Source organism: Campylobacter sp. BCW_6889, from assembly GCF_001762535.1.
Taxonomy (GTDB): Bacteria; Campylobacterota; Campylobacteria; order Campylobacterales; family Campylobacteraceae; genus Campylobacter_D; species Campylobacter_D jejuni.
Map to the genome: position 1 here is coordinate 1 of NZ_MJWZ01000076.1, position 57,671 is coordinate 57,671.

Genomic DNA, 57,671 nt, shown 5'->3' on the forward strand with positions numbered 1-57,671 from the left:
TGATACTACGCCTTACTGGCAGGGGGAAAGTAGCTCATTGCGGACTTGTTAAATGTCTTCATTGCTTACTTTATATATAAATCCTATGTTTATTTTTATTGTTGTTTTAGATGGTGCTTAGAATCGTGTTTAAAAAAGAGTTTGTTGCTGGTTAAGGTTTTTAAGAGAATAGGGTGTTTTTAGGGGTTTGGAAAGTTAAGTATATTTGTATGGATTGTATAAATTTAGTTCTTTTAAAAAAGTTGTTTGCGTGATCGGCTACTTGGTTTATTGATAGAATTTTAAATAAAAAATAGAAATTAATATATAAATTCACGATGAAATTGTTAATTTTATTAATTATTAAGTTTAATTAACATAAACTTTATATATAAAAGTTAATATAATTTAAATAAGATAATTTATATCTTAAACTATTTATTTCATAATTATATTATCTTAAAAATTTTATTTATAAGGTGTATCTTATGAAAAAGCTTATTTCTAAGGGAAAGGTTTTAACCCTATTACTTGGGGTGGGATTTGCTTTAAATGTGAGTAGTGCAGAAAATTCAAATGTTCTTATTCAAGGAGAAGCTGCACAAGATGGCGATACTAAACCAAGAACGCTTGAGGGTTATGTGCACCAAGAAGATGCGTTTTTTAAATATCTTAAAGAACATCATCCTATGTTTAAATATGAAAAAGAAGGTCGTATAGTAGGTAAATATGCTATTAGTGATAGGGAAGAAGAATATGTAGAATTTTCTAATGGTCCTACTTTTGCACAGCAAAACAATCTAGCTCATACTTCAGTGACTTATCGTTTAGGAATGGAATCTTTTTTAGATTTTCCAAATAAATTTGTAGGTCCAAAAAAATGTGGTGAATGTCATCCTGCTCAATATAAAGCTTGGGAAAGATCACGTCATGCAAAAACCGTTCGTTTTCCTGATGAGTTTGAAGAAGTAGGAAATGATTTAAAAAAACCTATGTATAACTCACAATCTACTATTTTACCAGATGGAATTTATCCTGATGATGTCTATGCTGTAATTGGAACACCTAGAACAAAATATGGTTTTATTGATAGATGGTTGGTTCGTGGAACTTATCATGTTGAAGATGGAAATCTTAGTAATATGACAGGAAAAATTGTAGCTGGCGGCAATCAATTCTCAAGGCTTTGGAGTGAGTTTTTAACACCTGAAATGACCAAAAAAATAGCAGAATTTTCTCCAGGTTTCCCTACTACTATGGAACAATTTGGAGGTAATGGCTCTCAAGTTTGGGGAACAAATTCTTATGCAGCACAATATCGTAAAAATATGCTTTTTCAGCCTGCAAGTTCTTATTGTGAAACCTGTCATAGTTTTAAATTTGATTTTAAAAGCAAAGAAGAATTTTATAAAGCTTTAGGAAATACTCAAGAGCTTAGAAAACATACAATTTCAAAAGGTATTTCTTGTGAAGAATGTCATGGTGCAGGTGCTCATCTTTATGGTGCTAGAGGTGCAGGTATGCCATCAAACTGCGAAAGATGTCATCAAAGATTTTCTTATAATGAAGAAGATGCTAAGAAAAATCCTAGAAAACCATTTAATGCCTTCTTCAAATCTAGCTGTCCAGCTTGTGGAACTGAAGGTGCGCAAATGTATAGTTCAGCTCACTATGATAAGGGTATGAGATGTTCTACTTGCCACGATCCTCATGAGGTTACTTTCAATGATTGGAAAGATGGATATACTAAAGTAGGGCTTAAAAAAACTTGTACAGATTGTCATGACACACAAGCTAGCTTCTTTAAACAAGGAGGAATTCATTCAAAAGATAATTGTACAGCTTGTCACATGCCAAATATGATGAGTTGTGAAAACTTTGGAGCAGTTCAAAATCCCGATAAAGGTGGATTTGATAATGTTAGAGCTTCTCACATTTGGAAAATAAAAGTTGATAAAACTGCTAAAACTCTTAATCCGCCAGAAGGTAAAGAAAGATCTCCAAAAACTCCAGGATGGACCATCGCTAGAGATGATGATGGAAGATTTTTCCTTGATTTAATGTGGGCTTGTGGACGTACAAGTTTTAGTGATCCAAATTTAATGGGGTCAGGTGCAAGTGGATGTCACAGTGCGGTTCAATCAAATTTACCTAAAAAACTTCATTTTACAGATCAAGAGACTATCTACGACATTGTTGTAGGTTGGCAAAAACCTGTAAAAGATGGATATGAAAATATTCTTAAAGGCGTGAAAGAAATTGATAAAGCTATGGCTGAAAATCCTAAACTTTCTGTAGAGAAAAAATCTCGTGTTATTACTTTGGCAAATCAAGCAAGGGCTATTACAGAAAAATTGCAAAAAGATGGTTCTTGGGGTGTGCATGGTCCTGTTTACTCCAAAAAAATAGTAGATGAGGCTTTGGTTTATATACAAGAAGCTAAAAATATTTTAAAATAAAATTTTCGCCCATTTTTTGGGCGAGTTTAAGGAGTAAATTTTGAAACAAAGTTTAATAAAATTTATATTGCTTGCTGTTTTTTGTTTTTCAACCCCTTTTTTACTTGCCGACGGAAAAATTCAAATAGGTATAGTTGAAGGTGTAACTCCTATCAGCATGAAAGATGCTGAAAAACTTTTAGGGCAAAAAAATGTATATTTTGTGGATGTTAATTCCAAGGAAGAAAGAGAAGTTGCAGGTAATATACCTAATGCTGTTTTAGTTGATGCGCAAAATTGGCAAAATTTATTACCTGATGATTTTAATGCAACTTTAATTTTTTATGGGTCGAATCGTTTTACTTTTGATGCTTCTAATATTGCAAATTTAAGCCAAAAATTAGGCTATACCCATGTTTATGTTATGTTAGATGGTATAGAATCTTGGGTGCTTTCTGGAAGAAAAGTTCAAAAAGAACAAATAGAAAAATGGCAAAACGCTAAAAATTTAGATGATTTTAAAGATAGTATTCATTCAAGAATGTATTTTGGAGATGTTCCAAGTTGTAGGGATTGCCACGGAAAAGGCGAAGATAAAAAATCTATTCGCTACAATAATGCTGCAAATTTAGATCTTATCAATAAAAACTGTGCAAGTTGTCATAAAGATATAGATAAAGAATTTAAACACAGCATTCATCAAAATATCAGCCAAATACAACTTGATAAAGATGGAAAAAAGAAAAAAATTCCAACTTGTACCACTTGTCATGATATCCACAACAACGATCCGTTAATGAATGCAATGACCTTAAAACAAAGAAGTGATTTTAAATGCGGTGAATGTCATCAAGATAAACAAGATCGCTATCATGATACTTTTCATGGTAAGGCTATGGTATTAAATAGTCCCGGTAGTGCTCCAAAAATCGCAGCCTGTTATGATTGTCACGGCAAACACAATATTTTAAAAGTTGAAGATTTAAACTCAACCCTATCGTCTTTAAATCGTGTTCAAACTTGTGCACAGTGTCATCCAAATTCTAATGAAAATTTTGCCAATTTTATTGCACATGCTGATCATAGTGATGGAGAAAACTATCCTTTACTTCACGGTGCTTATATCTTTATGACCGCTTTAGTGATAGGAGTTTTTGTATTCTTTGGTTTGCATACTTTACTTTGGAGTATAAGACTGATTTTAGCAAGATTTTCACATCCTGCAGAATGGAAAAAAGCAAAAGAAAATGCACACAATGACAAGGTTTTAATCAAACGTTTTTCAACCTTCCATAAAATTCAGCATTTCTTTATGGCGGCAAGTTTCTTAGGACTTGCTTTCTCGGGTTTGCCGCAAAAATTTTATACCGCTCCTTGGGCACAAACCATGATAGATCTTATAGGCGGACCAATCGGTGCAACCATAGTACATCATATTAGTGCTATTGTTATGTTTATAGTCTTTTTCTCTCATATTGGAGAAATCATACTTGTAAACTGGAAAAGAAGAGATTTAGTGCGTGATCCACAAACAGGAAAACTTGATAAAATGAAAATTTTAAAAGCCCTTTTTGGACCTGATTCTTTAATGCCAAATTGGCAAGACTTTAAAGATATGAAAGCACATTTTAAATGGTTCTTTGGCATGGGCGAAAGACCACAATTTGACCGCTGGACTTATTGGGAAAAATTTGATTATCTAGCAGTATTTTGGGGTATGTTTGTTATAGGACTTTCAGGATTGGTTTTATGGTTCCCTACTTTCTTTAGTACCTTTTTACCAGGTTGGATGATCAATCTTTGTTCTTTAGTGCATTCTGATGAAGCTTTACTTGCAACAGGATTTATCTTTGCAATCCACTTCTTCAATACTCATTTTAGAGCAGATCGCTTCCCTATGGATATGGTAATTTTCTCAGGAACCCAAAGTGAAGCCGAGATTAAACAAGAAAGAAATGCGTATTATCAACGCCTAAAAGAAAGCGGAAAGCTTGAAAGTTTATATGAGAAAAACTCTAAATTTAATTCTTATAAAGGCATTGCTAAATTAGCAGGTTATTTGATGCTGATTACAGGAATGATCTTTTTATTCTTGATGATTTATGCTTTTATAGTGGATTTATTAAAATAATAATTGCCTAGATTTTCTAGGCAATTTTAAATGAAAGGATTTGATGTTAAAAAAACTGATTTTAGGATTTATAATATTATTATTTTGTGCTTGTAATGATGAAAAAATAGATGAAAATATTCTTTCCAAAGGAACAAAAACTACAGAACAATACAAACAAGATACAAACAATCTTGATCTCAACTCTTACAAAGAAATCGCAGAATTTTTTAAAGACAATCAAAATATTGTTTTTTCTGACAAACCTGTGCTAATTATTTTTAGTGCAAATAATTGTGTTTATTGCGATAAATTAAAACACGAAATTCAAAACAACAAAGAAGTTCAAAATATCTTAAAAAACACATATAATTCTTATTATATCAATACAAGTTATCATAAAATTCATAATTACGACAATAAAAAAACAAGCACAGAAGAACTTTCAAGAGAATTTAATATAGACGCTACGCCTACTTTGGTATTTTTTACTCCTAAACATAAAACTTTACTAATTTATCCTGGTTTTATGAGTGCTAAACGCCTTGCTTTGACTATGGAAATTTTAAAAGATGAAAAAAATCAAAAGCTTAATGAAGATGAGCTTTTTAAAACACTTTTTCTAGCATACAAGGAGAAAAATGTTTAAGAAAATCTTTTTTTCCTTTTGGATGAGTCTTATTTTACTTTTTATCTATGCTCTTTCTTGTGCAGTAGCGACTTTTGTCGAAAATGATTTTGGCACAAATGCTGCTAAAGCCTTAGTTTATAATGCTTTATGGTTTGATATCTTACACCTTTTGCTTTTAATCAATCTTATAGGTATTATTTTTATACACAAACTTTTACAAAGAAAAAAATATGCTTCCTTGCTCTTGCATAGTGCTTTTATAGTAATTTTACTTGGCGCTGCAATCACGCGTTATTTTGGCATAGAAGGAGGTATGCACATTAGAGAAGGACAAAGTTCTGATATCATTGTGACAAGAGATGAATTTATAGCCTTAATGCTTTATAATGATGAAGGTAAGGTTATAGAATATCAATCCTTTGGAGTAGCTTTTAATCCTTTACTCCATAATAGTTTTGAAAAAAAAGTTTCCATGCAGCAAAATAAAACTATAAATTTAAAACTACTTGATTATGAAAAAGCTCCTAATGCAATGAGCAATCCTATCATCAAAATGCAAATTTCTTTTAATAATGAAAGCAAAGAAATTTTACTCACTCCAAATTACAACAATGAAAATGTTTTACCTTTTAGATTAGGAGGTGAAATTTTTGCACTCAACTGGGGTCCTGAAGAGATTAAACTGCCTTTTTCTTTGGCTTTAAAAGATTTTATCCTTGATCGCTACGCAGGTTCTATGAGTCCTTCTTCTTATGCTTCAGATATCGAAGTGATCGATCAAGATAAAAGTTTTGAGTATAAAATTTTTATGAATAATGTTTTAGATTATGGCGGATATAGATTTTTTCAAAGTTCTTATGATCAAGACGAACAAGGCACCATACTTTCAGTCAATAAAGATCCTGGAAAAATTCCAACCTATATAGGCTATACTTTGCTGACTTTAGGTTTTTTATGGATTTTATTTGCTAAAAACTCAAGATTTCAAAAATTATCAAACTATCTTAAAAATCAAAAAAATCTTTTATTAATTCTTTTTTGTCTTTTTGCTTTTAACATAAAAAGTTTTGCCGATGAAAATACCTTAAAGCTTATACAAAATATCAAAGAAAATTCTGCGAAACATTCTATGCTTTTTGGAAGCTTACTTGTGCAAGACTTTGATGGCAGGATAAAACCTATCGATACTTTAGCGATGAATTACATCCATAAGATTACCAAAAAAAATGATTTTTTAGGTTTAAACTATAATCAAATTTTTCTTGGTATGATGATGTATCCACAACATTTCAGACAAATAAAAATGATTAGCGTAAAAACTGCAAAGCTAAAAGAAATTTTAGGTGTAGATAAAAATGAAAAATATCTTGCTTATGATGATGTTTTTGATGGAGATTTTTACAAACTTTCAAACTATATAGAAGAAGCAAATCGCAAAAAACCTGCTCTAAGAGATCAGTTTGATAAAGATATTTTAGCTCTTGATGAAAAAATCAACACCGCTTTTTATATCTATAGCGGAGAAATTTTTAGAATATTTCCTGATCCAAGCCAAAAAACCTATACTTGGTATTCTCCTGCTACACCTATGCCTTTTGATTTAAAGGATATAGAAAATATACAAAGCTTATTGGCAAAATATTTTTTTGATTTTGAACAAGCTCTTAGTACCAAAGATTTTTCTAAAGCCGATGAAAGTTTAGAAAGACTTAAAAATTTCCAAAATTTTTATGGATCAAATCTTATCCCTACACCTACTCAAATTTCTTTAGAGCTTTTTTTAAATCATTATAATATTTTTGACAATCTCACCCCTATTTATCTTTTACTAGGTAGTATGCTTTTTATCTTATTAGTCTATGAAATTTTAAGCCTTAAAAAAGCTCCAAAAATGCTTAAAAATGCCATTTTTATTCTCATTGCTTTAAGTGTTTTGGCTCATGCTTTAGCTTTAATCTTTCGTTGGTATGTAGGAGATCACGCTCCTTGGAGTAATGCTTATGAAAGTATGGTTTATATAGCTTTTGCTTGTGCTTTTGCGGGACTTGTTTTTTATAAAAGATCTTCTTTAGCACTTTGTACTGCAAGTATTATGGCTGGAATTTCTCTTTTTGTAGCACATCTTGGTTTTATGGATCCACAAATTACAAATCTTGTGCCCGTTTTAAAATCCTATTGGCTTAATATCCATGTTTCTATCATCACTGCAAGCTATGGATTTTTAGGACTTTGCTTTTTGCTTGGAGTATTTAGCTTGATTTTATTTATGTTAAGAAATCCAAAAAAAGCTCAAATAGATCAAAGTATTTTAAACTTACATTGTATCAACGAAATGGCGATGATAATAGGACTTGCTTTACTCACTATAGGAAATTTCTTAGGTGGAGTTTGGGCAAACGAAAGCTGGGGAAGATACTGGGGTTGGGATTCTAAAGAAACTTGGGCTTTAATTTCTATTATTGTTTATACTATGATTTTACATCTTAGATTTATCTCAAAATTTAACAATCCTTACGCCTTTGCAAGTGCGAGTGTTATAGGATTTTATTCTATTTTGATGACTTATTTTGGGGTAAATTTCTATCTTTCAGGATTGCATTCTTATGCAGCAGGAGATCCTGTGCCTGTGCCTAAATTTTTATATTTTTTCATTGCTTTTACAGTGATTTTAATTTTAGGAGCATTTTTTAAAAGAAAACTTAAAAGTCCTGCATAAATTTACCCTTGAAATTTCAAGGGTAAATAAGAAGTTAGAATTCTTTTCTTGTATCCATAGAGCCTATGATTTTTCCAGTTTTTGGATCGACCATGATAGCATTTACATCACCCATATAAGGTTCTTTTGTGATTTTATAGCCCATTTTTTCAAGATTGTTTTGCACATCTTTGATGATTCCAAAAGGCTCTGTTCTGATTTCATCAGGTAGCCACTGCATGTGAAATCTTGGAGATTCTACCGCTGTTGATATATCCATTTTATGATCGATCACATTTGAAATCACTTGTAAAACTGTCGTGATGATCCTAGAACCACCTGGGCTACCTACTACCATAAATACTTTTCCATCTTTTAGTATGATAGTTGGACTCATAGAGCTTAAAGGTCTTTTTTTAGGTTCTATAGCATTAGCTTCTCCGCCTACAAGTCCGTATAAATTTGGCACCCCTGGTTTGATTGAAAAATCATCCATTTCATCATTGAGTAAAAACCCTGCCCCTTCAATCGCAGCACCTGAACCATAACTCGCATTGATAGTATAGGTAATGCTTACAGCATTGCCTTTGCTATCTAGCACAGAATAATGAGTGGTATTATGTCCTTCGTGAATTTGTCCTAAACCAGGTTTTACTTTTGAGCTTGGTAAAGCCTTGTCTTTTGGAATTTTTGCATAAATTTCTTTGGCGTATTCTTTGCTTGTAAGTTTATCAAGTGGGATTTTTACAAAATCAGGATCACCCATGTATTCTGATCTATCCGCATAAGCTTGACGCATAGCTTCAGCCATTATGTGTAAAGTTTTAGAGCTTGCAAAGCCTAAATTTTCTATATTGGCATTTTCCATGATATTTAAAATTTCGATGATATGAGCACCCCCACTGCTAGGTGGCGACATGGAAATGATATCATAACCCCTATAAGTGCCTTCTACAGGTTTTCTCCAAATAGCTTGGTATTGTGCTAGATCTTCTTTAGTGATAATGCCTTTGTTTTTAGCCATATCCGTTGCTATTAAATCAGCGATTTTTCCCTTATAAAAAGCATCAGGACCTTCTTTTGCGATAAGTTTTAAAGTTTTTGCTAGATCTTTTTGGACAAATAAATCCCCGCTTTTATAAGTGCTGCCATCTTTTTTAAGGAAATATTTGCTTGAACTAGGAAATTCTTTAAACATATCTTTAGCTTCTAGCATGGTTTGTTCTTGTCTATCGTTGATGAGATAACCTTTTTCAGCTAGTTTTATAGCAGGAGCCATCAAGTCTTTTAGTTTCATAGTGCCGTAGCGATCAAGCATAGCACTCATACCTTTAACCGTTCCTGGTACTCCAGCAGCTAGATAACCTATAGTTGAAGCATCTTTTATAACTTCTCCTTTGCTATCAAGATACATATTTCTGCTTGCTTTTAAAGGTGCCATTTCTCTAAAATCAAGCGTGGTATTTTCTCCATTGGCTAGATGAATGACTGCAAAGCCACCACCACCTATGTTTCCTGCTGCAGGATGCACTACAGCCAAAGCATAACCTACAGCTACAGCTGCATCTATGGCATTTCCGCCTTTATCAAGAACTTCTTTGCCTATTTTATTGGCTAGTTCATGACTTGATAAAACAAGTCCTGTGCCCGTTCTATCTTGTATAGGTGGATTAGCTGCACCAAAACTTAGCGTGATTGAAATCGCAAATATAGCTAAATAACGCATTTTACTCCTTTTTAATGATATATAGAATTATTGTAACAAAACTAGGGGTATTGATAAATTTAAAAAATGATATATTTTTATAAAAATATTTAAAATTTTAAAATTTTGTATCAAATATTCTCATTTTATATAATTATTTTTTTATAAAATTACAAAAAGTAACTTTTAAATTTTATACCAAACTTGAGATTTTTTTGCTAAAATATTTAAAATTTATTGAAAGTGCAATATGAAATTTGAAGCTATAAATGAAAAAGAATTTTTAAATCCCTACCACCGCAAAAAGCCTATCTTAGAAACAGAACTAAACGAATTTATCAAAACTTTAAAAGACTACAAAATAAATTTAGAAAACAATCTCAAAAACAACGAAGATTCCCTTGTGGCAAACGCTCTTAGCAAATTTTTTGAAAATTTATCTTTTCAATGCGAAGTCAAAAGCATACACAAAGGCAACAGCGGTATAGACTTAGCCTTAAAAAAAGATGGTCTTACTCAAGTCATCATCGAAGCAAAACTGCCTAATTCTAGGGAATTTTTTAGCCCAAGCAAACCCAACTGCAAGGCTTTGCATGAGTGCATTTTATACTATCTTCGCGAAAGAAAAGCGTTAAATTCATCGCTTAAGCACATCATCATCACGGATTTTTATAGCTTTTTTATCTTTAAGGCGGATTTGTTTGAAGAGCTTTTTAACAAAAACAAGTATTTTAAAGAAGCTTTTGAAAATTTTGAAAGCAAAAACTCGCTTTTTAAAGGCAATACCGATGAAATTTATCAAGAATTTGAAAAGATTTTAAATGGCGATAGCACTTTAAAAGGGCTTTTTGTGGATTTAAAACCTATCTTAGAACAAGATAAGTTAAGCTTTAGTAAGCTTAAGCCTTTGTTTAAAATTTTTAGCAAAGATTGTTTGCTAGGTGAGTTTAACCCTAACGATGCAAATTCACTCAACAATGCTTTTTACAAAGAGCTTTTATATATCTTAGGGCTTTATGAGAGTAAACAAAACTCAAAACTCATCATCGTAAAAAGCGAAGAAAGCAAAGAAGAGCAAGGAACTTTCTACACCGCTATAAACTCTAAGCTTAAAGAAGAAAATTTTGAAACCATCTTAAAACTTTTGATCTTATGGCTTAATCGAATTTTGTTTTTAAAGCTTATAGAGTCAAATTTGGTGCGTTTTAATGATGATAAAAATTTGAAATTTTTAAATTTCAAAAAAATCCCTGATTTTGACAAGCTTAGTGAACTTTTCTTTGAAGTTTTAGCCAAAGAAAAAAGCACAAGAAAGAAAAGCGAATTTGCTTATCTGCCTTATTTAAATTCTTCTTTGTTTGAAAAACAAAGCATAGAAAACACACTTGAAATTTCAAGCTTAAGCAATGACTTAAAGCTTTTTTACTATAAAAACACCGTGTTAAAAGATGATAAATGCAAGGCTAAAAAAGGACAAGTGGGGCTTTTGGAATACTTGTTTGAATTTTTGGATAGCTTTGATTTTGGTAGCGATGATGAGCAAAGCGAAATTTTAAGTCAAAAAGAACTCATAAGCTCAAGCGTTTTAGGAAATGTGTTTGAAAAACTCAATGGCTACAAAGAAGGGAGCTTTTACACGCCAAGCTTTATCACTTCTTATATGTGTAAAGAAAGCATCACAAAAGTTGTGCTTGATAAATTCAACGCTCAATTTGATCTTGATGCTAAAAATATAAGCGTACTAAGAAAGTCTTTAAGAAAAGAAGACAAAAAAGCACAAAAAGAGCTTTTAAACTCTATAAAAATTTGCGATCCTGCAGTAGGAAGCGGGCATTTTTTGGTTTCTGCTTTAAATGTTATGCTAAGCATTTATGATGAGCTAAATCTTTTTGATGAAGAGTTTTACCTAGAAGTGCAAAACGATGAAATTCTCATCACGGGTAGAAAAGGCGAGTTTATAGAGTATAAACGCCCAAGTACGCCTAAAGATAAAGCCCATCTTATCCAGCAAGAACTTTTTCATACCAAAAAAGACATCATAGAAAACAATCTTTTTGGTGTCGATATCAATCCCAACTCTTGCGAGATCACCAAGCTAAGGCTTTGGATAGAGCTTTTAAAACATAGTTTTTATCAAAGCTTTGATGATGAAACTTATCACGATCTTAAAACATTGCCAAACATCGATATAAACATAAAATGCGGAAATTCTTTGGTATCTTACTTTGAAACAGGCAAAAGTCTAAGCCACTACCCTAACATCAAAGAACGTATGAGCAAATATAAACGCATAGTAAAAGACTATAAAGAAGGCTTTTACACAGATAAAAATCTCATTGCCAAGGAAATAAAAAATCTCCAAGAAAGCTTTAAAAATTTTTGTTTGAAAGATAAATTTAACAAAGAGATCAAACAGCTCACAAATGGGGCAAACGAGTATTCTAAAAAATACGGCGATTTTTTAGCCAATGAACATCACGATGAAAAATTTAAAAGCTTTTTTTCTAAAAATATGTTTGAATTCAGTTTTGATGAAAAAGTAGCAAGAAAAGAATTTAAAAATCTTTTAGAGCTTTATGAGCGTATTTTCGAACTAGAAAAATCACATCCTTTTGAATGGCGTTTTGAATTCCCTGAAATTTTGGACGATGATGGAAATTTCAAAGGCTTTGATCTCATCATCGGCAATCCGCCTTATATAAGACAAGAAGAGCTTAAAGAACTCAAGCCTCATTTAGCTAAAAATTATAAGGTTTATAAAGGCACGAGCGATATTTATACTTATTTTTATGAACTAGGATTTAATGTTTTAAAAGATAGGGGGGGGGTATTGAGCTATATCACTTCTAACAAATACACGCGTGCAGGATATGGGGAAGCTTTGCGTGAATTTTTGCTTAAAAATGTTAAGTTTTTAGAATACACTGATTTAAACGGCATAAAAGTTTTTGATAGTGCTACAGTGGATACTTCCATACTTTGTTTTGAAAAATCAAAAAGCAAAGATAATAAATTCAAATACCTTGCCCTAAGCAATGAAATTTTAAAAACTTGTGCTTATGACATTGGCTTATATAAGGACTATGCAGAATTTTCACAAAATTCTTTAAGCAAAGAAAGCTTCACTTTTAGCGATGAGAATACCAGTGCCTTAAAGGCCAAGATAGAACGCATAGGAACTCCGCTTAAAGAATGGTATGGGCTTAATATATATCGTGGAATTTTAACAGGCTATAATGAAGCCTTTATCATCACTACTGAAAAAAGAAATGAAATTTTAGCAAATTGCAAAGATGAAGCCGAAAAAGAACGCACCGCTAAACTCATACGCAAAATGCTACGCGGTAGAGATATAAAAAGATATAGTTACGAGTGGGCAGGACTTTGGGTGATAGGAACTTTTCCAAGTTTAAAAATCGATATAGAACAATATCCTGCTTTAAAGCAATATTTATCTCAATTTTTACCACGCATAGAACAAAGCGGAGAAAAAGGTTGTAGAAAGAAAACTAGCAATAAATGGTTTGAAACTCAAGACAATATCGCTTATTATGAAGAATTTGAAAGGGAAAAGATAGTGTATCCAAATATGAATAAGGAATTTATAGCGTTTTTTGACAATGAATTCTTTTTGTTAAATCAAAAATGTTTCATCTTATCTCATCAATCAAATAATAAAAAAGAATTATTATATTTAACGGCATTGCTAAATTCTAACGTTAATTTTTATTATTTTAAGCAAATTGGAGCGAAATTAGGTGTTAGTGGTTATGAAATGAGTAAAATATTTGTAGAAAAACTTCCTATACCAAAAATAAATTCTAAAAATGAAAAATTAGCCGATGAGCTTATAAATTTAGTCGATGAAATTCTAAAAGCCAAAGAACAAGCCAAAGAACAAGCCAAAGAACAAGCCAAAGAACAAGACAAAAACACAAACACCCAAGAACTAGAAAACAAAATCAATTCTTTGGTTTATAAACTCTATAACTTAACCGAAGATGAGATAAAAATCATAGAAGGGAAATAATGGAAGAATTTGACAAAGAACAAGCAATAGCAGACATAGCTGAAAAACTAAATATACAAAAAGATAAAATATCATATATAGAATATTCTGATTTATTCCAAATAAATGATTGCGTTATACCTGCTGTTATTGCTGATAATATTAAAGTTTTCCAAGAATATAATTTGTATTTTTATAGATGTACAATACCAAATTTAATTTTAGAAATTACAATAAAATCTTTAGAATTTAAAATGTGTTGTTTTGAAAGCAGTTTTATAATAAGAAATAATTTTGATGGATATATTTCAATTCAAGATAGTATTTTTGAACAAGATTTTGGTATTTTTTGGGTAAAAAAAGAAATATATAAAATAAATGTTTGTAAAAATATTTTTAAAGATGTAAGTATTTTTGAAAATAAAATTTTAAATTTTAAATTCGAAGAAAATACTATACAAAATATTAGTGTAAGTAATAATTTATTTAGCAAAGAAGCTTATTTTAATTATAATAGCTTTAGTAATGAGTGTATATTTTTTAAAAATTCATTTGAAAATTTATCTTTTTATGAAGCAAAATTTAATTCTTTTGTATTTTTTCAAAATACTATAAAAGGCAGTTTAAATGCTGTCAATGCAAATTTAAATTTTGATTTTGAAAATTTAGAAAATAAAATCAATGAACAATATAAAGAAATTAATAAAAATAAAAAAGAAGAAGATCAAAAATCCTTAGATAAATTTGCAAATGATTTTAGAGATTCTTTTAGGATTTTTAAAAATGCTTTGATAAAAGATAATAATCTTTTAGACGCTTCAAATTTTCATAAATACGAGCTTTATTGTAAAGAAATAGAATTAAAAAATAAAAAAGGCAAAACATTTAAAGATGTGGTGGATAGATGGCAACTTATCTTTTATTGCAAGCTTTGTGATCATCATACGGATATTTTACAAAGTTTAAATTCACTTATTTTGGTAATAGGGATTTTTGTGATATCAAGCGTTGCGATGGTTGTTGGTTTTAACTATAGTCTTGGATATAAGCCTATTTTGGAGCATTGGTATTTTTCATTGGATTTTTATAATCATCATATAAATTCTATCATACAGGATAATTATTTGTTTGTGGCAACAGTAAATCTTGTAATGCTTTTTGGTTATTTGATTTTAGTTGGATTTGCTTTATGTCTAAAATATATGAGAGAATTTTTTATAATCATATCTTATGTGATAACTCTTTTGGTTCTAGCGGTTTCACCAAAAATTCTTATCCCCGCTATGGGAATTTTTACAGATAAAAGAGCTATGTTAGATCCGCTTAGTGTGTTTGGTGGAATTTATACAATCGTTTTTGGTTTTGTTGCATTTTCTTTTATAAAGACAATTAGGAAAAATTCCATAGTGCCAAGTTAAAAAAGATAGAAAGGATTAAATGATGAAAGAAACACTTGAAAAAATACTTAATACCTTAGAAAAATGTTGCGAAAAAACACATCAAAATCATAAGAGTGAAAGTGATGGCAAAGAAACTGCTGATATCAAAGAGGAATTGTCCAAAGTTTTATCTATAGATAAACGATATATATTTATTCTAGATGCTAAGGATACAGAACAAGAAGCAATAAAAAAAATAAAAGAAAAAGAAGACTTTAGGCAAAGGGATGATTTATTTTCTAGTGATGAAAAATGGTATTTGGTTTGCAAGGCAACACTAGACTTATCTTCATTATGTGATAATATGAACAATGCTATTGCCCAGTGTAATATTATTTTTAGCGAATGTAATATTAGCTTAAATGACAAGCAATCAGAGAATAATCGCATTGTTAAAACCAAATTATACTTTTACAATTGTACTTTTGAAAAAACATTAAATTTGAAAAATATTATTTTTGAAAAAACATTAACTTTTAATCAGTGTAAATTTAAAAGAAAAATACGTATGTATAGTAATATTTTTTCAAGCCATTTAGTTTTTCGAGATTGCCATGATAATCAAGATAAAAAAATCACATCCTTAGATTTACAAGAAAACAAATTTGAAGGATATCTTTTTATAAAAAACTGTGCTATAGAAAAAATAAATTTGTGGAAAAATAAATTTAAAAATAGATGTTATTTTATGGATTCTGTTTTTGGAAACAAAAACAATGAAAATATTAAATTAAATTTTTCAAATGCCCATTTTGAAGATAATGCTTATTTTAATAATTCTGAATTTTATAGTTATGCTGATTTTCACGAATGCGAATTTGAAAAAATAGCTTGTTTTTATGGAGTAAAGCTTCATAAGATTCCAAATTTCAGTGCTTGTTATTTTAAAGAGCAAAAAGCTGCAAATTTAATCAATGTTGATATAGATAAGCTAGATTTTAAATCAGTGGAGAAATATATAGAAGATAATTATCAAGATGAGACGTGTGAAAATAAACAAGAAATAACAGAAGAACAGCGTGATAATAATTGTAAATTAAAATGTGCCAAACATTTAAAAGATTCTTTCAGAGTCATAAAAGATGTTTTAATCACTCAAAATAATACCTTAGAAGCTCAAGAATGGCACAAGTTAGAGCTTTATGCGAAAGAGAGAGAATTGTTATTTGAAGTAGAAAGTTGTTATAAAGAGAAGAATAAGCCGTTTATTGCTGCTAAATCAGAAGATAAAAATTCTATTAATCTTACTTTTAGTGTATTGTTATTGTGGATTTACAGGGTTACAAGTCTTCATCACACAAATTTGCCTAGAATTATTAATTTTACTAGTTTAAATATTGTTGTGTTTGGTTTGTTGGTTTGCTTGATTACTTACTTAAGTTATCACATTGATAAACAAACTAATTTTTGGTTTCTTGGAGCGTTTCTTCTTCCTATTTTGGTTATAACAATTGTGCATCTAGGATTTAAAAAACAAAAGATAAAAAATATAAAATTAATCTCATTTACTTTTTTATCATTTTTAATAGCTTTGTTATTAATACAATACACAACTTTATTGAATTCATTTAGTGATATTATATTTGCGTTGCTCTTTTATTGTTTGTTGGTGATTGTTTTGATTTATTTGTATCCTTGTATAAACTCAATTTCTTTTATATCTTATTGTTTTCATTGGCTTGTTTATTTCTTTTTGGTTATGGTTGTTGTTATAAAACCACAACTCATAAATCCTTTTGCAGGAATTTTTTCATCAGATAAGCTTTATGAAAGTCAATTTGAAAAAAGTTTAAATGATTTAAATGTTAGTGCTATTGTAAATCTAGCAAGCATATTGCAAAATGATTTTAATCTCTATTTAAAAGATCAAAACATTTCTTTTACAGAGTTAAATTCAGCTAAAACTCTGATAATGGCAAATAAAGAAAAATTAAAAGAAATTTTGAAAGTATATGATGATAAATATGAAAGTGATTATAAAAATGTTTTAAATGAGTTAGAAAATAACACATCAAATTTAAAAAATATTATAGAAGAGATAGACAATAAAAACAACAATAGCGTTGTATCTGTTCAACTCAATCAAATTTTAAAATTAAATTTTATTCAAGGAATAGATATTTTATGTATCATAAAAAGATTTTTTTCTATATCTGAAAAACTATCACCTGAGCAAATGGCTCTTTTTGAACAAAAAGATAGTCAGGATAGGTTAAAAAGTGTTTTGGCTCTTTTGAAATTTAAATCAAGTTTTGAAGGGATTTTGGAAGTGATAAATCAAGATGAAATTATCCAAAACGCCATAAAATCCACTAGTGTTTTATATAGCATTATACTTTTGCTTTGTATATTCTCACTCCAAAAAACCGCACGAAAAAATTCCATAGTGCCAAGTTAAAATGATGTAATAAAAAAATGAAAGGTTAAAAATGACAAATACACAAATCAATGACAAGATTTTAGAACTAGCTAATTATTTAAAAATAGACAATAAATGTGTTGCCCATAATGCTAGATTACAATCCATACAAATCAATGGTGCTGTTATAAAGAATTTTAGTTTTAAATTATTTAATGAGTATAAATTATCATTTTTCAATTGCAAATTTTTATGTGAAATAAACGAAGCTCCTGGTTTTTTCGAGATAGAAAATCCAGTTTATATCTATGGTTGTACTTTTGAAGAAAATGTTATTTCATATAATATCAAATTTAAAAGCAATGTGGTTATAGCTTATTGTCGTTTTAATAAAAATTTTTATTTTGAGGCAAATACATTTTGTAATTCGTCTAATTTTGAAAGAAATTTTTATAATTATGCTAGTTTCAAAAAAAGCCATTTTGAAAAAAATGTAACTTTTTATAATTCTACTTTTAAAGGTTTAGATTTTTCACAAGCAATTTTCAATGAAAATTTAAATATAGTTAATACAAAATTAAATTTTACTTTTTCTAATTTAGAAGAAAAAATTGAACAAGAATATGAAGAGTTTAATAAAAATAAAAAAGAAGAAGATCAAAAATCCTTAGATAAATTTGCAAATGATTTTAGAGATTCTTTTAGGACTTTTAAAAGTGCTTTGATAAAAGATAACAATGCCTTAGATGCTTCAAATTTTCATAAATACGAGCTTTATTGTAAAGAGATAGAGCTAAAACAAAATTGGGATAAAAAAGGTGAGAATGTAAAAAATACGACAGATTTAGAAAAAAATGTTTCGAGAATTCGGGATTTTGTGGATTTTTTACTTTTAGGATTTTATAGAAAGCTTTGTGATCATCATACAGACTTTTTAAAGGTTTTTAATAATCTTATATTATTAATTGCTTTGTATGCTTTGTTTGTTTTTGGTTTTACTTGGCTTCACGATGATAAACTAGAAGATACAAGAGCGATTTTAACTTTATTTGGATTTTTTGATAAATTTAGGCTTTATTTTGATATCATAAGTGCTATTTTTGTAGTTTTTGGATGTGGTTTTTTTGTTTGTAAATTAGATTCATATGAAAAGAAAAACAATGTTTCAAAAAAACAAAACATAAATTTTATATATATCATTGGTGATTTTTTGAATTTGATTAAAAGCTTATTGTTCGCATCCTTTATCCCTTGTGTTTTTTATGTGTTATTTTCATTATTTGGATTTTTTTTAAATTTAGGTAAAGACTTTGGATATTCATTACTTATAAATACTTTGTTTGTTAGTTTATATATTTGTTTAGTTTATACCAAATCTTTGTTTTTTGGTAGATATGTGGTGCTTATCTTTTCATATATAGTATTTATTATAATGCTCATAAAACAACCTAATGTAATTCACCCTTTAATAGGAAAAATCGCAAACGAATCTGATAAATTTTTTAATTACCCAAGCTTAATAGTGCTAAACATACTATATACCATACTTTTAGCTTTAGTCCTTTTCTCACTCCAAAAAACCGCACGAAAAAATTCCATAGTGCCAAGCTAAGCCTTAAAGCTTAGCTTGAATTTTATCATCAATCTTTTAAGTAGTATTCTATAGTAGAAACCACTCTTATGGTTTTGATGTAAGGGGTATTTTTATCCCTGTTGCTGATGCTAAATTGCCCTTGAGAAGCCTTTTTTATCTTGCCTAGATGGCTGTTTGAATCTTGTGCGAATTTTATCGCTGCATTTCTAGCATTGAGCGTTGCTTCTTCTATCATTTGAGGTTTTATATCATTTAGCTTGGTGTAAAGGTATTCTATGTCATAATTATCGATTTTCGTTACTATGCCAAATTTTGCAAGACTTGAAATGTTTTCTAGTATGCTTTTTCCAAGCTTTACATTTTGCGTGTAGATGAGTAAATTCGCAGTGCCTATGTATCGGTATGTAGCTTGAGTGTCGTTGCCATAAGGATCGCTTAAACGATCTATGATATTTGGCGAGTTGTAGCTGATCTCATCTTCTTTTACGCCTTGTTCTTTTAAAAATTTGATGATATTTTCTTTATCTTGTTCTAGTTCTTCGTATAAATTTGTAAGATTATTGTTTGATCTTGTGAATTTTATAGGAAGTATCAAAGTATCTGCTTCGACTTCTTTTTGGCTTAAACCCTTTACACTTACACTTCTTTCAAGAGTTTTAAAATCACTTAAAGCCTTGTTAAATCCAAAAGCTAGAATCAAACTTGCCAAAACTATGGCTAAAGCCATAAAGATATTATTTGTTTTCATTTTTTCTCCTAGTTAAAAAATACACTCCATTAGCAACCAACACACAAGCACACATTACAAAAGCAAGGATTATCGGCGTATTTGCGTTAATAGCCCCAACCACGAAGGAGATAAAACCTGCAAAACCAAATTGCACCGTTCCAAGCACCGCAGAAGCAGTTCCGCTATGTTCTTTAAACCTTGCCATAGCCAAAGTCGTGGTATTGGGTGCGATGAAGCCAAGCATAGCGATACTTGTAAAAATACTAAGTTCAAAAAGCAGGAAATTTGGATGAAAAAAGGCATTTACAAGTAAAATCACAGTCGATATAAACATTATTATCAAAGCTTTTGCCAAAATTTTTTCGCTTTCGTATTTTAAAACCAATCTCGCATTTATATTTGCACAGATGACAAAACCTAAAGCATTTGCCCCAAAAAGCAAGGCAAATTTTTGCTCACTTAAGCCAAAAAACTGCGTAAAAACAAAGCTTGATCCTGTGATATAAGCAAACATCGCCGCCAAAGCAAAAGAAGCACATAGTATATAAACCAAAAAGCGTTTATCGCTTAAAACAAATTTGTAGCTTTTCATCGCTTCATGATGGGAAAATTTTTTGTTTTTAAGATGAGGTGCGGACTCTTTTAAGCCAAAAAGTATCATCAAAAAAAGCAAAATTCCCAAAGCAAACAAAGTCGCAAAAATACTATGCCATGAAAAATACTCTAGCAAAATTCCCCCAAAAGTTGGCGAAAGCATAGGAGCAAGAGAACTAAAAACCATCATCAAAGCAAAAATTCCTGCAGCTTCTTTGATCTCAAACAAGTCATTGACAATAGCCCTTGCGATAACCACACCTGCACATCCCCCAAGTGCTTCAAAAAATCTCAAAGCGATAAAAGCATAAATATCATCGATAATCACACAAAACAAACTCGAAATGATGAAGAAAAATATCCCCACCAAAGCTGGAATTTTACGCCCAAAAATATCACTTAAAGGCCCATATATAAGCTGTCCTAAAGCAAAAGCGATAAAAAAACTTGCGATACTAAGTTGGGTTAAAAAAGAATTAGTTTGAAAACTTTGCTCCACATGAGAAAGTGCAGGCAAATACATATCTGTAGAAAGTGGTGCTATGCTTGACATCAAAGCAAGGATAATGATAAGTTTAAATTTGGCAAAGCCGTGAATTTTGGTGTGTTTTTGCATTTGTAATCCTAATTATTCTAAAAGAATGATTTTAACAAGTCAATCTTAGAATAATCTTTGTTTTTCTATGTTAAATTTAGAGAAAAATTCTAAGGAAATTTTTTATGCAAAATTTAAACCAAAATGAACAAATCAAATGCCCAAGTTGTGGAAGTTTTATCGATATCAGCACTGCTTTATATGCTCAAATTTTAGATAAAGCTAAGCAAGAAATGCTAAAACAAAAAAAAGAATTTGATGATGAGGTAAATGCTAAAAGAGCTGAATACACCAAAGCTTTAAATGATTTAAAAGCTCAAAAGATAGAACAAGAAAAACTCATAAGCGAGCAAGTAAGCCAAAAGCTTCTTTTAGAAAAGCAAAAATTTGAACAAGAACTTCTCACACAAAAGCAAAATTTCCAAAAAGAATTCAGCGAGAAATTTAACAAAGAGCATGAAAATGAAATGAAAATCATGCAAGAAGAACTCGAGAAAAAAAGCAAAGAACTTAGCGAGTTTTTAAGCATAAAGGCTGAAAATGAAAGACTAAAAAGAGAGCAAAAAGAAAATGAAGAAAGATTGAAATTTCAAGCCAAAGAAGAGGCCTTTAAAGAATTTAAAGAACAAGAAAGCAAAAATTTGGAATTTGAAAGAGAAAAAATGCGTCTTGAATTTCAAAAAAGCACTCAAGAGCAAGATCTTAAATACAAAGAACTAGAAACGAATTTTAAAAGCGTAGCCCAAAAGCTAGAAGACGCACAACGCAGGATAGAACAAGGCTCACAGCAACTCCAAGGCGAAGCAGCTGAACTACTCATAGAAGAATACATACAAAGTGAGTATTTAAGTGATGAAGTAAAAGAAGTGCCAAAGGGCGTAAATGGAGCTGATTGTCTGCATATAGTAAAGGATAATTTTGGAAATATTTGTGGAAGTATTTTGTATGAGAGCAAACGCACTAAAGAATTTAATAAAGAATGGCTGGATAAGCTTAAACTAGATAGCATAGCTGCAAAAAGTGATATAGCGGTTTTGATCACAAAAACTATGCCAAAAGATAAAGAAAAAACGCATTTTAAAGAAGGAATTTTGATCTGTACTTTTAATGAATTCAAAGGTGTTTTAGCAGTGCTTAGAGAAAGCATTATAAACGCTTACAAACTCAAAAATGCCTTGCAAAACAAAGATGAAAAAAATCACATTTTATACGAATACTTAAATTCTAAGGAATTTAACACGCAAATCACTTTTATACTCAAAACTTACCAAAATATGAAAGAAGAGTTAGAAGCTGAAAAAAGGGCTTTACAAAATATATGGAAAAAAAGAGAAAGAGCTATAGAAAATCTAAGTTTTAATTCCACTGCCATAGTGAGTTCTTTAAATGCGATATTTAGCGACTTACAAGGTGGAAATTTGATAGGCGAAGAAGGGATTAAAAGTCTTGAAAATTTAGCCAAAGATGAGGATTAATTTTGGGCTAAGCCCAAAATTAATCATTCTCCTGGGAAGTGATTTGGATTTTTCCAAGGTCCGTATTTTACTTTTATGTATTCTTTAGGGTCTAAATTTTGTTGTGGTGAGGCAAAATACTCAGGTTTTAATGATGGGGATTTGCTATAAGCTGTATCAAGTCCTGCACGATTTTCTGTAGTGGTTATAGGCATTCTTACAAAACCTGTATTGACATAAGCTGCTATATCTAGTGCATCTTCATCACTTAATATAGGATTATCTGCACTCGCACCAAAAGGCATGGCTGATTTTAAAAATCTTGCTAAAAATGGTATCATAGCCATGTGTCCACCATCAGGATAGATAAGTAAAGATGGATATAAATGTCCGCTACCTTGTTCGTAATTATCATTTTTTACTCCAAGTCCTCTTTCGCCATGACAAGAAACGCAATTTTCTTCAAAGAGTTTTTTTCCACGCACAGGGTCAGCTGGGCGATTTGGAAAATTCATCTTAGCAAAAAAATCTCCTTCAAGCTTTACGCCGTCTTTGATACCATAGGCTTCTTTTAGCCATTTAAAATAAGCTAAAATTGCTTTCATTTCTTTAGAATCATTAGGAAATCTATGAGAGTCAGTTCCGCCCATTCCGCGAATTCTATCTTCAACGGAGATGATTTTCATCGTTTCTATGTCAAGTCTTGGATAATTGTTTAGGACATTTAAAAATGGAATAACATATTTTTTTGTCCCTGGCAAACCATTGCCATCATTGTCCATGTGACAGGAAATACAGTTTACTTCGTTGCTTGTCTTTTTTAGCTTGCTATAGGGTCCTAGAGTACTTTCTGTCTTGCCTAAAAGCTCTATGCCATAACGGATTAAATCCCCTTGCTTGCCTTTTGGAACATCATTGATGCTTAAATTTTTATTTGGCCATTCTTGTACAGGTCTTTTGGAAAGTTCCTTAAAGTACTCTACTCCTTCCTTGTCGCTTAATTCTTCTCCTACTTTGTAATCACTTACGCTTTTAGCACTAAGACTCAAACTAAGACATAAGCCAAGCAATAAAATGTGTTTTTTCATGATTTTCCTCCTTTTTATTTGTAGTTCAAATTGATTTTAGTGTATTTTTTCTTAAATATTAAGCATAATAAGAATAATTTAAATAAAATTAAATTTTAAAGTGTTACTAAAAGTAATATATTTTTAAAGTATATAATTAATATTTATTAAAATTTTATGATATTAACTTTATGTTAGTTATTTAAATAGTTTATTTTTTATAGAGTTTAGATTTTCTTCTAGATTTTTGAAATTGTTTTCTAAATCTTTTTTTATATCTATAAAGAAAGGATTGCTTAAAGTAGCGATAAGATAATGATTTTCTTTAGAAAAGATATGATTTAAAGTGAAATTTTTATCTTGAAGTTTGATATAAATTTGTTCTTCGTTTTCAAAGCTAGGATTTTTGTTTGCACTTAAAATTTCGAGTAAAATTCCGCAAAAAAAGCGTTTGTTTTCGTCCAAAAACTGAATATCGTAAATTTTAAAATCCTTAAATTCAAAGCAGTTTTGACTTTTAAATTCTTTCAAATCCTTTGTAAGTCCTAGTTTTAAAAAGTCTTTTTGGCTTAAACTTTGCTTTTTAAATTTCGCCCCAAAACGACGCAAAAATAAATTTAAAGCGTCAATTTGTAATTCTTTTTGTGCGAGTTTTAGTTTTTTGGCTGTAAAACGAAAGAAAAAAATACCTACAAAAACAGCTAAAATTACTGCAATTAAGGAATCTCTTATAAAAACAAAGGCTAAAAAGCCTACAAGCAAGGCTTCGATAATGCTTAGGAATTTTAAGATCCCTAAGCGTTTAAGTATATAAAGTCTATTATTTTCTAAGCTTTTTAAATCCATTAAGATTTTGCTTTTTCCATTCTTTTTCTTTGAGTTGGATCAAGATAGCGTTTGCGAACACGCACATTTACAGGCGTAACTTCTACAAGTTCATCTTCTTCTATCCACTCTAAAGCTCTTTCAAGGCTTAATTTTCTAGGTGGTACAAGCTTGATTGCATCATCGCTTCCGCTTGCTCTTACATTGGTAAGATTCTTTCCTTTGATAGGATTAACATCTAAATCATTTGGACGAGAGTGCTCACCTATAATCATACCGGTATAAACTTTAGTTTGAGGCTCTATGAAAAGCACTCCACGCTCTTGAAGGTTAAACAAAGAATACCCCAAAGCTACGCCATTTTCCATAGAAATTAACGCTCCATTGTTACGCTTTTCAACCGCACCACTAAAAGGACGGAATTCTAAAAAACTATGATTCATCACGCCTTCGCCTTTAGTATCGGTTAAAAACTGGCTTCTAAAACCTATAAGTCCGCGTGCTGGAATTTCAAACTCAAGTCTTGTTTGTCCATCGCCTGTTGGTGCCATGGTTTTCATTTCAGCTTTTCTTTTGCCAAGTTTTTCTATTACCGCACCGCTAAATTCTTCAGGTACATCGATAACTAAATGTTCAAAAGGTTCTGTTTTAATCCCATCTTCAACCTTTACGATAACTTCAGGTCTTCCCATACAAAACTCAAAACCTTCACGACGCATATTTTCAGCTAAAATAGTGATTTGAAGTTCGCCCCTACCGCTTACTTTAAATTTGCCTTCGCCTGTGCTTTCGTATTTCATAGCGATATTAGTTTTCATTTCAGCTTCTAAGCGTTCAGCGATTTTATTTGAAGTTACATGTTTTCCTTCAGTTCCTGCCAATGGGCCATCATTTACAGAAAATACTATACTTAAAGTCGGCTCTTCAATGTGTAAAGGATCAAGTGGCATAGGATTGTTTGGATCTACAACGCTATCACCCACATCTAAAGCTTCAAAACCTGCTATAGCTACGATATCTCCACTTCCTGCTTCTTCAATATCCATTTTTTCTAAGCCCATAAAGCCAATGAGTTTTGAAATTCTACCATTTACTTTGGTGCCATCAGCTTTTGCAAGCATTACGCTTTGGTTTTTCTTTACAACCCCATTGAAAATTCTAGCAATGCCTATTTTACCTACGAAATTATCATACCCTAAAGTGAAAACTTGAAGTTGTAAAGGATTGTCATTTGTGCCACTTGGTGCTGGAACGCGTTCAAGTATGGTTTTAAAAAGTGGCTCCATATTATCACTTTCATCGTTTAGATCAAGCTTAGCATAACCATTTTTTGCTGCAGCATAAACTATGGCAAAGTCAAGTTGCTCATCGTTTGCATCTAGGGCTACAAAAAGATCAAAAATTTCATTGATCACTCTTTCAGGATCAGCAGCTGGTTTGTCGATTTTGTTGATTACAACTATAGGTTTAAGCCCTAAAGATAAAGCTTTTTTAACCACGAATTTAGTTTGTGGCATAACGCCTTCTTGAGCATCTACTAAAAGCAAAACTCCATCAATCATTTTTAAAACGCGTTCTACTTCTCCGCCAAAATCAGCATGCCCTGGAGTATCTATGATGTTGATTTTTGTACCTTTGTAATTGATCGCTGTGTTTTTTGAAAGTATGGTAATACCGCGTTCTTTTTCTATATCGTTGCTATCCATAACGCGTTCTGAAATTTGTTCTCTTTCGCTAAAAGTGCCTGATTGTTTTAACAATTCATCTACCATGGTGGTTTTACCATGGTCAACGTGAGCTATAACTGCTATATTTCTAATGTTTTCCAAATTTTCTTCTCCAAAGCTAAATTTTTAAAAGCTTAGATTATACAAAAATTTAACTTAAACTACAAAGTATCAAAACTTGGAACACTTCTTGCTTTAAAAACTTATGAAATTAAAATTTTAAAAAGGAAGTTAAAATGTCAAAACCATTAAATGAAGAGATTTTTGTTGAATTTAAAAGCGATCTAGCTGAAAGAAAAAATGAAGTTTTGCTTCAAGTTTTAGAACTTTTAGAAACTTTTAGATCAGATAAAAACGAAAAAATGGCAAGAATTTCAAGCGAGCTTACAGAAATTTTAGAAAATGAAGAAAATTTAGAGAAAATTTTAAATGCTAAAAATTTAGAAGAGCTTTTAAATATCTTAACTGCTTTAAATGAAGATAAGATGATTAAAGTATATGAAGATTCTTATTTGAAAGAAAAATTTCCTAATGTAATGGTAGATAAATTTTTAAAATAATTTTTTGAAGGAAAAGTGATGTCAAATTTAGCTCCGCAAAATGATGTTTTAAATCTTACGCCGAGTAAAACTTCTACTACTAGTAGTTCTTTTAGTAAAACAAGTAAAAATAAAGAACATGAAAGTAGCGATAGTAAAAATTCAACTCAAGATGATACAGAGAGTTTTTTAAATTCTTTGCTCAATTCTATCGATGAAACTAATGAATTTTTACCTGATCATATGAAGATCAGTCAAAAAGAAGTTGTTAATGAAGCGATGAACAGACTTCAAAAAGGAGCTTTTGATGAGAGTGATAAGATAAGCATTTTCGAATCTGCTTCTTTTATGCAAATTCTTTCTTTGTTGGATAAGCTAAAAACAGATACAGCAGATGTTAAACTGGCAAATCTTTCTACTCAACTTTCGAGTCTTATCAAAACAGAGGCTAATTTTAATGCTTTAAAAGGCGCATCAAATCTTAGTGAGCTTTTGGACATAGCTAAAGATCTGGGCTTAAATGTAAAAAATATTAAAGTAGATCGTCTTCTTGATCTTAAAGCAACTTTTCCAAATTTAGATAAGGCCGATTTTTTTAAAGGTGCTGTGGATAATGTTTTTAAAGAAATCATCAATAATAAAATTTCCAATATGAGTAAAAATTTAAATCACAATTTACAAAATACAACTCATACTACAAGCACTCATTCTACGCAAAAAACAAATTCTAAAGATAGCGGTTCTTTGCTTTCTCAAACTTTAAAAAATTTAGATTCCATGCTTTCATCCAAAGAAAGCAAACACGAAAAAAATGATAAAGTTAAATCAAAAATAGAAGAAGATACCACAGATGCTAAAAATACTTTAAAAAATATCAAAAATGATGAGTTTGCAAAAAATTTAACAGAAGAGTTGAATATAAAAGATAAAAAAAACCAAGATAATTTAAATAAAGATAACAATCTTAAAGATTTGATTAAAGATAGTACAAAACAAGATAAAAATTTAAACAAAGAGTTAAAAGACAATGCAAGCACTCAGGAGCTTACAAATCTTAAAGATTTAAATAAAGAAAACAAAGATTTTAATAAAGAGTTAAATAAAAATCAAGAAAAAAACAATTTAAATCAAGAGAATATACAAGATCAAAATAAAAATTTAAAGAGCAATAATCAAAATTTAAATCTTGATAAAAATTTAAATAAAGAAATTGTCAAAGATGCTCAGAATTTAGTTTCAAATTTAACACAAAAAGATTTTAGTTTAAATAAAGAGCCTAAAAACAACAACAAAGAAAATAAAGATATAAAACAGAATTTCTTTGATCAAAAATTAAATTTTGAAAATTTAAATAAAACTCAAGCAGTTCAAAATAAAGAGAATAATGCTAATTTTAACAACAATACCAATAAAGAAACTTTTACTCAAGAGCAAACAAAAACGCACAGTGAAAATGTAGATAAAAATAATTTAGATGACTTAAATTCTTTAGTCAAAGATTTAAGTAAAGTAACACAAAACAATGCTCGCAATATCACGCCTAAAGAGACTTTGCAGTATTTTTCACAAGATTTAAAAGAGGCTGTAGATCAATATAAAGCGCCTATCACTAAACTTAGTATCACTCTAAATCCTAATAATCTTGGAGAAGTGGAAGTAACTTTGATACAAAGAGGTAATAACCTTCATATCAATTTCAACTCCAATACCAATGCAATGAATTTGTTTATCCAAAATCAAGTCGAGTTTAAAAATTCTCTTGTAAATATGGGATTTACTGGACTTGAAATGAATTTTAGTGATCAAGGTAAAAGAGAGCAAAATCAAAATCAAGGAAAAAATCGTAGTGGATATGGTTTTAAAGATACTTTAGATGGAAAAAATGAAAGTGAAAAAGTCAATCTAGAGCTTGTTTTAGCGAAGTATTTCTAAGTTGGAACACTTATTGCTTTTAATTAAAAAAGACTGAATGTAAAAAAAGGATTTTATCATGGCGACAACAAATTGGAATAGCAATCTTAACTGGACAAATACTGCTAATACTAACCAAACAAGCAACAAGGATACGAAAGTGGATAATTCATCTAGTAGCAATAGCTCTGGTGTGGTTAGTAATCCAAATGCTACCTTAGATAAAGATGCGTTTTTAAAACTTCTTTTGATAGAGCTTCAACATCAAGATCCAACAGATCCTATGGATAGTGATAAAATGCTTACACAAACCTCACAGCTTAGTGCACTTGAAATGCAACAAAATACCAATACAACTATGCAAAAAATGGTTGAAACTATGGAAAAACTTTCCAATTCTTTTAGTACGAGTATGAGTACTGCAGCAGTGGGAGCTATAGGAAAAATGGCTACGGTAAATGAAAACAAAGTCAAATTAACAGGCGCAGATGAGGTTATTGCACTAAAAATGTATTTGCCTGAAGATTCGGATGATAAAGGAATCACCTTAGAGGTTTATGATAAAAATAATAAGTTGGTATTTAGTGAAAAAAGTAATGAGGGAAAAGAAGTATCAAAAGGTTTATTTACATTAGAGTGGCCTGGTAGAAATAATGATGGTGTTTATGCTGGGGATGGAGAGTATAGTGTTAAAGTGGTTTATAATAATAAAAACGGGGAAAAGATCACTGCAAATTATGGAACTTATCCTATAGAGGGTATTAAATTTGTTGATGGGGTTGCTTATGCAAAAATGGGTGGTCAATATGTAAGTTTTGATGATATTGGTGAAATTAGTGATTATAAACTTGGTTCATCTTCAACTTCCGTTGGAGATAGTTCAGGTGGAGACTCAAGTGATGGAGATTCTTCTAATTCTGGATCCACAGAAGAAGGCGACAAAGAGGAAAAGGCATAAGCCATGATGAATTCATTTTATAATGGAATTTCTGGAGTTAAAACAAATAGTTTTGGTATTGATATTTATGCAAATAATATAGCTAATGTTAATACTACAGGTTTTAAGTATTCTGATACTCAATTTAAAGATATTTTTTATAGCACCATAACTACTCAATCAACTAATCCTGCTCAAGGTGGATATGGCTCAGGATCAGCTTCTTCTAATGTGGTTTTTGAACAAGGTTCTCTTGTGGCAAGCGATAGCGAATTTGATGTGGCTTTACAAGGAAAAGGATTTTTTGGGGTTTTGGGGGCGGATGGTAATGCTTACTATACTAGAAATGGATCGTTTAAAAGAGATGCAAATGGATATTTGGTAGATTCTTATGGAAATTTTGTTTTAGGAACAATGAACCCTGCTTTTACCGGTATCAACTATAGCGATAGGGTTGCAGGGCTTATGGGGGATTATCTTAACACAGGAACTCCGGTAAATAATGGTTTTACCGTAAATTCAAATAATTCTTTCAGTATAGGCACAACTGCTTCTCAAGGGGCTATTAAAGTACCTGTGAATATGTATTTACCTCCTCAAGTAACTCAAAATGTAAAATGGAGTGGAAGTTTAAATGCTAACACAACAACAGAAGTGGTCAAAGTGGATCTTGATCCTGGTAAATTTAACATTACAAAAACTGAAGATGGAAAATATTTAGTTAGCGGTAGTGTTAGCAAAGAAGATGTGTTTAGTGCTAAAGCGGGCGATAGGATCATTTTAAATTTCACTGATGATAATGGCGTAAAAACAAGCTTTGAAGCAACTTTAGATGAAAATCTTAATTTTAAAAGCAATGAGCTTGATTTAAAAGGATTGGATGAAAATAGTATTAAGCTTGATACAGCTCAAATTTCAACAGAACAACAAAAAGCCAATAAAGATATTTTAGAATCCCCTATTTATAATGCAGATGGGAGTAAAAGTACTTTAAGGGTTACGCTTGAAAGGGTTTTGCCGCAAGAAGGCGATAATATACAATATAAAGCCATTGCCCAAATTTATGATTCTAATGGCAATGCCGTAGGCAATCCAACTGAAGGAAATATGGTTTTTGATAAAAATGGTGCTTTGCTTCAAAACAATATTACAAGCATTGCAAACCCAAATGGCGGAACAATTAATATTGATTTAGGCTCTCCTTATGATGCTAACAAGCCTGGTTCGGGTTATAGTGGGATTTATATTAAAGAAGGCGTTGAAAAAAATGTAGTTACACAGCAAGATGGTGTAGCCGAAGGATTTTTTAAACAATATGATATATCTGATGATGGAAGTATTGTAGCGCAATTTAGCAATGGTAAAAATGCTATAGTTGGAAAGCTTGCTTTATATAATTTTATCAATGAGCAAGGATTGGCTGCTATGGGCGATAATATCTTTGCTGCAACAGCTAATAGTGGTGAAGCAAGTTTTATTATGAAAAATGGACAGATTGTTAATACAGCCAAATTTAAAGGCGGATTCTTAGAACAATCTAATGTTGATTTAAGCGTAGAGCTTTCAAATCTTATAGTAACTCAAAAAGCCTTTGATGCAAGCTCAAAAAGCATTACCACAAGCGATCAAATGATACAAAAGGCTATTAATATGAAAAGATAATTTTTAGGAATTATCTTTTTCTAGTTTTTCAAAAATAATTTTAATTTCTTCTATGTCGCTTTCGCTATAATCATGACTTGATTTAATATAGCTTGCTTGTTGCCCTTTTTCAAGGTATAAAACTTTTTCATAATCTTTTAAATTTATTTGATGCTTTAGTTCAAGCTCGGTGTTTGTTTTAGGATAAAATTTTAAAAAATTATCCTCTCCAATATTTTCGGCTTTTATGTATATTTTTACATTATAAACCATTTCATCTAAAAAATTTAGCTTTGCGTCAATATGATATTTTAATTTTATAAGTTTTTTATACAAGACACTAAGATGATTATATTTTTTTATGATATCACGATAAAGATTTGAAAATTTCATATCTATAGCATTAAGTTTTTCAGTTTTTTGAAGTTTGATAATCTTGATTTGATTTTTGATTAGATAATCATAGTAATTTTGCATTTGACTTATGATATTATCAAGTTTACTCTTTGTTTTAAGGCTTAAATTTGTAAGATTTTCAGTTTCTGAGTTTGATTTATTGTTAATAAAATCTAGTGGAGAAATTACAATATTATTTTTAAATTTTATATTATTTGTTATGATTAGATTTTTTTTGGGATATAAGATATTATCTGCTAATAAATTGCAAATATAAATATTTTCTGCTTCTATTTTTCCACCCATGCAGTTTTCAACAAATACATTTTTGGCTATAACTATCCCGTTTTCTAAATTTTTTATATACACAGTATCAGCTTGCAAAGTTCCTTTGTGTGTTATAATAAAAATATCTTGTGCAAAAATTTCGCTTTTTGCATGAGTTAGGCCTTTGATGCTGATATTTCTTCCATAAAGTTTTGTCGCTCCAATGCTTCCATTTACTTTTATGTCTGAAGCTTGAACATTTACAATGCCTGATTTAACAGCATCATCATTTATATCAAAATTAGTGATTTCTAAGTTTATATTTTCATCAGTATTTGTTTTGATTGAACCGGTTGTTTTAAGTCCTACTTGTGATAATTTTAAATTATTTGTAACGCTATATCCTGATCGGTCTTTATTTAAAAATCCATAATTTGCACTAAAATATTTAATTCTATCTTCTAGTTCTTCTGTATAAATGCTTTCATCTTTTATGATAAAAGGATTATCAAAAAAAGCTATTGGATTTAAATGAAGGATTTCTCCTCTTAAATTTCTACCTTCTTTTCCAAGAATTCTATAAATGTATTCAAAAAGTAGCTCATTTTTTTCAATAGGTTTACAGTAGCTTCCTTCATCATAGCTAATATTTTCGTCAAAACATTCTTCGTTAACATCTCTATGATAAATAATTTCATCGCTTTTATGTTCAATCTTATCTACACCTTTGGCAATTTCAAGCTCTATTTCTTTAATAGATGGATTTTTTTGTATTGATAAGATAAAATCATCAATCTTGTCAAATAAATTTTTATCAAGTCTTAAGATTAAAAATTTTTGCTTGATCATTACTTTATAAATATTTTGCAAAATGTCAAATTTTAAATTTGGATAGTATTTAAAATTATCCAAAAAATTAATATTGACCTTAAGATAAGTTAAACTAGGATTAGATTTAAGCTTAACCACGAAACAATTTTTTTGTGTTTTTGGATAAATTTCTATAAGAAATTTTTGCACCATGGTATTGTAATTTTTTACAAAAAAATCATCCGCATAAAATAAGTCAAAATCCTTTCTTTCATAAGTTTTTGTTTTTGCTGGTTTTATATTAGAACACAGAAGTTTAAAATCTATAATTCTAAAATCAAGAATTTGATCTGTGCTGGCTTGTTCATATTTTAAACTTTCAAAAGGATTGAAAGTTTCTAAAGTTTTTATTTCATAGCTCATCATTACACTCCTATGTTTTCGAGGATATGATTTAACATTTCATAATTTTGATTTAAATCAATATGATCTAAATGCACTAAAATTTGTCCACATTTTTCACATTTTAAAGTATTTTCTTTGCTAACAAGTTCTTCGTGTATGGTTTGTGGAACTGCATGAGTACGCAAATAACAGTTGCAAATATAATCATAGGTTTTTTCAGTCTTTAAATCTTGCCTAATTGATTTTAATTTTATGTATTGCTCTAGATTATAATGAATCTCTTGAAGATGTAGAGCTTTTTTGTGAAGTTAGCTATCCATAAATCTTCAATAGCAAAATGATCTAAAATCCAATCTTTGGTCAATGTTGAAAGTTCAAATGACATTTTAACAATATCATTTGAGTGTTCTAAAAGTTCTTTAGTCTTTTTTAATAATATTTGATGAGATTTTCTATGTTCTTCAATTAAAGGAAAATCAATGCTTTCCATAAATTTTTCTTCATCTTTGAAATGAATTTTTACATATTGGAATAACTTTGTAAGAATTTGTTTTAAATCATTTTTGTGTTGCACATCATTATCTTGAATTTTTAAAGCTAAATCGTTTGCAATTTCAGCAATTTCAAAAATTAGTTCGTGTTGTTTATCTAATTGTATGTTTTTAATGCTAAAATCTTTACTCCATTTGATTTCCATGATTTTTCCTTAAAAATTTTATATAATATATCTATATAATCGTATTTCCTTGAAAAAAACAATAATTTTGCAAATTAAATTTAAAAATTTATATAAAATATAACCAATTTGTTACATATTTATACATTTTTATATTTAGTTTTTATAGCTCAACACTTTTTAAGTATATTATGATATAATTTCTTTGCCTTTTCTTAGACCTGTGCAATGCTATTTTTAAGCACCGCTTCAGGGTGGGAACACAGCAGAGCACTTGATTTTAGTGTGTGCCGCAGTTATCTGGGGAAGGGTTTTCTTCATTTAAAATTCCCTATTTATTTTTCAATTAGACTAGCTTCTTTATAAAGTAAAAATTATGTATATTTGTAACAATAAATTAAAAATTTATTTAAAAATTATAATTTTAAGATTTATTAAAATATTAGTTAACTAGAATTTAAGCATTGCAAATTACATTACCAATATCAAAGGATAAACAATGGATAGAAAGAAAATTCCCTTGTTGGTGCTGTGTATTTTAATTGCAGCTGTGTTTTGGCTTATACCTACTCCTGTAGGTTTGGAAGATAATTCTTGGCATTTTCTTGGGCTTTTTATTGCTGTGATTATGGCAGTGATTTTACAAGTAATGCCTTTGGGGGCTGTTTGTATGGTAGCTATTGCCATAGTAGCTCTTAGCGGCATTACCACTACCCAAAGTTCTGTGCGTGCTACACATATAAAAACTCTTGAGGGAATTGTTTTAAGAGATAATTCTAATATCTATAAAACAACTATGGATGAGGCAGTTGAAGCCACTATTTTGCAGGCTTTAATCAATGCTAATATAAGTAGAAATTTAAAAGCAAAAGTTAATGAAATTTTAAAATCAAGCACAGATATAAATTACCAGATTGAAAATCTAAGTAAAATTTACACCAAGGCTACTTCAAAAACTTCTACGCAACAACTTATTGATGAGACTAAAATTTCAGCTTTAAATACTTTAGCACTTGATTTTTTATCTCAAAAGAGTATAGATGAAAAGGTAAATACTGCTATATCAAATTTAAAATCTAAAACAGGTATAAAAGATGCTTTAAGTGGTTTTTCAAATTCTCTTATTTGGCTTATAGTGATTTCTATTATTGTGGCTCGTGGAGTTATTAAAACAGGACTTGGAGAGCGTTTGGCTTATCATTTTATCAGTATTTTTGGTAAAAAAACCTTAGGTATTGCTTATTCTATAGCTTTTTGTGAAACCATTTTAGCTCCAGTTACTCCTTCAAATACTGCAAGAGCAGGGGCTATCATAAATCCTATAGTTCAAGCTATTGCAAGAAGTTTTAAATCCACTCCTGAAGATGGAACGCAAAATAAAATAGGCACTTATCTTTCTTTGGTAAATTATCAAGCTAATCCTATTTCATCAGCTATGTTTATTACAGCTACAGCTCCAAATCCTTTGGTGGTTGATCTTATAGCACAAGCTACAAATTTAGAAGTGCATTTAACTTGGGGGCAATGGGCTTTAGGAATGTTTTTACCTGGTATAGCTGCTATGCTTTTGATGCCTTTGGTGCTTTATTTTCTCTCTCCGCCAGAAATTAAATCCACGCCTAATGCTTCCACTTTTGCTAAAGATAAATTGAAAGAACTTGGAAAAATGAAAAATAGTGAAAAAATAATGCTCAGTGTTTTTGTCTCGCTTTTACTTTTATGGGCTGGAACTTTGGGCTTGTTTTTTGGAATTTCTCTTGATGCGACTAGCGTGGCTTTGCTTGGGTTGTCTTTGGTGTTAATTAGTGGAGTTTTAACTTTTGGGGAAGTTTTGGCTGAAAAAGCTGCTTGGAATACTTTAGTATGGTTTTCAGCTCTTGTAATGATGGCAACTTTGCTTGGCAAACTTGGTGTTACTCAGTTTTTAGCTGAAGTTTTAGGTGAATTTGCTTCTGCTATGGGACTTGGGGAAATTTCTATTATGATATTTTTAAGCCTTGCTTTTTTATATACGCACTATTTCTTTGCTTCTACTACAGCTCATATATCAGCAATGTTTTTTGTTTTTTATAGTGCAGGGCTTGCTTTAGGAGCACCACCACTTCTTTATGCTTTTATTATGATAGCTTCAGGTAATGTTATGATGGCATTAACTCACTATGCAACAGGAACAGCTCCTGTTATTTTTGGAACAGGCTATGTAACTCTTAAAAAATGGTGGAGTATAGGTTTTGTGATTTCCATAGTTGATATAGTAGTGATGATAGCTGTTGGACTTATTTGGTGGAAAATTTTAGGATTTTATTAATAATTTCTAGGAATTAATTCCTAGAAATTATTCTATAAAACCGCTTGCTATGACTTTATCATGATCATAAAAGACTGCCATTTGTCCGCTAGCAAGTCCATAAACAGGATCTTTTAGAGTGATTTTTGCACTTTTATCTTTATAAATTTCTACCTTACAAGGTGTAGATTTTGAACGATAGCGGATTTTTACTTCGCAATCAAGCTCTTTAGCATCTATAAAAAGATTGATATTTTTTAGCTTAAATTCACTGATTTTAAGTTCTTCTTTGGTTCCTACGATGATTTGATTTTGCTTGGGATTGATTTTTAAAACAAAATGTGGTTCATGTGCCCCACGCACTTCAAAGCCTCTTCTTTTACCTATAGTATAGTGCATATAGCCCTCATGTTTGCCTACTACTTTTCCGCTGCTATCTAATACTTCTCCAGGAATTTTTGTATCCATAAATTGATCTAAAACTTGCACATAAGTATCTTCAACAAAGCAAATTTCAGAACTTTCCTTTTGAGTGGCAAAAGATTTTAAAACCTCTATAGTGGAAGCAAATTTTTTCACATCTTCTTTTTTCATTTCGCCTAGCGGAAAAATAAGATATTTTAAAGCTTCTTTATCTGCACTGGCTAAAAAATAGCTTTGATCCTTGCTTTCATCTACTGCGGTTTTTATTAAGTTGTTTTCAAGTCTTGCATAATGTCCTGTGGCAAGTTTTTCACAACCTAAACTTTTAGCAAATTCTAAAAGTTTTCCAAGTTTGATAAAACGGTTACATAAAGCGCAAGGATTTGGTGTTTTACCCTCTTTATAAGTATCTACAAAAGGCATATAAACTTTGTTTTTAAAATCTTCTTGTAAGTCTAAAATATGATAAGGAATTTGTAAAAAATTTGCAACTTTTTCTACTTTTTTGATATTTTCTTCGTGGTAATTTGGTTTGCCATGAAGCTTCATATAACAACCTATAACTTCATGACCTAAATTTTTAAGTTTATAAGCAGTGACTGTACTATCAACTCCACCGCTCATAGCGACTAGAATTTTCATTAAATTTCCTTTAAAGTATTAATTATAAAATCCAAGTCGTCAGTGATTTTATACTTTAACTCATCTCCTTTAGAAATCACTTCAAGTTTGAGCAAAGAATTTCTGACGAACTCATCAAAACCTCGCCAAAATTCACTCCCAAACAAAACAATAGGAACATCTTTTTTAAATTCTAATTGTTTTAATGTAAGAATTTCACACAATTCATCAAGTGTTCCAAAGCCGCCCGGGAAGATCACAAAAGCTAGACTCTTTTCAATAAGAGCCATTTTGCGTATGGCTAAGCTCTCAAAAGTAATATTATATTCTACAAAATCATTAAGTTTTTGCTCGTGAGGTAAAAATATATTAAACCCTACAGAACTCATTGAATTTGTATTATTTTTTTGTGAAAAAGCACCTTCGTTGGCTGCACGCATAATACCTCCTCCTCCACCGCTTATCACACAAAAACCATTTTGAACACATTTTTGTGCCAAAATTTTAGCCTGCTGATAATAAAAATTATCTTCTTTAAGTCTTGCTGAACCAAAAAAAGTAACAGCCTTTTCTAGTTCGGGTATATTTTCAAATTTTTCAACATCTTTTATGATTTTTGTATCCATCAAATACCTTTTTTAGCAAAACTATAAAAAATGATTATAGCTAATTTTTTTAAATTTATAGAGTAATTTTATCTTAATTGCTCTAATCTTTCTTTTTTAGATCCGATTTCTGTGATTTGAACACCAAAGTTACCATCGACAATTACTACTTCACCATAAGCAATTCTTTTATCTCCGATTAAAATTTCAAGCGGATCATTTGCAAGTTGATTAAGCTCTACAACTGAACCTATATCCATAGTTAAAACATCTTTTAAAAGCATTTTTTTATTGCCTATACGCACACGAACAGGTAAGCGTACATCCATGATAAGATTGATATTTTTAAGTTCTTCGCTAAGCATGATTGTTTTTTCTTCAGTATTGTGATTAGAATCAGTGCTTACATTTCCTGTTTCAGCAGGTTTCCCGCTTAGGATGTTATGGAGTGTTTGATCCATGGCTAAAGAAACTTGTTCTTCTAAATCGCCTATTTTTACATCATATAAAAATAATTTTTTAAAATCTTTAAAATCTACGCTTTCAGGCACAAATTCACAAGATTCTATACTAAAATCCATTTTTGGAATGTCTTTTTGGGCTCCTAAGGTTGTAGAAAATGCTGAAACGATGTTTTGGATAGCTTCTTTAGCTGCATCCATTTCATCAGGACCTAGTTTATCGTTTTTGGTGATCTCTTCTTCACCCATCATCCATTCACCAATAGCACTCATTAAAACAGCACCAGCTAAAATTCCTATTTTTCCACCATTTGCTATATCAAATATAGCATACACTAAAGGTGCTTTTAAAGTATCACTTGCATTGACATCAAATTCTTTATATTCGCTAAATTCAGCACTTTTTCCTGTTAAACCTTCAATGGTGCTGATGCATTCATTTGTAAACATTTTTAAAAAATCATTGATCATATTTCTTCATCCTCCTCTTCAGGCTCATCATAAACACTAGCTTTAGCTTTACGTTCTTCTTCGTATTTTTCCAAAATTTCTTTGATTTCATCTTTATCTGTGCGTATGAGTTCTAAAATTTTAATAGATTTTCTAAAACGATGCAATCCAATTTGTGCTAAGAAAACATCTTTTTTATCGATGCTTACTATAGCTTTATCATCTGCTTCTCTATCAAGCCTTAAAATATCGCCTTGTTTAAGTTCTAAAAATTCATGAACATTAATTAAGGTTTTTCCTAAAATTGCCTCATATACCACTTCAGCACGACCGATTAAAGTTTTAAGTTCTTTGTTACGTGATTTTTTGGCTGAGGTTTCACCCATCATAATATCGCGGTTTGCCAAACGGCTTAATATACTTTCTAAATGCACTACAGGATAGCAGATATTTACCATTCCGCTTGAATTTCCTATGATGATTTCCATTACCACCATGATAACAATCTCATTTTGAGATACGATTTGTACAACATTTGGACTTGATTCTTTAGCTTCAATACTAGGATAAATTTCAGTTACAGTAGCCCAGCTTTCTTTAAGTCTTTGCATAATGATACGCAAAATAGAATCAAGCAAATTAAGCTCAATATCCGTAAGCTCACGCGAAGCTTCATAGCTATCACCTTGACCACCTAAAAGCCTGTCTATCATAGGAAAAGCTATGCTTGGATTGATTTCTAAAACACAGTTTCCATCTAAGGGTTTGATAGAAAAAACGTTAAAGCTTGTTGGACTTGGTAAAGACATTAAAAATTCTCCATAAGTCATTTGATCGACTGAATGAAGTTTAGTTTCAACAATACTTCTCATCATCGATGAAATTTGAGAGGCTAAATTTCTTGCTAATTTATCATGTATGCCTTTGATTGTCCTAAGTTGTTCTTTTGAAACTCTGTTGGGACGCTTAAAATCATATACAACGATATTTCTTTCATCTTTTTCATCTTTTGAATTTGAGGCTATGGGTGTGTCGGTGTTATCATCGACAACTTCAAGCAGGGCATCAATTTCTTCTTGGGAAAGTATCTCAGCCATTACACTAGCCTTTCTCTAAGTTTTTTAAGGAGTTTTTTGTGAATTTGTGAAATTCTGCTTTCACTGATTTGTAAAATTTCACTGATTTCTTTTAGGCTTAATTCTTCATAATAATAAAGCTGAATAATTAACTGATCGCGCTCTTTAAGATCATCTAGCACTTTGTGAATTTTTTCTAAAAGTTCTTCTTTTTCAATTTTTTCTAAAGTATTGTCTTCGTTATAAAGTTCGATTTGCTCATCGATGGGCAGGGTATAGCTAATAGCATGAGCTGTTCTTACCTCTTTGATTTTTTCTACATCTAAATCAAGTTTTTTGGCTAGATACTCATCATCAGGTTCGCATTCATTCTCAAGGAAATATTCATCCATGATTGCATCAATATCTTTAATAATTTTGCGATTATTGCGACTCATTACATCAAGACTTCTAAGATAATCAAGCATAGAGCCATTAACTCTTTTTCTTGCAAAACCCCAGAAGTTATCATTTTGTTCTTTATCGTAACGGCGTGAAAGCTTTATCATTTCTTCAACGCCTATGCTAATAAGATCATTAACATCTATGCTTGAAGGCAAGCGTTCTTTTAGTCTAAAAGCCATAGCACGTAGGGCTGGCATGTAAGAAAGCACAAGCTCATCTTGCTCTTTCTTTAGCATTTGTGCATAAGCTTTAGGCGGCTCTTTTAGCATTTCTTCGTCTTTCTTTGGATTCATTTTTCTTTAGCTCTTCTCTTTCTTCATTGAGCTTTTCTAAAATTATATCCATTTTCTTTTCACGAATAACTAAATCGTTGATAATATTATTGCTAGTTTTTTCATAATCGTGTTTATTAAAGATTCTGCCACTAATTTTCTTTACATCTATAAAATTCATAATAGCAATATGAACAAAAACATAAAACATAAAAGTAATAAAACAAGTAAAAATCAGTATATCAAAGGCTTCATCTATACTAATAATGCTAAATGCAAGTCCTATAAAAAATCCACAAACAGTGAAAAATGCTACGTAATTTTCTGGCCTCATAATCTCTTCTCTTTATTGCTAAAATCTTTCAATAATTTTTCTAAAAAAACTTGAAAAACTACGATTTGAAACATTATCAAGCACTTTCCGTTCCAATCTATATAAAAGCTTGGAAGCTAGGGCTTTAAGCTCATCACTTGAGGCTGTGTTTTCATCGCTAAATAAAGTTCTTTTTTTAATACTACCACTTACATCTTTAGAAGCGCTTAAATGACCTAAGAATTCTAAATTTAAAGGATTTTTAATGTTTGCATCTGCAACTTTTTTAATATTTTCAAAAACTTTTAAAGCTTCATTTTCATTTTTTACAACATTAAAGAGCATTAGTAAATTTTCTTTTGTCTTAGAAGTTGTTTTTATGGTTGCATACGCATCAGTGATTGCTGCAGGATCAGGAACAGTTACTACTATAACTTCATCAGCCATTTCTAAAAAATTTAAAATATTTCCACCAATACCCGCGCCTGTGTCGATAATAAGAAAATCAAGCTCATCTAAAATACTTGCTTGATTTAAAAATCTCTCGTAAATATTTTTATCATTATATTTTAAAATCTCATCTCCACTTTCGCCTGGGATGAGCCATAAATTTGGCTTAACTTCTATTAAAATATCTTCCAAGGAGCATTCTCCACGTAAAACATGCAAGAGATTTTTTTGTATGCGTACATTTAAAATGACATCCAAATTTGCCAAGCCAATATCAGCATCAAAAAGCCCAACTTTATAGCCATTATTTGCTAAAACATTGGCTAGATTTGCGCTAATCGTACTTTTTCCAACGCCACCTTTTCCACTTGTAATAGCTATAAAATGAGTGTTTTGGGATTTTTTGGTTCCATTTTGACTCATGAGATTGCGAAGTTTATTTGCTTGGTTATTCATTATTTTTTCCTTTATTAAACCCTTCTAAAATACAATGAACTAGAAAATCACTATTGGCTACTTCTAAATCATCTGGCACTTCTTGTCCTGTAGAGAAAAAGCTTAGAGGAATATTCGTTTCATAAATAAGAGAGAAGATATTTCCAAAAACCTTTGTTTCATCAAATTTAGTAATAATCAAAGTATCAATATTTAAGAATGAAAAATTTTTATAAATTTCCATTAAATCTTCATGTTTGGTGTTTGCAGAAACCACTAAATTTACATCAATTTCTGCATTTGAGTGCATTAAAAATTCTTTAGTTTTAGAAAGTTTACTTTGATCGTATTGTGAATTTCCTATAGTATCAACCAAAATTACTTCGCAATTATTTAAGCTTTTTATCGCTTCATCTAAATCCTTTGGTTCTATGCTATCAATAATAGGAAGTTTCATCATTTTTGCATACTGAAAAAGTTGCTCAACCGCACCGATTCTATAAGTATCAAGCGTAATAATACCTGTTTTATAACGCTTATCTCCATAAGCATAGCGAAAAGCTAACTTAGCTAAGGTTGTTGTTTTTCCGACTCCTGTTGGGCCTACTAGCATCATGATTTTTTGTTTTTTTATATCGCTTTCAACACGACAAGGCAAGATATTTCTTAAAAGTGAGTGAAAATATCTTTGAACCGCATCTTTGTTGGTTTTCATAGCAGCTGGCATATTTTCTATAGTTGCCTTCATAATCGCTTCTAGATGATTTTCAAGCATTCCACTTTCTTTGGCTTGTTTATAAATACTTGCAAATTCAGGAGGTATCATAAGATTTTTTCTAGCTTCGGCTTTATCGTCCCACATCATATCTGCAAGAAGATCTATTTTATCGTTAAGCTTGTTGATTTGTTTTTCAAATTGCTTTTCAAAATTTTCTATTTTTTTATTATAATTTAGATTAGGGGTGTAATTTTCTAAAGGTGTGTTTGTGACTTTAGAAATTTCATTACTAACTTCACTTAGCTTTTCTTTAAAATCATCAAAGTCTAGAGTCTTATTTTGATGAGGGTTGATTTTGTTTTGTGGAAAATCTTGATAGGTTTTTTTAGTTAAGTCATTGTTTTTTACAGTGTTTAAATTTCTATTTAAGCGAGTATTTGAGAAATCCAAGACTACATCTTCATCTTCTTGAGGGATTTGAGATCTAATTTTTTCTTCTGCAAGAGAGGTAGAAGATGGTTTTGGCGAGCTTTTTTTTGCAGGTAAAGATTTCCCTTGTTTTTTTAAGTGTTCTTCATAGTCGCTTTCTTCTATGGCTACCATAACCTCATAAAGTGCATTGCGATTTAAGGTTTTAGGACGAATTTGTTTATTTGTTATAATTAAAGCTTTATCTCCGTAATCTTCTTTTACTTTGGGTATAATTTGTTCTGTATCTTCAACAGTAAAAGTATGTATAAGTTGTCCCATATTATATTCCTTATATCATGCCTAAAGGCAAAATTACACTCACTCTTTCTTTAGCCCCTTTATGAGGCACCTCACACCACTTATCACGCTTGACTTTTTGTGAAAAGTATAAAAGATCTAAATCAAGCGTTCTAGGAGCGTTTTTGAAAGTTCTCTTGCGTTTAAATTTTACTTCATAATAAAGTAAAACTTTCAAAAGTGCTCGTGCATGCAAATTAGTTTGTATCAACATAACAGCATTGGTAAAATCTTTTTGCTCTTTAAAACCAAAGGCTTCATTTATCAACATAGGAGATGTGGATAAAATTTTAAATCTTTTATCATCCATCATTACTCGAAAAAGCATATCAAATCTTTTTTTTTCAGGTTCTATATTGCTTCCTAAGCCTATAAGGGCTAAATATTTAAAAGATCGTATATTTTGACTAAAAAAAGGAAAAAAACGACTTTTTTCAAAGTGTTTTACTCCTTGAATTTTTAGCATTATTATTTATTCGTTTGTTGTGCTTGTTGCATCGCGCGCAAATTTTTTATTTGTTCGCAAATTTGAATTACGCCCATTAAAGCCAAGTGATAGCCAAAAGGACCAAAACCAACAATAGTTCCAGAACATACAGGTGCTATAAGACTTTTTTGACGAAATTCTTCTCTACGATAAACATTGCTAATATGCACTTCAATTGTAGGCAAAGCTACTGCTGCAATAGCATCGCGAATAGCTACTGAAGTATGAGTATAACCTGCTGCATTGATAATAATTCCATCAACTGTTCCAAGGCATTCTTGAATTTTATCTACGATTTCACCTTCAAAATTACTTTGGAAAAAGTCAAGTTCTACATTGTTTTGCGATGCTGCAAGTTTCATTTGCTCATGAATTTCTTCCATTTTCATAGCACCATAAATTCCCACTTCTCTTACGCCAAGCATATTAACATTTGGGCCTTGGATAATCATTATTTTCATGGATTTAACCTTAAAAATTTATTTTTAACCTTTTATTATAACATTTTAAAAATAAATTTTTGCTACAATGTAATTTTTGAAAGGAAAATCGTGTTTATAGCTGCTGCAAGATATCTTTTTTTATGCGATGAAGATTTTACAATACTAGAAAATCAAGCCTTTGTTTTTGAAGATAAAATTTTAGAATTGGGTGAATTGGATAATTTAAGAAAAAAATATCCCAAGGCTAAAATCATCAAAACACCTAAAAATTCGGTTATTTTACCTGCTTTTATAAATCCTCACACACACTTAGAATTTAGTGCAAATTCAACAACTTTACATTTTGGAGAATTTTTAATTTGGCTTAAAAGTGTTATAAATTCTCGTTCTATGTTAAATGCACAGGCCAAAGAAGAATTAATACTTCAAAGCATTAAAAAAATGCAAAAAAGCGGTATAGGCACTATAGGTGAAATTTCAAGTTTTGGGAGTGATTTAGATCCTTGTTTAAAGGCTAGTCAAAAGGGTATGCGTATAGTATTTTTTAATGAAATTTTGGGTACAAATGAAAATCAAGTTGAAGATAAAAAACAAGAATTTTTAAAAAGATTTGAAAATTCTTTGAAATTTAAAAATGATTTTTTTATTCCAGCAATTTCGATTCATTCTCCTTATTCAACTCATCCTAGTTTGGCTTATTTTGCTCTTGATTTAGCTAAAAAGCAAAATTTACTAGTTAGTACGCATTTTTTAGAAAGTAAGACTGAAAATATCTGGCTTAGAGAGTCTAAAGGGGGTTTTAAAAAATGGCTTGAAAATTTTACACTTCACCCTAAGCCTCTTTATACAGCAAAGGATTTTGCTAAACTCTTTAAAGGAGTAAGGACTCTTTTTACACATTGTGTTTATCTAAAAGAATATGAATGGTTAGATAAGAATTTACATTCTATTACACATTGCGCATTTTCAAATCGCCTTTTAAGTCAAAAAAGCTTAGATTTAAAAACAGCTTTAAAAAGTGGATTGAATATCCATTTAGGAACCGATGGACTTAGCTCAAATATTTCATTGTCCTTACTTGATGAAATGCGCGCGAATTTGCTTATACATAAGAATTTTGATTTATTGGAGTTAGCTTCTAAGCTTTTGCAAATGGTAACACTTTATCCTGCAAGGGCTTTAAATTTAAATTTAGGAGAGCTTAAAAAAGGTAAAATTGCTGATTTTAGCGTATTTGAGCTAGGAGAATGTGATAAAAAGCAAGCTCCTTTGCAGTTTATTTTAAATGCTAAGGAAGTGGATAAATTATTTATAAAAGGAAAAGAATGCAAATTTTAAAATCATTTTTTAAGGCTTTAGGGTGTGGAATAAAATTTATCAATACTTATTTTAAAACCTTTGTTTTATTGTTGATTGTTATATGGATTTTAATGTCTAGTGCAAATTCAAGCTCCAATCTTGCAAATTTAGAACGCATTGATTTAAAGGGTGAAATTTTTGATAGCTCTGCGGTTTTAGAAAAAATTATCAATGCTAAAAATGATAGCAATATCAAAGGAGTGCTTTTTGTTGTAGACTCTCCTGGTGGAGCTTTTGCTCCTAGTATGGAACTAGCTCTAGCTATAAAGGATTTAAAAATTAAAAAGCCTGTGCTTGTCTATGCAAGCGGAACTATGGCAAGTGGAAGTTATTTAGCAGGAGTTGGAGCAAATAAAATTTTAGCCAATCCGGCAAGTTTTATAGGCTCTATCGGTGTGATTATGCAAGGAGCTGATTTAAGTGGATTGGCTAATAAACTCGGTATTAAAGAACAAACTATTCAAGCAGGTGAATTTAAAAGTGCTGGAACTTTTGCAAGAGCTTGGAATGAGAATGAAAGAAATTTTTTACAGGGTTTAATTGATCAAAGTTATGATCTTTTTACAGGTTTTGTTGCTAAGGAAAGAGCATTAGATCTTAACAAAAAAGATCAATGGGCAAATGCAAGAGTGTTTTTAGCTGCCAAGGCTAAGGAGCTTGGTCTTATAGATGAGCTTAGTAATTATGAAAATGCTAAAAAGGAGCTTGAAAAACTTGCTAATGTTTCAAATCCCGTTTGGAAAGAAGAAAATAAGATTGATAAATTTCTTAACCGCCTAGAAGGACAAGCATCAAACTTGATAAGTAAAAGCTTAATCGAAATCGCTTATAAGACTAATAGCAGTTTTATAAACGCTAGATAAAATATATAAATATTTTTATTTAATTTTTGTAATATTTTTATGCAATAATTATTTATATTTTAGATAAGGAGTAAAATAATGAAAAAAAATATTGTTTTTTTTGAAGTTAAAGGTGGGAGTGATAAAGGTGAAGATGGTTATAGAAAAGATACTATACCTATGGTAAATGCCTTAAAAGCTAAGGGTTGGAATGCTGAGGTGATTTTTTTTGAAGTGAGTAAAAAAGATGAAATTTACAAATATGTGAAAGAAAATTTTGATGGTTATGTTTCTCGCATCAATCCTGGCAATCTTAAAGAAGAAAATGAGTATTTTGATATGTTAAGAAAACTTTGTGCTGATAAGCTTGTAGGTATGCCTCATCCTGATGCTATGATAGGTTATGGTGCTAAAGATGCACTTACAAAATTAGCAGATACTGATCTTGTTCCAAGCGATACTTATGCTTACTATGATATTAAGACTTTTAAAGAAAATTTTCCAAAAAGTTTGGCTAAAGGTGAAAGGGTTTTAAAGCAAAATCGTGGCTCTACAGGAGAGGGAATTTGGCGTGTGAGTGTAGAGGGTAGCGTTAGTGGAGATAGTTTGCCTTTAAACACAAAAATCAAGTGTACGGAAGCTAAGGATAATCATGTAGAACATAGAGAGCTTGGGGAATTTATGGATTTTTGTGAGCAATATATCATAGGTGATAATGGTATGCTTGTGGATATGACTTTTTTACCGCGCATTAAAGAAGGTGAAATCAGACTTTTAATGCTTTATAACACTCCTGTAAATGTAGTACATAAAAAACCAGCCGAAGATGCCGATGCTTTTTCTGCTACGCTTTTTAGTGGGGCAAAATATCGTTATGATAAGCCAGAAGATTGGAAAACTTTGGTGGATATGTTTTTAGGCGAGCTTCCTAAGGTAAGGGAAAGATTAGGCAATTACGACTTACCATTGATTTGGACGGCTGATTTTATTTTAGATACTGATGAAAAGGGCAATGATAAATATGTTTTAGGCGAGATTAATTGTTCTTGTGTAGGCTTTACTTCTCATTTAGAGCTTGCTGATGAAGTGGCTTCAAATATTATTAATATTGTAAGTAAAACTAAGGCTTAGTTTTTAAGTTTAATGTCCATTTTATTATTGAAAAATGGACATTCTTTTTCTATTGTTTTTAAGTTTGAGCTATATTCTATTGGGAAAAAATTTTCACAAAATGAGCATTTTGTATCTTTGGTTAGTATAGGATAGGAATAGTCAAATTTATCCAAAATAAAATATTTTATTTTTTATCCATTAAATTTCCTTCTTTGACTAACTTATACTTTATTTATTATTTTAACGCATAAATAGTTAATTAGAAATTTTCTGAATATTTTTTATAAAACTGTATGGCTTCTTTACATTTTTTACATTTAAATTTTACACCCTTAAGTTGAATTTTTGATGAATTCCAAAAGGTACATCATACATTTGTCCTACGCATTCGCATGTATAAAGATAAACTGCATTTTCATCATCTTTTTCTTCTTTGACTTCTTCAAAGCTTACTTTCCATCATCTTCAGAATCTAAAGAAGAACTTCTATATTGTTCAACTTTCATATCTTCATAGAGTATATGTTCTAAAAGCCATTTTTTAGAAACTGTGTAAAGATTCTCTTTTAAATCATTGATGGTTTTTATGTTTTGCATAAGATAAGACATATCATGAATGATATTTTATGCATGTATTGTTCTTCATTGTTAAAATGTTCTTTCATGTAGTTAAAAAGTTCTATTAAAATTTCTTTGAGTTCTTCTCGTTTTACAAATTTATAAACAGCACTTTCAACCTTGTCTGCAAGTTCAAAAAGTTTTTGGTGTTGAATGTCAATCTATAAAACCGCTTTACAAATCAAAGTCATTTGACACTTAAAATCAAAGTCTTATTTTTTCACTTTGATTTCTAACACGAAATTCACATCTATATTTTAACCTTTCAAATCAAAAGTTTTTAATTGCTTTTTGAAATTTTATGTTTAAATTCTTTGAAATTAAAATCAAAGGATTTAAAATGCAAATGCAAGAAGTGATTGAAAAATTAAAAGATATACTTGCAAGTGAAGGTAAGCGTGATTTAAAAACAAAAGATATAGCTAAAGAATTAGGCATCCATCCTGATACTTTTAATTCCATGAAATTTAGAAACTCTATTCCCTATCCACAAATCTTAAACTTTTTAAATGGGAGGAATATAAGCATTAATTATTTTTTCTATGGTGTCTCTCCTAAAGATCAATTAGAATGTGAGAATAAATATAGAATTTTAAAGCTTTATAAAACAAATGCGAGTTTAGGCGGAGGTGGAATAAATGATTTAATAGATTGCTCTGAGCTTATTATGGATGAAAAACTATTAAACTTTTTTGGTGATAAAGAATGTGAGTTTATCACCTGCTATGGAGAAAGCATGGAGCCACTTATAAAAGATGGAAGTATTTGTGTAATAGATAGAAATAAAACCTTTAAGAATAAAAGCATTTGTGTGATTAACACTAGAGATGGACTTTTTATAAAACAAGTTTTAAAACAAGATGATGGAGTGATTTTACACTCTTTAAATCCTTTATATAAAGATATATTTTATAAAAATGGAGATTTTTTGCTAATTGGCGTTGTAATTGGAGAACTTTCTAAGATGTAACAGCACACAATAAGCTAAGTCAAGCTAATCTCACAGAGAGTGTAAAACACAAGGTTGTTCTATCAAAAAGGAGATAAACATGAAAGATATCAAAAATTACACCGATAAAGAATTAAAAGAAAAAATCATACAAGATTTAGAGAGTGAATTTAGGATTTTGTACAAAAAGCTTTTAAAAGAAAAAGATTATCTTGCTAGGGATAATATATTAGAGCTTATGACTATTTATAATATGGGCATAAACTCTTATTCAATCGCTAAAAGATTTGAGATGAATGAAGATAAAAGTCTTATACAAGTTCCTTTGTTTGAAAGATATATTATAGGTAGAAAATTTGTAGTTAAATACAATAATGAAAAACAAAGATACGAATTAAAAAGTACCTTTTGTGAATTTTAAGGAGAAAAGATGAAATATCCTAATGTTTATGTGAAATTAGTTGGCGAAGATGGCAATGCTTTTAGTATTCTAGCAAGAGTAAGCAAGGCTTTAAAAAAAGCAGGTGTAAGCAAAGAAGAAATAAGTAAATTTCAAAAAGAAGCCATGAGTAGTGATTATAATCATTTATTAAATGTGGTGCAAGATTGGGTTAATACAAATTGATTTCAAAAAGATGTCAAACAACAGCACACATTCAGCCAAGCGAAGCTAATCTTGTCTTATCAAAACAAAAGGAGATAAGATGAGTAAAGTAATAGTAGATATCAAAAAAGGTTTTAGCAAGACTTTTATAAACGCTATTTGCAACCATAACAATGAACTTGTTTTAGAATATCTTAAAAATGGTATGAGTGCAACTAAAGAATGCATGGGCGAAGAACCTATGTTTTATGCAATAACTCATAATAATTTTGGAGCGATTTTACTTTTATTAAAATACGGTGCTATTTTAGATAAAGAGTATCTAGAAGAAAGCAATAAAGATTTTAGCAAAGAAGCTCTAAAGTTTTTAAGCTCTTTACTAAAATAAAAGAGAGTATTTTTACTCTCTTAGCTTTTAAAAATTCATAATCAAAAGCTCTTTACTTTCTTTTCTTTTTAAAACATTATTATTTAAAGAATACCTTACTTTTAATTCCTTAATATTAAAATCTTTATAAAGCTCTCTTATAAGCTCACAATCATTATAAGAAAGCATAAATTTACCTTTGATATTTTTAAGCAAATTACATAAAAGTTCATGTTCTTTTAGCCCAAAACCTCCTGTGTTTTTATAATAATTCTCAGTCCCTACATAAGGTGGATCTAAATAAAATAAAGCTTCATTGTAATCATATTCTTTTAAAATATATTCAAAGCTTTTATTTTCAATACTGGCATTTTTAAGTCTTTTTGTATGTAAGCTAAAATCCCTACATAATCTCTTTGGTGCTCTTTGTTTATTCATAGCAAAATGTCCCATGCTTGAACCAAAAGAAGTACTGATAAGATAAAAATAAAAAGCAGCCCTTTCTAAGTCATTTCTTGGCTTAATTTCTTTATTTTTAAGCATATGAAAGATTTTTCTACTTATTATCATAGAATTAAGCACATTTGCTAGGCTTTGGGGTTTATTTCTTATACAAAGATGTAAATTAATAAGCTCGTCGTTAATGTCGTTAATGACTTCTATTTTTGAAGCGCTTTTTTGATAAAAAACACTTAAAGCTCCACCAAAGACTTCAATATAGCTTTTATGCTCAGGCATTAAAGCGATGATTTCTTTAGCTAAATAGTTTTTACCACCCACCCAAGCAAACGGAGCTTTTAGCGTAGTTCTACGCGTAGCATTTGCGAAGCTGGAAAACGGAGCTTTTAGCGTAGTTCTTGTAGGTTTAATAAGTGTGCTAGTTTTTAGAAATTTGTCTGTATTATTTTTCATACAAACTCCTTTCAAAATAAAATTTAAAAAGCTAGTCTTTAAAAATAAAGCTATAATGCTTTTGCTAGTTTTTAGAAAAAGGAAGGCTTTAGTCTTCCTTATTACCCTTCAAAATTAACACTTATAGTATATCCACTCAAAGAAAAGTCATGTTTTACATCTTTAATACTAAAAATAACCTTTTCATCAATGCCTTTTATTTCTAAATTCGCTCCTGCTTTGATATTTTTCCCTACCATGCTAAAACTTCCTTCAAAAGAGCCTTTATTTAAAGCATTAAGCTTAGCATTTGCCAAGTTTAGTGCCTCACTATCATTCTTTACTCCAGCAATCTTTAGCTCATAAACACAACCCTTATCATTGCCACTTAAAACGCTTTTAACAATGCCTTGTTCTATATCTTGGTAAGTTAGTTTAACGCCTGTATAATCATTGCGATTTTTAATACTGATATTTAAATCACTAAGTTCGCTTATATCTAAAGTATATTTAATGCCACCCTCTTGTTTTCCACCACCCTTTACACCCTCTTGTGCTGCCTCTTTTTGCTCTATGATGATAAGAGTTTGTTCTTTTATGCAAGCTAAAAAGCCATATTTTGCACAAAGAGTATAAATAAACTCAATATCGCTTACATTGTTTTGAAGTTCATGTTTGATATAAGCTTTGTTTGCATTATTTGTTTTTGCTTTTAAATTATTTTCCCCAGCAATTTTTAAAGCAATATCTGCAAGATTAGTATTTTCCCAAGTCCTTGATTTTTTGTTTTTAATATTGCTAGCGAAATTAATCGCAGTAGCTTTAATATCTGTTGTTTTAGAGCTATAATTTTTACTAAAACTATTAATGCTAAAAGTACCACATTTAAAAAGTTTTTCATCAAATCCAAGCCAAAGCTCTAACTTATCGCCAAAAGGAGCTCTTGCATAAAGTCCATTTAAACTGATGCTTATCTCATCACTTTCATCCTTGGCCTTATCATCAAAGCTTAGATTAATAAGATTAAGACTTATCTTTTGTGTAATATCTTTATCATTTGCTTTTATCTTAAAACTAGGATGATTTACCATAAAGTTTCTTCCTTGTTTTCTTGAATTTCAATATTAGGCAAAATCACTTTATCTCCTGTTTTTAAAAGAGGCTCTAATTTTGGATTGGCTAATAAAACTTGATCAAAATACAAAAGCGTTCCATAATGCTTATAAACCACACTATCAAGCCTTTCATTGTTTTTTGCAATGTAAATCTCACTCATCAAAATCCCTTTGTAAATTAAGTTCAAAACTTTGTGTTAAAAAGCCACTGCCTTCTAAAAAAGCACTTTGTTTTTCGCTGATACTTAAAATCGCAAATTTTCCAAAATAAACTCCACTGGCACTACACATTGCATAGCTTTTATTTTGAGAAGCCATTTGCTTTAAAGTATCTAAATAAGTGTTTTTATCTTTACTAAGCGGTAAAGTTTTGCCACTTATTTTAATACTTTCATTTGCTTTAGCAACGCTGATTAAAGCATTATGATTATTAATACGTTCAATACTTCTAATGCCGTATTCATAATTTTTTTCAAGCTCATCTACATTTAAAGCTTCAAACTCAAACTCACCTAAACAAAATATCATTTTAACCCCAAATTGTTGTCTGCACTTTTTTATCTGCATTTTTATTTAATGCACTTAAAACACTATTTTCAACTTCTTTTGCGAAAGCTTTTAAATCAAACACTCCATTATTTGAACTTATATTAAAAGTTCCATTAATATTTACATTGATTTCATTTTTTTTAGAAATATCACTTCTTTTGGATAAAGCGGCAATTTCAGCTTGTCTTGCTTCATGCTTTGGAGCACCTGATCTTACTATGCCATGATGGGTTCTAGAATTATCATTTTGTAAATTTTGATATTTTTCTCCATCAACTTTTTTATCATTATCACTAAAACCAAAAAAAGAGGCCACGCTTTTAGCTATATCTTTAATCTTTGCAAATGCTTTGCTTAACCATTCAAACTTAGAAGCAAACCAATTAAATAAACCACCCCATAAAGAGCTAAAAAACTCGCCAAATCCGCTAAAAACGGAACTAATTTTATCTATAAATCCAATGAAAAAGGTTTTAACTTTATCCCAGTTCATGATAACAAGCGTTGCAATGGCGGCAATTGACATTAAAACAAGCCCTATAGGGTTGGTTAAAAAAGCGATTTTTAATATATTAAAAGCAGTTCTTATAGCATTAAGCGTAAAAGCAAATTGCGCTCCTGCAATTTTTGCAACCAAAAATCCTACTTTTAAAGCGCTAAGGGCCACACTAGCTATAGTTAAAGAAACTACTAAGGTACCTATAACTTTACTTAAATTTGGAAAAGCATCAATAATCTCTCTAATAAAGTTAATCAAAGATGAGATACTATCCATGACAAAGCTTAAAGCAGGTGCTAAAGCTTCGCCTATGCTTGCACTAAGATTTGCCATACTGGCACTAAGTTTTGCAAAGCTTGTGTTAGTGGAGTCTCCTAACTTTTTAAATTCATTATTTAAAGCACCCATTTTTGTATTTTTTAAAGATTTTAAAGCTTGTTCATACTTATCTGTATTGTCGACTAAATTTTGCATCATGCCTGCAGCACCCGTCCCAAAAACTGAATTTAAAAAAGAGACCATCTCATCTTTTGGTAAGGTTTTTATCTGATTTAAAAGTACTTTAACCGCACCGCTTGCATCTTGTTTAAAATAAGCACTTAGTTGTTCTGTACTAAGCCCCAAGCTTAAAAACTTGGTTTTCATATCATCACTTGCATTATTTAAATTACTCATAACGCTAGTCATTGCTTTAAAAGTTCCAATCGCTTCGCCTTCATCTTTAGTCGCACTTGCAAAAGCAGCACTTAAAGCTGCCGCACCCTCTGCACTCATACCAATAAGCTTTGCATCGCCTCCTACTTCATTCATTATCTTAGCAACACTTGAAGCACTTACATTGCTTGCTTTAGCTACACCAATTATCTTATCTCCAAGATTTTGCATATCTTTGGTATTTAATTTATAAATATTAGAAAGCTTACTCATGAAATTAATACTTTCTTCATTATTTAATTTAAAGACTTTACTATACTTAGCACCAAGTTCGCTAAATTTTAAAAGCTCACTTTCGCTTTTTATCCCAAGCCTTGCTCCTGCTTCACCCAATTTAGTAAGCTCATTAACATTCATTCCTATATTAGAACTTAGTTTTAAAAAATTTTTTCGTAAAAGATTTAAACTTTCATTATTTGTATTTAAAAAGGCGTTTATATTATTCATATCATCTTCAAGATTAGCACTGATTTTTACAGGCACACCGATAGCTAAAGCACTTGCGCCTTTAGCCATAAGCTCACCTTTTAAAGCACTAAATTTTTCACCTATTGCTTTAATCTTTGCCTTGGATTTTTCTAATGCATCAATACTTTTATTTAAGGCTTTTACACTTTTATTGCTTTGATCCAAATTAGCACTAAACTTTTTTAAAGCTTCAGTGTTTTTAGCAAATTCTTTAAAGCCTTTAAAGGCTAAAGATATACCAAAGCTAAGTCCTAAATCTTGCATATTTTTCCTTTTTATTGTAAAATCTATTTATGAAAAAAATAGACAATGCTTTTAATGCTAAAATCATCTTTTTAAAAAACTTTAAAATCGTTTTTAAAGCCTTTTTAACACTCGGTATTTTTGTCGCTTTTATGCTTTCTTTTTTAAGTGATGATTATTTAGCAGGTTTTGTTAATATCACTTCATTTTTTGTGCTTTTTTCTTTAATACTTTATATTGTAACCTTTATCTATTGTTTTTTTAAGCTTAAACACTCTTAGCGATTTTTAAACTAATATCTAAAAATTCAAGATAATCTTTTATGTTTAAACTCATAATTTCACTATAAGAAAAATGCAAATAATGAGCTATTAACGCAATAGCTTCATTATTCAGTGCTCCCACTGGGAGTTTGGTAATTGTTTAATTCATTGCTTAAAAGAGTAATGTCTTCAAGACTTAAATTATCAAGCTCTTCTAAACTCATATTAGTACATTCTCCTATCATATAAAAAGCTCTCGAACCTTCGCCTTTTTGCATATCCATAGAACGACGCAACATCCCAGCTGTTGGGGGATTAAATTTAACTTCATTTCCATTTGATAATTTGATTATTTTTGACATAATTTTCTCCTTATAGACTTAAATTTGCTTTTACTTTTGCCATTTTATCAATGCCATTAAATTCTAGAATAAGATTTTTTATATCAGCTAAAAATAGTCTTTTGCCATCCATTGTGATTTTTATAAAATGCACATTGATTTTTATTTCACTTGTAAATTCGCCACCTGCTACAATAGAAGGGGGAGTCATAGATGTAAATTCTCCATTTAACTCCACTACAAAAGGCACTTGTTTTCCTGATCCGCTTTGATGAATACTTGCTTTAAAAACAAGTGGGATTTTTGTTTTAGAAAAAGTATTTACTCCAAAAGCTTCAAAAGCTTGTTCTCCCATCTCACTAATTTTAAAAGAGCATTCCATTGCTTTAAATACACCCGTGCCATAATTTGCACTCAGCGCTCCTTTGCTTTCTAATACTTCTTGTTCTATAATAGGCAAAGTAATATCTCTTGCTACCCCAGCATAACCATACCCATCTATAAAACAATTTGCTTGTTCAATTACTTGAGGTACTTTATTAAACATGTTATTCTCCTTCTTTTAACTTCGCGGTGGAAGTAAATTCCACCTTACAACAAGGGATTTCATCCCCTTGACCCCTCTCTTGTGCTTTACACTCTCTTTAAGCTTGTGCTTTGCACTCTCTGTGAGAAAGCCCCAAAAGCCACCTTTTACTCTGCACTAATAGTTTTAATCAAATCACTTGCCCATTCATCAGAGTAGATGAACTCTAAAGTGATTTGTTTAACGATTGGATTATTCATCATTTTTATATTTAGATAAAACTTACCAGCACTCACATTGGCATCTGTGTTTCTTTCTTCATCCCAGCTTACCTCATAGCCAATTAAAACCTTAGCTCCTTTTAAATCTCTTAGCAATTCTTCAATGCTGATTTTTATAAAATATAATTCACTTGCTTTTTTATCAATAGCTTTAAAAGCTGCTTTTTGTCCTGCTAGGGCTATACGATCAAAAGTTCTTACACGAGCTAAATCTTGCCAAATCGTATCTTCATGGCTAGTTTCCCCACCCCAAGAGCGATAACCTTCACCTAAAATACAAGTTGAAATGTGAGCATTTCTTAATCTTTCTGCATCACAATCAAAGCCATTGATAAACTCTATAAAATGTTCTGTGCCAGTAACCCCATTCATCACTCTATTTGAGTAAGAATCACTAAAGCCATATTCTTTATCCCCATCTGTATGGGCTATTAAACCTGCGATGATAGGAGATTGTGGAACATAAGCGTATTTTCCTTGTGTATTTAAGATTTGAACCTGTGGCCAAGTGGCAATTAATCTTTTGGAGCTAAAAGCCTCCATTGCATTAATAGCTTCACCAACATTTGTAGCGTAAAGATCTACAATAGCTGTGATATTCATAGAACTTGCCACACTTTCAAGCTTAGCCTTTACTCCTGCTTCATGTGAGTAATAAGGAGCAATGATTAAATCAGGGCTAAAGCCTGTTTTATGCTTGGCTTTTTTAAAGGCTTCTATGGCATTAACAATATTGGTTAAAGTGTTTTCACTTTCCTCGCTTTCTTCAAAAAAACTAATAATAATTACATTACTTACATTTTGTAGATTGATACATTCTAAAGTATCTAAAAGTCTAAAATCTTGTAAGTTATTTTCTTTGATTAAATCGTTTACAAATTCTTTTGCTTTGCTTACATTTGAAAAGGCAAAGATTGGAAAGCTATCCACGCTTTCATAACCAGCCTTTGTGTAAATCATTTCTTTACTTGCACCTTTTATAGCCCCAGCAATACCTATAGGCGTATCACTTTGCACTTTAATAGGACTTGCTGCACCATTACTAATATTAAAATTAACTCCATAATTTGCTGTCATTATTCACTCCTTATTTCTTTACATTTTTTGTATTTTTTGTTTTTTTAGGATTTAAATTAAGCTCTTTTTTCATAACAATTTGATCTTGTTTAGAAATTTCAAATAAAAAGGCATAATCTCCATAAGTATCAGAACTAGCTTCTAACTTTTCAACATTAAAATCTTCACTTTGAATTTCTTGCTCACCTATAAAAATGGATTTTTTTACTCTTACATTGGTAATTTCTGTTTGACCATAATATCCATTACCTCTAGCAAAAAGCTTATTAGGCATTGGCGTATTTTCAAGTTCTATGCTTACCTCTCTACTTCCTGAACTAGACCATAAGCAACACTCATCAGAACCACCATTATATTTTTTAAACACATGGGCGATTTTGTGATAGGTTTCTTGATAAATCCCACTTGTTTTAATCGTTCCTACAATTTGATTATCTGTAGGAGTAGGATTAGAATCTATAGTAAAATCGCTTCTATTAAGACCATTACCATCTTTAGTCATAGTAAATTTTGCGTTTTCATACTCATCTTGAACTTTATTTGGAGTAGCAAAACCATTTTCAAAACCAAGTCTTAAATCACTCATACAACCCCCATATTGTCCACCTGTGGTAGTGTTATCAAATGTGATGATGATTTTTTCTTTAGGGGCAATATCATTGCTACCATCTCCTAGTAAATCAACCCAGCTTGTAAAATCATTATCATTAGCAGTGCAAATAAATAATTGCTTTTTACTTTCTACAACCGCCCAAATTTCTCCTACTTTAGCTTGTGTATTGTAGTTAGGTGGGGTTTTTGATATTTTTATGTTTGTATTTTGGAAATTTTGATCTTGTAAAATTTCCTCAATGAGACTTTTAAGCTCCTCTTTATTAACAAGCTCTTCTTTAAAAAGCTTTAGTTTTTTATCTATAAGCTCATTAACTTTTTGAGCATTAAGCTTATCACTAACTATAGGTTCACTTGGCTCTTTTGAGCCTTGATTAATATCTGGAATAAAAGAAATTCCATAATCTTTCATTTTAACTCCTTTTTATGCTTTCACTTTGTGCGAATAAAATCCG

Annotated in this window: 49 protein-coding genes, 1 other RNA gene and 2 pseudogenes; 23 read left to right on the forward strand and 29 right to left on the reverse strand. The window is 30.4% G+C overall.

Translation table 11 applies throughout. From position 1 onward, the window contains the following. Positions 1-467: 467 nt before the first annotated feature. From AJ939_RS08470 to ccsA, 4 genes are read left to right on the forward strand one after another with little or no spacing between them, the layout of a single operon-like run. Positions 468-2,438 carry a cytochrome c3 family protein gene (locus AJ939_RS08470; protein ID WP_070276091.1) on the forward strand — a complete coding sequence of 657 codons (1,971 nt, stop codon included), beginning with the start codon at positions 468-470 and terminating at the stop codon, positions 2,436-2,438. Between the two features lie 40 nt (positions 2,439-2,478). Next, the gene (locus AJ939_RS08475; RefSeq protein ID WP_002860875.1) at positions 2,479-4,548 is read left to right on the forward strand and encodes a rhodanese-like domain-containing protein; all 2,070 of its coding nucleotides are present in this window, start codon (positions 2,479-2,481) and stop codon (positions 4,546-4,548) included. 43 nt (positions 4,549-4,591) lie between these two features. Beyond that, positions 4,592-5,176 carry a SoxW family protein gene (locus AJ939_RS08480; protein WP_002854502.1) on the forward strand — a complete coding sequence of 195 codons (585 nt, stop codon included), beginning with the start codon at positions 4,592-4,594 and terminating at the stop codon, positions 5,174-5,176. Continuing rightward, positions 5,169-7,874, forward strand: a complete 2,706-nt coding sequence (gene ccsA, locus AJ939_RS08485; protein WP_070276092.1) for a cytochrome c biogenesis protein CcsA — start codon at positions 5,169-5,171, stop codon at positions 7,872-7,874. Before AJ939_RS08480 ends, ccsA begins: the two co-directional genes overlap by 8 nt. A gap of 34 nt (positions 7,875-7,908) precedes the next feature. On the opposite strand, the gene ggt is transcribed toward ccsA, so the two are convergent. Further along, positions 7,909-9,579: a gamma-glutamyltransferase gene (ggt, locus tag AJ939_RS08490; RefSeq protein WP_070276093.1), complete on the reverse strand. Its 1,671-nt coding sequence runs from the start codon at positions 9,577-9,579 to the stop codon at positions 7,909-7,911. A 229-nt stretch (positions 9,580-9,808) separates the two neighbouring features. Here ggt and AJ939_RS08495 point away from each other — a divergent pair, with 229 nt between their 5' ends. From AJ939_RS08495 to AJ939_RS08510, 4 genes are read left to right on the forward strand one after another with little or no spacing between them, the layout of a single operon-like run. Continuing rightward, positions 9,809-13,588, forward strand: coding sequence for a class I SAM-dependent DNA methyltransferase (locus AJ939_RS08495; RefSeq protein WP_070283448.1), 3,780 nt, complete (start codon positions 9,809-9,811; stop codon positions 13,586-13,588). Then, positions 13,588-14,985 (forward strand): hypothetical protein, encoded by a 1,398-nt coding sequence (locus AJ939_RS08500; protein WP_070276094.1) that lies wholly within the window; start codon positions 13,588-13,590, stop codon positions 14,983-14,985. The genes AJ939_RS08495 and AJ939_RS08500 overlap by 1 nt, the downstream gene beginning before the upstream one ends. A 19-nt stretch (positions 14,986-15,004) precedes the next feature. Then, positions 15,005-17,404, forward strand: a complete 2,400-nt coding sequence (locus AJ939_RS08505) for a hypothetical protein (RefSeq protein ID WP_070276095.1) — start codon at positions 15,005-15,007, stop codon at positions 17,402-17,404. A gap of 31 nt (positions 17,405-17,435) precedes the next feature. After that, positions 17,436-18,977, forward strand: a complete 1,542-nt coding sequence (locus AJ939_RS08510) for a pentapeptide repeat-containing protein (protein ID WP_070276096.1) — start codon at positions 17,436-17,438, stop codon at positions 18,975-18,977. A 28-nt stretch (positions 18,978-19,005) separates the two neighbouring features. On the opposite strand, the gene AJ939_RS08515 is transcribed toward AJ939_RS08510, so the two are convergent. Together AJ939_RS08515 and AJ939_RS08520 are read right to left on the reverse strand one after the other, a co-directional pair. After that, a complete protein-coding gene (locus AJ939_RS08515; RefSeq protein ID WP_002868973.1) occupies positions 19,006-19,707 on the reverse strand; it encodes an SIMPL domain-containing protein in 702 nt (233 codons plus the stop codon). Further along, positions 19,694-20,899, reverse strand: a complete 1,206-nt coding sequence (locus AJ939_RS08520; protein WP_070276097.1) for a multidrug effflux MFS transporter — start codon at positions 20,897-20,899, stop codon at positions 19,694-19,696. The genes AJ939_RS08515 and AJ939_RS08520 overlap by 14 nt, the downstream gene beginning before the upstream one ends. 104 nt (positions 20,900-21,003) lie before the next feature. Here AJ939_RS08520 and AJ939_RS08525 point away from each other — a divergent pair, with 104 nt between their 5' ends. Beyond that, a complete protein-coding gene (locus AJ939_RS08525) occupies positions 21,004-22,353 on the forward strand; it encodes a DUF2130 domain-containing protein (RefSeq protein ID WP_070276098.1) in 1,350 nt (449 codons plus the stop codon). Between the two features lie 23 nt (positions 22,354-22,376). Here AJ939_RS08525 and AJ939_RS08530 read toward each other — a convergent pair whose 3' ends face one another. From AJ939_RS08530 to typA, 3 genes are all read right to left on the reverse strand, one after another. Next, positions 22,377-23,420: a c-type cytochrome gene (locus AJ939_RS08530; protein ID WP_070276099.1), complete on the reverse strand. Its 1,044-nt coding sequence runs from the start codon at positions 23,418-23,420 to the stop codon at positions 22,377-22,379. 177 nt (positions 23,421-23,597) lie between these two features. Next, entirely contained in the window at positions 23,598-24,245 is a 648-nt protein-coding gene (locus AJ939_RS08535; RefSeq protein ID WP_070240497.1) for a poly(A) polymerase, read from the reverse strand. Beyond that, on the reverse strand, positions 24,245-26,053 hold the full coding sequence (typA, locus tag AJ939_RS08540; RefSeq protein WP_070276100.1) for a translational GTPase TypA: 1,809 nt from the start codon (positions 26,051-26,053) through the stop codon (positions 24,245-24,247). The genes AJ939_RS08535 and typA overlap by 1 nt, the downstream gene beginning before the upstream one ends. 134 nt (positions 26,054-26,187) lie before the next feature. Here typA and AJ939_RS08545 point away from each other — a divergent pair, with 134 nt between their 5' ends. The 4 genes from AJ939_RS08545 to AJ939_RS08560 are packed head-to-tail and all read left to right on the forward strand — an operon-like array spanning position 26,188 to position 31,000. Continuing rightward, on the forward strand, positions 26,188-26,511 hold the full coding sequence (locus tag AJ939_RS08545) for a hypothetical protein (RefSeq protein ID WP_002868349.1): 324 nt from the start codon (positions 26,188-26,190) through the stop codon (positions 26,509-26,511). Between the two features lie 15 nt (positions 26,512-26,526). Next, the gene (locus AJ939_RS08550; protein WP_079860502.1) at positions 26,527-28,422 is read left to right on the forward strand and encodes a flagellar hook-length control protein FliK; all 1,896 of its coding nucleotides are present in this window, start codon (positions 26,527-26,529) and stop codon (positions 28,420-28,422) included. Between the two features lie 58 nt (positions 28,423-28,480). Continuing rightward, on the forward strand, positions 28,481-29,359 hold the full coding sequence (locus tag AJ939_RS08555; RefSeq protein ID WP_096738025.1) for a flagellar basal body rod modification protein: 879 nt from the start codon (positions 28,481-28,483) through the stop codon (positions 29,357-29,359). Between the two features lie 3 nt (positions 29,360-29,362). Beyond that, positions 29,363-31,000, forward strand: coding sequence for a flagellar hook-basal body complex protein (locus AJ939_RS08560; protein ID WP_070276102.1), 1,638 nt, complete (start codon positions 29,363-29,365; stop codon positions 30,998-31,000). A gap of 3 nt (positions 31,001-31,003) precedes the next feature. Here the strand turns inward: AJ939_RS08560 and AJ939_RS08565 are convergent, their stop codons facing one another. Continuing rightward, positions 31,004-32,875, reverse strand: coding sequence for a flagellar assembly protein A (locus AJ939_RS08565; RefSeq protein ID WP_070276149.1), 1,872 nt, complete (start codon positions 32,873-32,875; stop codon positions 31,004-31,006). 2 nt (positions 32,876-32,877) lie between these two features. Then, positions 32,878-33,554: pseudogene (locus AJ939_RS08570) on the reverse strand (hemerythrin family protein). Positions 33,555-33,745: 191 nt separating this feature from the next. On the opposite strand from AJ939_RS08570, the gene ffs reads away from it, so the two are divergent. Continuing rightward, positions 33,746-33,843, forward strand: an RNA gene (ffs, locus tag AJ939_RS08575) — signal recognition particle sRNA small type. Between the two features lie 189 nt (positions 33,844-34,032). Further along, on the forward strand, positions 34,033-35,841 hold the full coding sequence (locus tag AJ939_RS08580; protein ID WP_070276103.1) for a DASS family sodium-coupled anion symporter: 1,809 nt from the start codon (positions 34,033-34,035) through the stop codon (positions 35,839-35,841). A 27-nt stretch (positions 35,842-35,868) separates the two neighbouring features. Here AJ939_RS08580 and mnmA read toward each other — a convergent pair whose 3' ends face one another. From mnmA to aroQ, 10 genes are all read right to left on the reverse strand, one after another. Then, on the reverse strand, positions 35,869-36,885 hold the full coding sequence (mnmA, locus tag AJ939_RS08585) for a tRNA 2-thiouridine(34) synthase MnmA (protein WP_070276104.1): 1,017 nt from the start codon (positions 36,883-36,885) through the stop codon (positions 35,869-35,871). Next, on the reverse strand, positions 36,885-37,490 hold the full coding sequence (locus AJ939_RS08590) for a TIGR00730 family Rossman fold protein (RefSeq protein WP_070276105.1): 606 nt from the start codon (positions 37,488-37,490) through the stop codon (positions 36,885-36,887). Before AJ939_RS08590 ends, mnmA begins: the two co-directional genes overlap by 1 nt. Positions 37,491-37,558: 68 nt before the next feature. After that, entirely contained in the window at positions 37,559-38,401 is an 843-nt protein-coding gene (gene fliY / locus AJ939_RS08595; protein ID WP_070210676.1) for a flagellar motor switch protein FliY, read from the reverse strand. After that, complete coding sequence (gene fliM / locus AJ939_RS08600; protein ID WP_002851710.1) at positions 38,398-39,477, reverse strand: flagellar motor switch protein FliM; 1,080 nt, start codon at positions 39,475-39,477, stop codon at positions 38,398-38,400. The genes fliY and fliM overlap by 4 nt, the downstream gene beginning before the upstream one ends. Next, a complete protein-coding gene (locus AJ939_RS08605; RefSeq protein WP_032603269.1) occupies positions 39,477-40,169 on the reverse strand; it encodes an RNA polymerase sigma factor FliA in 693 nt (230 codons plus the stop codon). Before AJ939_RS08605 ends, fliM begins: the two co-directional genes overlap by 1 nt. After that, entirely contained in the window at positions 40,150-40,506 is a 357-nt protein-coding gene (locus tag AJ939_RS08610; RefSeq protein ID WP_002854547.1) for a hypothetical protein, read from the reverse strand. Before AJ939_RS08610 ends, AJ939_RS08605 begins: the two co-directional genes overlap by 20 nt. Positions 40,507-40,524: 18 nt before the next feature. Beyond that, positions 40,525-41,391 (reverse strand): flagella biosynthesis ATPase FlhG, encoded by an 867-nt coding sequence (flhG, locus tag AJ939_RS08615; protein WP_002854691.1) that lies wholly within the window; start codon positions 41,389-41,391, stop codon positions 40,525-40,527. Then, entirely contained in the window at positions 41,384-42,838 is a 1,455-nt protein-coding gene (gene flhF / locus AJ939_RS08620) for a flagellar biosynthesis protein FlhF (protein WP_044779360.1), read from the reverse strand. Before flhF ends, flhG begins: the two co-directional genes overlap by 8 nt. Before the next feature lie 10 nt (positions 42,839-42,848). Continuing rightward, a complete protein-coding gene (gene folK, locus AJ939_RS08625; protein WP_002851803.1) occupies positions 42,849-43,322 on the reverse strand; it encodes a 2-amino-4-hydroxy-6-hydroxymethyldihydropteridine diphosphokinase in 474 nt (157 codons plus the stop codon). 2 nt (positions 43,323-43,324) lie between these two features. Then, on the reverse strand, positions 43,325-43,804 hold the full coding sequence (gene aroQ, locus AJ939_RS08630) for a type II 3-dehydroquinate dehydratase (RefSeq protein ID WP_044779361.1): 480 nt from the start codon (positions 43,802-43,804) through the stop codon (positions 43,325-43,327). Between the two features lie 90 nt (positions 43,805-43,894). On the opposite strand from aroQ, the gene AJ939_RS08635 reads away from it, so the two are divergent. From AJ939_RS08635 to AJ939_RS08645, 3 genes are all read left to right on the forward strand, one after another. Beyond that, complete coding sequence (locus tag AJ939_RS08635) at positions 43,895-45,124, forward strand: metal-dependent hydrolase (protein WP_070276106.1); 1,230 nt, start codon at positions 43,895-43,897, stop codon at positions 45,122-45,124. Next, a complete protein-coding gene (gene sppA / locus AJ939_RS08640) occupies positions 45,112-46,008 on the forward strand; it encodes a signal peptide peptidase SppA (RefSeq protein ID WP_044779363.1) in 897 nt (298 codons plus the stop codon). The genes AJ939_RS08635 and sppA overlap by 13 nt, the downstream gene beginning before the upstream one ends. A gap of 78 nt (positions 46,009-46,086) precedes the next feature. Next, positions 46,087-47,118 carry a Cj0069 family protein gene (locus tag AJ939_RS08645; RefSeq protein WP_002933934.1) on the forward strand — a complete coding sequence of 344 codons (1,032 nt, stop codon included), beginning with the start codon at positions 46,087-46,089 and terminating at the stop codon, positions 47,116-47,118. Positions 47,119-47,359: 241 nt separating this feature from the next. Here AJ939_RS08645 and AJ939_RS11320 read toward each other — a convergent pair. Then, positions 47,360-47,878 (reverse strand): annotated as a pseudogene (locus tag AJ939_RS11320) (hemerythrin family protein). A 179-nt stretch (positions 47,879-48,057) separates the two neighbouring features. Between AJ939_RS11320 and AJ939_RS08660 the strand changes: the two are divergent. From AJ939_RS08660 to AJ939_RS08675, 4 genes are all read left to right on the forward strand, one after another. Then, positions 48,058-48,687, forward strand: coding sequence for a helix-turn-helix transcriptional regulator (locus tag AJ939_RS08660; protein WP_070276107.1), 630 nt, complete (start codon positions 48,058-48,060; stop codon positions 48,685-48,687). 79 nt (positions 48,688-48,766) lie between these two features. Continuing rightward, complete coding sequence (locus AJ939_RS08665; RefSeq protein ID WP_002891469.1) at positions 48,767-49,087, forward strand: hypothetical protein; 321 nt, start codon at positions 48,767-48,769, stop codon at positions 49,085-49,087. 9 nt (positions 49,088-49,096) lie between these two features. Next, positions 49,097-49,291 (forward strand): hypothetical protein, encoded by a 195-nt coding sequence (locus AJ939_RS08670; RefSeq protein WP_002843339.1) that lies wholly within the window; start codon positions 49,097-49,099, stop codon positions 49,289-49,291. Between the two features lie 79 nt (positions 49,292-49,370). Beyond that, positions 49,371-49,658 carry a hypothetical protein gene (locus AJ939_RS08675; protein WP_002865289.1) on the forward strand — a complete coding sequence of 96 codons (288 nt, stop codon included), beginning with the start codon at positions 49,371-49,373 and terminating at the stop codon, positions 49,656-49,658. Between the two features lie 27 nt (positions 49,659-49,685). On the opposite strand, the gene AJ939_RS08680 is transcribed toward AJ939_RS08675, so the two are convergent. The 5 genes from AJ939_RS08680 to AJ939_RS08700 all read right to left on the reverse strand — a co-directional run bounded on the left by AJ939_RS08680 (position 49,686) and on the right by AJ939_RS08700 (position 54,137). Continuing rightward, on the reverse strand, positions 49,686-50,549 hold the full coding sequence (locus AJ939_RS08680; RefSeq protein ID WP_070276108.1) for a DNA adenine methylase: 864 nt from the start codon (positions 50,547-50,549) through the stop codon (positions 49,686-49,688). Positions 50,550-50,650: 101 nt separating this feature from the next. After that, positions 50,651-51,619, reverse strand: coding sequence for a phage late control D family protein (locus tag AJ939_RS08685; RefSeq protein WP_070276109.1), 969 nt, complete (start codon positions 51,617-51,619; stop codon positions 50,651-50,653). Further along, on the reverse strand, positions 51,613-51,804 hold the full coding sequence (locus AJ939_RS08690) for a tail protein X (protein ID WP_002910020.1): 192 nt from the start codon (positions 51,802-51,804) through the stop codon (positions 51,613-51,615). Before AJ939_RS08690 ends, AJ939_RS08685 begins: the two co-directional genes overlap by 7 nt. Continuing rightward, a complete protein-coding gene (locus AJ939_RS08695; protein WP_002789966.1) occupies positions 51,797-52,171 on the reverse strand; it encodes a phage tail protein in 375 nt (124 codons plus the stop codon). Before AJ939_RS08695 ends, AJ939_RS08690 begins: the two co-directional genes overlap by 8 nt. A gap of 1 nt (position 52,172) precedes the next feature. After that, a complete protein-coding gene (locus tag AJ939_RS08700; protein WP_070276110.1) occupies positions 52,173-54,137 on the reverse strand; it encodes a phage tail tape measure protein in 1,965 nt (654 codons plus the stop codon). A gap of 29 nt (positions 54,138-54,166) precedes the next feature. Between AJ939_RS08700 and AJ939_RS08705 the strand changes: the two genes are divergently transcribed. Next, on the forward strand, positions 54,167-54,397 hold the full coding sequence (locus AJ939_RS08705) for a hypothetical protein (protein WP_002789978.1): 231 nt from the start codon (positions 54,167-54,169) through the stop codon (positions 54,395-54,397). Here the strand turns inward: AJ939_RS08705 and AJ939_RS11010 are convergent. The 5 genes from AJ939_RS11010 to AJ939_RS08725 all read right to left on the reverse strand — a co-directional run bounded on the left by AJ939_RS11010 (position 54,384) and on the right by AJ939_RS08725 (position 57,628). Then, positions 54,384-54,521 (reverse strand): hypothetical protein, encoded by a 138-nt coding sequence (locus tag AJ939_RS11010; RefSeq protein WP_002865793.1) that lies wholly within the window; start codon positions 54,519-54,521, stop codon positions 54,384-54,386. The two genes, AJ939_RS08705 and AJ939_RS11010, sit on opposite strands and share 14 nt — an antisense overlap. Next, complete coding sequence (locus tag AJ939_RS08710) at positions 54,505-54,741, reverse strand: phage tail assembly protein (RefSeq protein WP_002789979.1); 237 nt, start codon at positions 54,739-54,741, stop codon at positions 54,505-54,507. Before AJ939_RS08710 ends, AJ939_RS11010 begins: the two co-directional genes overlap by 17 nt. A 10-nt stretch (positions 54,742-54,751) precedes the next feature. Beyond that, the gene (locus AJ939_RS08715; protein WP_002865794.1) at positions 54,752-55,267 is read right to left on the reverse strand and encodes a phage major tail tube protein; all 516 of its coding nucleotides are present in this window, start codon (positions 55,265-55,267) and stop codon (positions 54,752-54,754) included. 146 nt (positions 55,268-55,413) lie between these two features. Further along, positions 55,414-56,604 carry a phage tail sheath family protein gene (locus AJ939_RS08720; protein ID WP_070276111.1) on the reverse strand — a complete coding sequence of 397 codons (1,191 nt, stop codon included), beginning with the start codon at positions 56,602-56,604 and terminating at the stop codon, positions 55,414-55,416. 10 nt (positions 56,605-56,614) lie between these two features. After that, a complete protein-coding gene (locus AJ939_RS08725; RefSeq protein WP_070276112.1) occupies positions 56,615-57,628 on the reverse strand; it encodes a hypothetical protein in 1,014 nt (337 codons plus the stop codon). Positions 57,629-57,671 lie beyond the last annotated feature (43 nt).

Bases quoted from the DNA above. Each gene is read 5' to 3' on its own strand.
- AJ939_RS08555 (WP_096738025.1), top strand. From the start codon at position 28,481: ATGGCGACAACAAATTGGAATAGCAATCTTAACTGGACAAATACTGCT.
- fliY (WP_070210676.1), bottom strand. From the start codon at position 38,401: ATGATCAATGATTTTTTAAAAATGTTTACAAATGAATGCATCAGCACC.
- AJ939_RS08520 (WP_070276097.1), bottom strand. From the start codon at position 20,899: ATGCAAAAACACACCAAAATTCACGGCTTTGCCAAATTTAAACTTATC.
- AJ939_RS08715 (WP_002865794.1), bottom strand. From the start codon at position 55,267: ATGTTTAATAAAGTACCTCAAGTAATTGAACAAGCAAATTGTTTTATA.
- flhG (WP_002854691.1), bottom strand. From the start codon at position 41,391: ATGAATAACCAAGCAAATAAACTTCGCAATCTCATGAGTCAAAATGGA.
- AJ939_RS08470 (WP_070276091.1), top strand. From the start codon at position 468: ATGAAAAAGCTTATTTCTAAGGGAAAGGTTTTAACCCTATTACTTGGG.
- AJ939_RS08670 (WP_002843339.1), top strand. From the start codon at position 49,097: ATGAAATATCCTAATGTTTATGTGAAATTAGTTGGCGAAGATGGCAAT.
- AJ939_RS08605 (WP_032603269.1), bottom strand. From the start codon at position 40,169: ATGCTAAAAGAGCCGCCTAAAGCTTATGCACAAATGCTAAAGAAAGAG.
- AJ939_RS08695 (WP_002789966.1), bottom strand. From the start codon at position 52,171: ATGATATTTTGTTTAGGTGAGTTTGAGTTTGAAGCTTTAAATGTAGAT.
- AJ939_RS08680 (WP_070276108.1), bottom strand. From the start codon at position 50,549: ATGAAAAATAATACAGACAAATTTCTAAAAACTAGCACACTTATTAAA.
- AJ939_RS08515 (WP_002868973.1), bottom strand. From the start codon at position 19,707: ATGAAAACAAATAATATCTTTATGGCTTTAGCCATAGTTTTGGCAAGT.
- ccsA (WP_070276092.1), top strand. From the start codon at position 5,169: ATGTTTAAGAAAATCTTTTTTTCCTTTTGGATGAGTCTTATTTTACTT.
- fliM (WP_002851710.1), bottom strand. From the start codon at position 39,477: ATGGCTGAGATACTTTCCCAAGAAGAAATTGATGCCCTGCTTGAAGTT.
- folK (WP_002851803.1), bottom strand. From the start codon at position 43,322: ATGCTAAAAATTCAAGGAGTAAAACACTTTGAAAAAAGTCGTTTTTTT.
- AJ939_RS08710 (WP_002789979.1), bottom strand. From the start codon at position 54,741: ATGTCAAAAATAATCAAATTATCAAATGGAAATGAAGTTAAATTTAAT.
- AJ939_RS08645 (WP_002933934.1), top strand. From the start codon at position 46,087: ATGAAAAAAAATATTGTTTTTTTTGAAGTTAAAGGTGGGAGTGATAAA.
- AJ939_RS08535 (WP_070240497.1), bottom strand. From the start codon at position 24,245: ATGGATTTAAAAAGCTTAGAAAATAATAGACTTTATATACTTAAACGC.
- AJ939_RS08700 (WP_070276110.1), bottom strand. From the start codon at position 54,137: ATGCAAGATTTAGGACTTAGCTTTGGTATATCTTTAGCCTTTAAAGGC.
- AJ939_RS08590 (WP_070276105.1), bottom strand. From the start codon at position 37,490: ATGGATACAAAAATCATAAAAGATGTTGAAAAATTTGAAAATATACCC.
- AJ939_RS08565 (WP_070276149.1), bottom strand. From the start codon at position 32,875: ATGAGCTATGAAATAAAAACTTTAGAAACTTTCAATCCTTTTGAAAGT.
- AJ939_RS08675 (WP_002865289.1), top strand. From the start codon at position 49,371: ATGAGTAAAGTAATAGTAGATATCAAAAAAGGTTTTAGCAAGACTTTT.
- AJ939_RS08560 (WP_070276102.1), top strand. From the start codon at position 29,363: ATGATGAATTCATTTTATAATGGAATTTCTGGAGTTAAAACAAATAGT.
- ggt (WP_070276093.1), bottom strand. From the start codon at position 9,579: ATGCGTTATTTAGCTATATTTGCGATTTCAATCACGCTAAGTTTTGGT.
- AJ939_RS08665 (WP_002891469.1), top strand. From the start codon at position 48,767: ATGAAAGATATCAAAAATTACACCGATAAAGAATTAAAAGAAAAAATC.
- sppA (WP_044779363.1), top strand. From the start codon at position 45,112: ATGCAAATTTTAAAATCATTTTTTAAGGCTTTAGGGTGTGGAATAAAA.
- AJ939_RS08690 (WP_002910020.1), bottom strand. From the start codon at position 51,804: ATGAGTGAGATTTACATTGCAAAAAACAATGAAAGGCTTGATAGTGTG.
- AJ939_RS08495 (WP_070283448.1), top strand. From the start codon at position 9,809: ATGAAATTTGAAGCTATAAATGAAAAAGAATTTTTAAATCCCTACCAC.
- AJ939_RS08725 (WP_070276112.1), bottom strand. From the start codon at position 57,628: ATGAAAGATTATGGAATTTCTTTTATTCCAGATATTAATCAAGGCTCA.
- AJ939_RS08705 (WP_002789978.1), top strand. From the start codon at position 54,167: ATGAAAAAAATAGACAATGCTTTTAATGCTAAAATCATCTTTTTAAAA.
- AJ939_RS08500 (WP_070276094.1), top strand. From the start codon at position 13,588: ATGGAAGAATTTGACAAAGAACAAGCAATAGCAGACATAGCTGAAAAA.
- AJ939_RS08505 (WP_070276095.1), top strand. From the start codon at position 15,005: ATGATGAAAGAAACACTTGAAAAAATACTTAATACCTTAGAAAAATGT.
- flhF (WP_044779360.1), bottom strand. From the start codon at position 42,838: ATGGGACAACTTATACATACTTTTACTGTTGAAGATACAGAACAAATT.
- aroQ (WP_044779361.1), bottom strand. From the start codon at position 43,804: ATGAAAATAATGATTATCCAAGGCCCAAATGTTAATATGCTTGGCGTA.
- mnmA (WP_070276104.1), bottom strand. From the start codon at position 36,885: ATGAAAATTCTAGTCGCTATGAGCGGTGGAGTTGATAGTACAGTCACT.
- AJ939_RS08685 (WP_070276109.1), bottom strand. From the start codon at position 51,619: ATGGTAAATCATCCTAGTTTTAAGATAAAAGCAAATGATAAAGATATT.
- AJ939_RS08660 (WP_070276107.1), top strand. From the start codon at position 48,058: ATGCAAATGCAAGAAGTGATTGAAAAATTAAAAGATATACTTGCAAGT.
- AJ939_RS08530 (WP_070276099.1), bottom strand. From the start codon at position 23,420: ATGAAAAAACACATTTTATTGCTTGGCTTATGTCTTAGTTTGAGTCTT.
- AJ939_RS08480 (WP_002854502.1), top strand. From the start codon at position 4,592: ATGTTAAAAAAACTGATTTTAGGATTTATAATATTATTATTTTGTGCT.
- AJ939_RS08545 (WP_002868349.1), top strand. From the start codon at position 26,188: ATGTCAAAACCATTAAATGAAGAGATTTTTGTTGAATTTAAAAGCGAT.
- AJ939_RS08720 (WP_070276111.1), bottom strand. From the start codon at position 56,604: ATGACAGCAAATTATGGAGTTAATTTTAATATTAGTAATGGTGCAGCA.
- AJ939_RS08610 (WP_002854547.1), bottom strand. From the start codon at position 40,506: ATGAGGCCAGAAAATTACGTAGCATTTTTCACTGTTTGTGGATTTTTT.
- AJ939_RS08580 (WP_070276103.1), top strand. From the start codon at position 34,033: ATGGATAGAAAGAAAATTCCCTTGTTGGTGCTGTGTATTTTAATTGCA.
- AJ939_RS08525 (WP_070276098.1), top strand. From the start codon at position 21,004: ATGCAAAATTTAAACCAAAATGAACAAATCAAATGCCCAAGTTGTGGA.
- AJ939_RS08510 (WP_070276096.1), top strand. From the start codon at position 17,436: ATGACAAATACACAAATCAATGACAAGATTTTAGAACTAGCTAATTAT.